Below are 42,581 nucleotides of genomic sequence, written 5' to 3'. Positions count from 1 at the left end.
GTCGGTTGTCGGCCGCCCGCGGGCCGGTGGCCGCTTCTCGCGCAGTTCCCCGCGCCCCTGAGGCATGCGCTGACGCGCAGCCTCCCCTGAAGGCCACAGGCCTCTCAGGGGCGCGGGGAACTGCGCGACCGGCCACGACGAGAGCCGTGCCCGGAGAACTACCGCTTGGCGTGTCGGCCCCGCTGGGCCGACGGCTGGGACGCGCCCTCGGCACCCGGTACCGGCGCAGCCTTCTTCGCCTTGCTGCGGGCGCGCAGGAACTCGATGGCGATCGGGACCACCGAGACGAGAACGATCAGGATCAGGATCGCCTCGATGTTCTTGTGCACGAACTCGATGTTGCCGAGCCAGGAGCCCAGCAGGGTCACGCCCGCGCCCCAGAGCACCCCGCCGATCACGTTGAACGTGATGAACGAGCGGTACCGCATCCCCGAGACGCCCGCGATGATCGGCGTGAACGTGCGCACGATCGGCACGAAGCGGGCCAGGACCAGGGACTTCGGGCCGTACTTCTCGAAGAACTCGTGGGCCTTCGTCACGTTCTCCTGCTTGAAGATCTTCGAGTCCGGCCGCTTGAACAGCGAGGGACCGACCTTCTTGCCGAAGATGTAACCGGCCTGGTCACCGAGGATCGCGGCGAGACAGATCAGCGCGATGGCCGCCCAGAGCGGGAAGTCCAGGGTGCCCGCCGTGATCAGCAGACCGCAGGTGAACAGCAGCGAGTCGCCCGGCAGGAAGAAGCCGATCAGCAGGCCGGACTCGGCGAACACGATCAGGAGCAGACCCCAGATGCCGAACGTGTTCAGCAGATGGTCCGGGTCCAGCCAGCTGGGTCCGAGAGCAAGTGTCATCACGGGTCCGGACTCCTGGAGGGATAGAAAGACAACAGCAACGGCTAGGCAAAGTTACCAACGCCGGGTGAGCTTGCCAGGTTCCACCGTCCCCCTCGGGCCCCGCTGTGCCGCAACTGTGCCGATCCTGTCGTTATGACCGGCCTACGACCGGAGGGCGTTCGCGTGGATCGCGTCACGCAGATGCTCGGCGACACCCTCGCCCATGGCGTCGTAGAACGCCTTGAAGCGCTCGTCGGCCACGTACATGTCACCCAGGCAGACGTGCATCTCGTGGGGACAGTCGTAGAACCAGCGCGAGATGTGAAGCCGGTGCTCCTCGGCGAGGTCCATGGCGGGCTCGCCCTCGGCGTCCGCTCCGGAGGCGACCAGGGCGGCGTAGCGCGCGCTCCAGTCGTCGACCTCGGCCTGGAGCCGCTTCCAGTCCTCCTTGGTGTAGGCGGCGGCGCGGCGCTGCGACTCGGCGTACGCCTCGGTGCCGCCCCAGCGCTCCTCGGCCTCCTCGCGGTACCGCTCGGGGTCCTTGTCCCCGAAGACCTCGAACCGCTCCTCGGGGGTGAGCCGGATTCCCATCTTCTGTGCCTCCATGGCGTGTCCGACGGCGTCGGCCATCTTCTTCAGCTTCTCGATGCGCGCGACCAGCAGGTCGTGCCGGCGGCGCAGGTGCTCCCGGGGATCGGTCGCGGGGTCGTCGAGCAGGGTGTGGACCTCGTCGAGCGGGAAGCCGAGTTCCCGGTAGAAGAGGATCCGCTGGAGCCGGTCGAGGTCCTGCTCGCTGTAGCGGCGGTGCCCCGCGCGGTTGCGCTCGCTCGGGACGAGCAGGCCGATCTCGTCGTAGTGGTGCAGGGTGCGCACCGTGACCCCGGCGAATCCGGCCACCCGGCCGACCGACCAGCTCATGCGCCGCCCCCTCTCGTGGGTGCCTTCCGTGCCGTACGGGGACCAGCCTGACCCCTCACGCCACGTGAGGTGCAAGTCGTCGCGGCCCGCGTTCGGCGAGAACCTTCCGGGTGTTATGTAGGGAATGTCCGCTTAGGGTGACGGCGTGAGCACCCCCGCCGAAGCCGCGACGCCCCCGGGTCCGCCGACGCCTCCTCCCCCGGCGCCTCCCGCCGTGTCCGCTCGCACCCTGCTTCCGATGGTGGGGCCCGCGCTCGTCATCGGCGTCCTGTGCAGCCTGCTGTTCCTGGGCCTGAGCTGGATCGCCGAGCGGCTGCAGGACGTGCTGTGGGGCGATCTGCCGGACGCGCTGGGCATCGGCGGCTACTCGTCCCTGTGGATCATCGTCATGCTCACCGTGACGGGCGTACTCGTGGGCCTGGTGATCTGGAAGGTCCCCGGGCACGCGGGCCCCGACCCGGCGACGATGGGCCTCGGCGGCGAGGCGCCGCTCAAGCTGTACGTACTGCCGGGCCTGGCGCTGGCCGCCGCCCTGATGCTGGCCGGCGGGCCGAGCCTCGGCCCCGAGAACCCGATCATCGCGGTGAACGTGGGCCTGATGTTCTGGCTCGGCCGCAAGCTGTTGCCGACGGCGCCGGGCGCCCTCTGGCCGAACCTGGCCTCGGCGGCGACCATCGGCGCCCTGTTCGGCACGCCGGTCGCCGCGGCCCTGCTGGTCTCCGAGGCGCTCGCCGGGCGGTCGATGCCGATCAAGGGCTCGCTCTGGGACAACCTCTTCGGGCCGCTGCTCGCCGCCTCCGCGGGCGCCCTGACCACCACGCTCGTCGCCTCCCCCACCTTCGACCTGGGACTCCCCCACTTCAGCGAACCCGGCTGGGCCGACCTGCTGTCCTCGATCGTGGTCGCGTGCGCGGCGGCCGTGCTCACCATGGCCGCCGTCTACGCCTTCCCGTACGTGCACGGCGCCTTCGGGCGGCTCGGCCACCCGATGCTGATGCTGCCCGTCGGCGGCCTGCTCCTCGGGCTGCTCGGCGCGCTCGGCGGCCATCTGACGCTCTTCAAGGGGCTCGAGGAGGTCAAGGAGATCGCCGCGGACCCCGACGGCCGCTCGGCCGGCGCGTTCGCCGTGCTGACCGTGGTGAAGCTGGCGGCGCTGCTGATCGCGGCGTCCTGCGGGTTCCGCGGCGGGCGGATCTTCCCGGCCGTCTTCGTCGGCGCCGCGTTCGGCCTGTTCGCGCACGCGCTCGTCCCCGGGGTGAACGTGTCGGTCGGCATCGCGGCGGGCGTCCTGGGCGTGCTGCTCGCCGTCACCCGGTCCGGCTGGGTGAGCCTCTTCACGGCGGCGGTCCTCGTCGCCTCGCCCGCGATCATCGCCCTGATGTGCATCGCGTCTTTGCCCGCATGGCTCCTGGTGACGGGACGGCCGCAGATGCAACTGTCGGAGGAAGGCGCCTCGTTGCGCTGAGCCTCACCCCAACTCCCGGAGCGGACAGAAGGAGTCACGGACATGTCGCCGCTGCATCAGAGTCCTTCGGAGAAGCCCGGCGAGCGCACGCTCGCCGTCAACCCCTTCTACGGCGAGGCCGATCCGACCGCCGGTATGACGGACGCGCCGCCCAAGCACCGGCTGCCCGCCGGTCCCCTCCCGCCCTCGACCGCGTACCAGCTCGTCCACGACGAGCTGATGCTGGACGGCAACTCCCGGCTCAACCTGGCCACCTTCGTCACCACGTGGATGGAGCCGCAGGCCGGTGTCCTCATGGCCGAGTGCCGGGACAAGAACATGATCGACAAGGACGAGTACCCGCGCACGGCCGAGCTGGAGCGGCGCTGCGTCGCGATGCTGGCCGACCTGTGGAACGCGCCCGACCCCTCGGCCGCCGTGGGCTGCTCCACCACCGGCTCCAGCGAGGCCTGCATGCTCGCCGGAATGGCCCTCAAGCGGCGCTGGATGCGGAAGAACGCCGACCGCTATCCGTCGCCCGAGGCGCGCCCCAATCTCGTCATGGGCGTGAACGTGCAGGTCTGCTGGGAGAAGTTCTGCAACTTCTGGGAGGTGGAGGCGCGGCAGGTGCCGATGGAGGGCGACCGGTTCCACCTCGACCCGGCGGCCGCGGCCGAGCTGTGCGACGAGAACACCATCGGGGTCGTCGGCATCCTCGGCTCGACCTTCGACGGATCGTACGAGCCGATCGCCGACCTGTGCGCGGCGCTCGACGACCTCCAGGAACGCACGGGGCTCGACATCCCGGTGCACGTGGACGGGGCGTCGGGCGCGATGGTCGCGCCGTTCCTCGACCCGGACCTGGTCTGGGACTTCCGGCTGCCGCGGGTCGCGTCCGTCAACACCTCGGGGCACAAGTACGGCCTGGTGTACCCGGGCGTCGGCTGGGTGCTGTGGCGCACGGCGGACGCGCTGCCGGACGAGCTCGTCTTCCACGTGAACTACCTGGGCGGTGACATGCCGACGTTCGCCCTGAACTTCTCGCGGCCGGGCGCCCAGGTCGTCGCCCAGTACTACACGTTCCTGCGGCTCGGCCGGGAGGGCTACCGCGCGGTCCAGCAGGCGACCCGCGACGTGGCCCGCGGTCTGGCCGAACGGATCGAGACCCTGGGCGACTTCCAGCTGCTCACGCGGGGCGACGAACTGCCCGTGTTCGCGTTCACGACGGCCCCCGACGTGAAGGCGTACGACGTGTTCGACGTGTCCCGGCGGCTGCGCGAGCGGGGCTGGCTGGTTCCCGCGTACACCTTCCCGGCGCACCGGCAGGATCTGGCGGTGCTGCGCGTGGTGTGCCGCAACGGCTTCTCGTCCGACCTCGGGGATCTGCTGCTGGAGGACCTGAACCGGCTGCTGCCCGAACTGCGGCGCCAGCCCCACCCGTTCACCCGGGACCGGGACGCGGCCACCGGCTTCCACCACTGAGGGGGGCCGCTACAGCCGGTCGCCGGGGTGCCGCTCGCCCGTCGCGTACGGGTTCGTCTCGCCCTCGGCGAGCACCCCGACGAACGGCTCGCCGGCCTCGCCCGCGAAGACGTACGCGCCGCCCTCGATCCGCCCGATGAGCCCCTGGGTCCACTCCGTGCCGAAGTCCGCGGAGTGCACCCAGTAGTTCATGATCTCGCCGATGTGCCCGAGCTGTCCCGGCCCCTCCTCGGGCGTGTAGTACCCGGTGACGGTGGAGCGCCAGGCGCCGATGGAGCGCAGCCGCTCCTTCAGCAGCGACACGGCCTCGGCGCGCGGCAGGTCCACCATGCCGCCGAGCGCGGCCACGAGGACGTCGGGCTTCTGGCCGTACGAGACCAGGGCCTCGCGCAGCAGCCGCAGGTACTCCTCGTCGCCGCGCTCCGTGATCTCGTACTCGGTGCGCGGCGGGCCGCCGGCCGTGGACGGTGCGATCTCGTGCGCGAGGAGCAGTCCCTGCTTCGCCATCTGCTTCAGCGCGTGGTAGACGGAGCCGGGCTTGGCGTTCGACCACTCGTGGGCGCCCCAGTACTCCAGGTCGCCGCGGACCTGGTAGCCGTGCGCACGGCCGTGCTGGCGTACGGCGTTGAGCACCAGGAGGCGGATGGCTGACATGCGCCCCAGCCTAGGCCGTGCGCGGACCCGGCCCGGGACCTCACTGGAAGGACAGGGCCACCAGCTCGAAGGCGGTCTTGCCGTCCAGGTTCTCGCGGATGATGTCGGCGTGGCCCGCGTGCCGGGCGGTCTCCCGGATCAGGTGCAGGGCGAGCCAGCGCAGCGAGACCTCCTGGCCGTCGGGGAACCACGGCTCGTCCGGCAGCGGGAAGGTGTCGTCGAGGCTGGGGGCCGCGCGGAAGAACTTCTCCGTGTCGGCGGCCACCTCGTCCCAGTGGGCGAGCACGGACGCCACCGACTCGCCCTCCAGGAGCCGGAACCCGTCGACGTACTCCTCGCGGCTGCGCTCGGCGGCGGTGCGCCGGGCGAGGTCGATCCAGCCCTTCTCGACGTGGGCCACGTGCTTGGCGAGGCCGACCAGGGACAGCTGGCTGGCGGTCGGCGTCGACGACGCCTGTGCGTCGGTGAGGCCCAGCAGGGAGCGCCGGATGCCGCCGCGCTGCTCCTCGATGAAGGCCAGGAGCGCCCCCAGCTCGTCGCCGCGGGCTTCGGGGTTCACGTGCATGACCATCGGGCTGCCTTTCGTCGTGCGGTGTTCTTGCTCGGTACGGACGAAGGTAGACAGGCTTGCGGTCAGGTTCTGTCCGCAAGGGGCGGCGCGGTCACACGTGTTTCGCGGCGGGAACACGCGGTGCGGGCGGAGACGTTCGCATGGCGGGCGGGTGTCGCGGGCAGACGGCTGACAGAAGGCAGAGCTGTAACCAGGGGAACACCCCGCGTGCACGTGCATCTGCCCATGCAGCTGCATGTGAACGCAGCTATGATCCTGGGCAGGTCAAAGCGGCTCACCGCTGCCCTGACACCAGTCGGCAGCCGTCACGGGACCGGACGGACCAGTTCACACATGCGGCACTGACAGCACCATCGGGAGCGAACCGTGGACCACGTGTACAACGGCATGGCGGCCACGGAGTTGCACGGTGTGGTCTGGCAGAAGAGCCGGCACAGCAACTCCCAGGGTTCCTGCGTGGAGTTCGCGAAACTGCCCGGCGGCCGGGTGGCCGTGCGCAACTCCAACTTCCCCGAGGGGCCCGCGCTCGTCTACACGCCGGCCGAGATCGAGGCGATGCTGCTCGGCGTGAAGGACGGGGAGTTCGACCACCTGGTGGCCGGCGCGTGAGTCCCGGCGCCGAACAGGGCGCCGTACGGCGGGCGTTGGGCTGACGCGCGTAGACACCCGGCCCGCCGGACCCCACCCGTCCGCACATCGGGACGGGGCGTCCTCAGAGCCTGAACAGCGCCCAGACGACCTTGCCGCTCAGCCTTCCGGCCAGCGGGTGCCAGCCCCAGCCGTCGCTGAAGGAGCCGACGAGGAAGAGCCCGCGGCCCGACTCCGCGGAGAAGTCGTCCACGACGTCCTCGCGGTCCCCGGCCTCCGGACTGTCGTCGCTCGGATCGCGCACCGCGCACACCACCCGCGAGGTCCAGCGCATCAAGTGCAGCCGTACCGGAGGGTCCTGGCCGTGCGGGGCGTCCGCCGGCAGCGCGTGCCGCAGGGCGTTGGTGACCAGTTCGGAGACGACCAGGCAGATGTCGTCGAAGCGCTCGGCCACGTCCCAGTCGGCCAGCGTGCGGCGGGTGAACTCCCGTGCGCTGCGCACCGCTTCGAAGCGGGCCGGCAGCGCACAGGACGCGGCACTGGAGACGGCCGAGGGATCGATGGGGGGAAGACCCTGCCGTAACACGTCGGCAGACTCGAGCATGGTCGATCCGTTCGTCCCCATGCGAGGCACTCCCCAGTTTCGCAGTACGTAGCGAGCGGTGGTGACGGCCATCGTTCCGAATGCGTACAGCGGATGCAAGGGCAGATGCACGTGCACGCGCCAGACTTGGACGTTCACGTACCGCTTCTTGCTCATTTCTCCCTACGACTTCTTGCGCAGCCCTTTCGTGATCTTTCCGTTTCTGTAACCAAGCGAGTACGCGCCGGAGCGTTTAAGTGGCAGACTTCGCCCCCTGAACCAATGGGGAGGAAGAGACGTGACCGCTGGGGAGTCGAGCGGCTCGGTGGTGCGGCGCATTCTGCTGGGCTCGCAACTGAGGCGCCTGAGGGAATCGCGCGGCATCACGAGGGAGGCCGCCGGCTACTCGATCCGCGCCTCCGAATCGAAGATCAGCCGCTTGGAGTTGGGACGGGTGAGCTTCAAAGCGAGGGACGTCGAGGATCTGCTGACGCTCTACGGCGTGACCGACGGGAGCGAGCGCGAGGCCCTGCTCTCGCTCGTCAAGGAGGCCAACGTCGCGGGCTGGTGGCACAGTTACTCGGACGTGCTGCCCGGCTGGTTCCAGACCTATGTCGGCCTGGAGGGCGCCGCGTCGCTGATCCGCGGGTACGAGGCGCAGTTCGTGCACGGCCTGCTGCAGACCGAGGCGTACGCGCACGCGGTGATGGCCCAGGGCATGCGCGGGGCGTCCGCCGAGGACATCGACCGCCGGGTCTCACTGCGCCTCGCGCGCCAGAAGATCCTGGTCGCCGAGCGCGCGCCGCACGTCAGCCTGGTGCTCGACGAGGCCGCGCTGCGCCGGGTGCACGGCGGGCCCGAGGTGATGCGCGGCCAGCTGGAGCATCTGATCGAGGCGGCCGAACTGCCGCATCTCACGCTCCAGATCATGCCGTTCAGCCACGGCTGGCACGCGGGCGAGTCCGGCACCTTCACCCTCCTCACCTTCCCCGAGTCCGACCTCTCGGACGTCGTCTTCCTCGAACAGCTCACCAGCGCGCTCTATCTGGACAAGCGCGAGGACGTCGCCCAGTACGAGACGGCGATGGTGGACCTTCAGGCGCAGTGCCCGTCGCCGGAGGAGAGCACACGGCTGCTGCGGCGCATTCTGTCCGAGTTGCCGGGCTGATCCGACATGAATTCGCCTGAGTCCAACAGCAGTTGATCGGCTCTCGGCGGCAACCGGACACCCTCGGTCGTACGATGACGGGATCTCAGGTGTCCGGCGCTGCAGCAAGGGAACTCACCATGGCCCTCCCGTCCTACTTCACCGAACTGGACCGGCAGTACATCGACGGCCAATGGCGCACCGGGCGCGGGGCCTGGGACATCATCGACCTCAACCCGTACACGGGTGACAAGCTCGCCGCGATCACCGTCGCCTCGGTGGAGGAGGTCGACGAGGCGTACCGGGCCGCCGAGCGGGCGCAGAAGGAGTGGGCGAGGACCACCGCGCACGCCCGCCGGGCGGTCTTCGAGCGGGCGCTGCACCTGGTCGAGGAGCGCGAGCCGGAGATAGCCGAGGCGATCATCGACGAGCTCGGCGGCACCCGTGTGAAGGCCGGGTTCGAGCTGCATCTCGCCAAGGAGTTCCTGCGCGAGTCGATCCGCCTGACGGGTCTGCCGCAGGGCGAGGTGATCCCGTCACCGGTGGACGGCAAGGAGAACCGGCTCTACCGCGTGCCGGTCGGGGTCGTCGGCGTCATCTCGCCGTTCAACTTCCCCTTCCTGCTCTCCCTCAAGTCGGTGGCCCCCGCCCTGGCCCTGGGCAACGGCGTGGTGCTCAAGCCGCACCAGGACACCCCCGTCTGCGGCGGCTCCCTGATCGCGAAGATCTTCGAGGACGCGGGGCTGCCGGCCGGGCTGCTCAACGTGGTCATCACCGACATCGCCGAGATAGGCGACACGTTCCTGACCCACCCGGTGCCGAAGGTGATCTCCTTCACCGGCTCCGACAAGATCGGGCAGCACGTGGCGACGGTGTGCGCCGCGCAGTTCAAGTACGTGGTCCTGGAGCTGGGCGGGAACAGCGCGCTGACCGTCCTCGACGACGCCGACATCGACTACGCGGTCGACGCGGCCGTGTTCAGCCGCTTCGTCCACCAGGGCCAGGTCTGCATGGCCGCGAACCGGATCCTCGTGGACCGCAAGGTCGAGGAGGAGTTCACCCGGAAGTTCGTCGCCAAGGTGAAGACCCTGAGGACGGGCGACCCGCGCGACCCGGAGACCGTGATCGGCCCGGTCATCAGCTCCAACCAGGCGGACGCGCTCTCGGGCGTCGTGGAGCAGGCGCTCGCCGAGGGGGCGACGGCGCTGGTCCGCGGCGGGGTCGAGGGCAATGTCGTGGACCCGGTGGTGCTGACCGGGCTGCCCGCCGACTCCCCCGTGCTGCGGCAGGAGATCTTCGGCCCGGTGGCGCTGCTGATCCCGTTCGACGGGGACGCGGAGGCGGTGCGGATCGCCAACGACACCCCGTACGGGCTGAGCGGTGCCGTGCACACGGCCGATGTCGAGCGGGGTGTGGCGTTCGCCCAGCAGATCGACACGGGCATGATCCACGTCAACGACGGGACCGTGCACGACGAGCCGCTCGTGGCGTTCGGCGGCGAGAAGCGCTCGGGCATCGGGCGGCTCAACGGCAGCGCGACGGTCGAGGCCTTCACCACCCAGAAGTGGATCTCGGTGCAGCACGGCAGGTCCCGCTTCCCCTTCTAGTCGAAGGGGACGCGCGGGACCTGCCGCTCGCCGCTCACCTGCCGGACTTCGCGGCGCCGGACGTCCTCGCGTACCGGCGCTCGAAGCGCTCGACGCGGCCGGCGGTGTCCAGCACGCGCTGGTTACCGGTGTAGAAGGGGTGGCTGACGTCGGAGATCTCGACGTCGACGACGGGATACGTGTGCCCGTCCGCCCACTCGACCGTCTTCTCGCTCGTCATGGTCGAGCGGGTCAGGAAGGCGTGGTTCGCGGCGCGGTCGCGGAAGACGACCGGGCCGTAGGCGGGGTGGATCGCGGTGTTCATGCGGTCAGCGCTCCTCTCGGAAGTCGACGTGCCGGCCCGCGACGGGGTCGTACTTGCGCAGGGTCATGCGGTCGGGGTCGTTGCGCCGGTTCTTGCGGGTGACGTAGGTGAAGCCCGTGCCCTCGGTGGACCTGAGCTTGATCACTGGACGGAGTTCGTTGCGTGCCATGCGGGTATTTTAACGAAAACGACTCCCATTTTCAATAGGTGCTTTCGCGGCTCCTTGACCCCTGGTAACTTGCTGGCTCGACTCGGCGGTGACAGCAGTGACACTGGGGGACTTTGTGCGCAGCAGGAACGTACGGATCGTCGTAGGGGCCGCGGCTGCCGTGGCGGCGCTGGCCGTGAGCGGCTGCAGCGGCGACGACGGCGGCTCGGACAAGGGGGCCGGGGCGTCCTCGTCGGCGGCGCCGGACGCGAGCGCGTCCGACAGCGCGTCCGGGTCCGGCTCCGACTCCGGGTCCGGCTCGGCCAAGGACGCCGTCGGCATCTGGAGCGCCACCACGGACGGCAAGCCGGTGGTGCTGGTGATCGGCGGCCGCCAGGCGTCCCTGAGCACGGGCGACGGGCATCTGTGCACCGGCACGGTGACCGGGAGCGGCACGCGGACGCTGAGCCTCACGTGCGCGGACGGCAGCACCGACCGCACCGCGGGCACGATCGAGTCCAACGACGGCTCGACGATGAAGGTCTCGTGGAAGGCCGGGACGCAGGACACCTTCAAGAAGTCGGCGAACGGCCAGCTGCCGACGGACCTGCCGACCTCTCTGCCGAGCGGCCTGCCGACGGGCTGACGGTCAGTCGTCCGGTTCGGGCTTCACCGACATCGGCGGCGCCTCGGTGTCCAGCGCCTCGGTGAGCTCGTCCAGGGCTTCGAGGAGCAGTCCGCCGCCCCGGCGCACGACCCGGTCGGGGACGCCGTCGCCGTCCCACTCGTCGAGGGCGGCGCGGACCGGTTTCCAGCGCGGGACGCGGCGCTCCCGCAGGGCGCGGGCGCCGTCGCGGGTCGCCGTGCGCAGCGCCTCGGCCAGGTCGTCGGCGGCGGGCACCGGGGTGGCGTCGCTCTCCGGCAGATGGGCCTCCATCAGCATCGCGACGCGGCCCAGGTGGTGCAGGGCGTGCGCCGCGTCGTCGGCGGCCGCGCGGGACAGGCCGCGGTGGCGTACGGGTTCGGTCCGGGCCCGGTCCGCCGCCTGGTCCCAGGCGATGTGGGCGTCCCGGGCCGCCAGCAGGGCGGCGCGGACGTCGGGGCAGGACTTGCCCGCCGGGTGCGCGTAGTGGCCGACGACGGTCGCCGCGTACTCGCCGACCGCGACCAGCCGCTCGGCGAGCCGGTTGCGCAGCCGCGGGGTCTCCCAGGCCGGGTACAGGGCGTAGGAGAGCATCGCGAGGATCCCGCCGGCGAGGGTGAGCACGACGCGTTCGGGCACCGTCTGGTCCCAGGTCTGGCCGCCCATGCCGAGCAGGAAGACGACGTACGCGGCGACGCAGGCCTGCGCCGCGAGCTGTCCCGTGCGCATCAGCAGGTACATCAGGGCCGCGCAGACGACGGCGAGCGCGGCGGAGGTCCAGGTGCCCGGGTGGGCGAGCTGGACGACGGCCGTCGCCACGGTCACGCCGACGAGGGTGCCGCCGAAACGGGCGACCGCGCGCGAGTACGTCTGCGAGAAGTCGGGGCGCATCACCATGACGGCCGCCATCGGGGCCCAGTAGCCGTGGCCGAACGGCAGGGCGTTGCCGATCAGGTAGCCGACGACCGCGACGGCGCTCACGCGGGTGGCGTGCCGCAGGATCGGTGAGCCGGGGCGGGCCTCCCTCCTGATGGCCCGTACGGCGGTGGGGGCCAGCTTCAGGAGAGTGGGGCGGGGCAGGGCCGGCGGCGGATCGGCGACGGGCCCCGGAGCGGCGGCGCCGCGCGCGCCGAGGTGGCCGGGCAGCCGGGCCGGGAGCCGGTGCCAGAGGGGTTCCACCGGGTCGACCTCGCCCGCCGTCTCCAGTACGTCCCGCAGGAGCGAGCCGAGCCGGGTGGCCGCGCGGTGCGGGGGTCCGGCCAGGATGGCGCCGGTGTCCGGGGTGCGCAGGGCGGCCACGGCCGGGGCCGGGATGCGGACCGGGGCGCCGGTGCGGATGGCGCGGGCCGCGGCGTCGAGGATCGATCCGGCGGCGGCGAGGAGTTCGCGGACCCGGTCGCGTTCGACGCCCTCCTCGGGGACGCCGACCGCCGGGTCGGCGAGGGAGGCGAGGACCGGGCGGATCCGTTCGGCCAGGCCGCGGGCGCCGTGCAGCTGGGCGGGGCGGGTGCGGGCCTGGCGCGGGGTGAGCGCGGCGGCGCTGCGCGCGAGCATCAGCGGCTGCGGGTCGAACGGCGCGAGCGGGTCGTGGCGCAGCCGGCGCGCGTAGTCGGCCTCGGCGGCGAGCGCGTCGGCCAGCGCGTCGCGGTGCGCTCCCCAGCGGCGTACGGGGAAGAGGACCACCAGGGTCGCCTGCACGAGGCCGCCGAAGACCATCATCGCGGCGTGCCCGGCGGCCTCGCCGATCGAGGTCGGCAGGGTGATGGTGACCAGCATCATCGCCACGTTGGACGAGGCGATGATGCCGATGGTCGGGCCCGCCGCCCAGCCCAGGCCCGCCAGGAACGTCCACAGCGCGAGCAGCGGCACGAACAGGAACAGATGGGAACCGGTGAGGTAGCCGAGGAACGTGGAGATGCCGAGGCTGGTGCCGGAGGCGATGGCCAGCTCGGGGCGGGGCCGCCAGCTGCGCTGGAAGGTGGCGATCGCCGCCTGGAACGCGCCGAACGCCGAGCCCGCCGCCACCGCGGGACCGAACGCCGCCAGGCTGACGGCGACGACGATCGCCAGCCCCGCGGCGCCGCGCAGGGCGATCAGGGGTTCCAGTCGTTTCCGCTCGACGGTCAGCCCCGAGCGGGTGGTGTCCTTCAGCGCCCGGAACCAGCTCACATCGCCACAATACGGGCAATCAGCGGTGGGGAGCCCCGGGCCCCGGCTCCGTCAGGGGCGCCGGTCGGCGAGCACCAGGGCGAGCAGCCCCGGGAAGCGCTCGTCGAACTCCTCGCGGCGCAGCCGGTTCAGCCGGCGGGCGCCCGCGTCCTTCTGCTCCAGCAGGCCCGCCTCGCGCAGCACGGCGAAGTGGCGGCTCAGGGTGGCCTTGGTGACCGGCACGTCGAAGGTGCCGCAGGTCCGCTCCCAGGGGCCGGCCGCGGCGAGCTCGCGCACGAGGGTGCGGCGGACCGGGTCGGCCAGGGCGAGCAGGGCGGCTTCCAGGGTGACGTCCCGGGGGTGGGCGTGGGCGGGCGCCGCGCGGTGGCTCGTCGCGCCCGTCGCATCCTCGGTGGCGGTCATGGTGTGCGCTCCCGATCTTGCGGAGTGTTCGACGCCGTGCGTACACTCGCGGCAGTTCAGTGTTCGTCCTACGTCGAACAGTCTATCCGCTGAAGGAGTCAGCCATGCCGTCGACCTCGCAGCCCCCCATCGGCGTGGGCATCGTCGGGCTCTCCGCCCGACGCGGCTGGGCCTCCCACGCCCACCTGCCCGCACTGCGGCTGCTCGACGGCTTCGAGGTGCGGGGGCTCTCCGCGAGCAGCCCCGAGTCCGCGCGGCAGGCCGCCGAGAAGCACGGGGTGGAGCGGGCCTTCCGGAGCGCGGCGGAGCTGGCGGCGGCCGACGAGGTCGACCTGGTCGTGGTCACCGTGAAGGTGCCGGACCACCGGGAGATCGTCCGGGCCGCGCTCGACGCCGGGAAGGCGGTGCTCTCCGAGTGGCCGCTGGGCACCGGGCCCGCCGAGGCCGAGGAGCTGGCGTCGCTCGCCGCCGCGCGCGGGCTGCGCACCTTCACCGGGTTGCAGGCGCGCTCGGCGCCGCTGGTGCGGCACCTGCGCGATCTGGTCGCGGACGGCTACGTCGGTGAGGTGCTCTCCACCAGCGTGGTGGCCTCCGCGCGGGGCTGGGGCGCCTCCGTCCACGAGGGCGGCGCCTATCTGCTGGACCGTGCCTCCGGGGCGACCATGCTGACGATCCCCTTCGGGCACACCCTCGACGGGCTGACCGCGGTGCTCGGTGACGTCGAGGAGGTCAGCTCGCTCACCGCCACGCGGCGCCGGACGGTCGAGGACCCGGCCGGCGGGATCCACCGGCCGGACATCGCCGATCAGGTGGTGCTGGGCGGGGTGCTCTCCTCCGGGGCGGTGGCCTCGGTGCACTATCGCGGCGGGGTGTCGCGGGGGACGAACTTCCTCTGGGAGATCAACGGTACGGAGGGCGATCTCGTCGTCACCGGGGACCACGGGCATCTACAGATGGGCGAGTACGCCCTCGCCGGGGCCCGTGGCACGGACACCGCCCTGGCCCCGCTCACCGTCCCCGAGCGCTACTTCGACCCCGCGCTCGATGCTCTGCGCGGCACCGACGCGTACAACGTCGGGGCCGCCTATGCGCAGATCCGGCGCGATCTGGTGGACGGGACCCGGGTGGTCCCGGACTTCGCCCACGCGGCGCGGCACCATCGCCTTCTGCACCGGATCGAGCGCGCGGCGACGGTCTGACCGGTCGCGCGGTTCCCCGTCCGCGGCCCGGTGGGACTCCTCGGGGAGGCTGCGCGCAGCGCATGCCTTCAGGGGCGCGGGGAACTGCGCGAGAAGCGGCCACCGGCCCGCACCCGTAGAACGACCTAGGGGCGCGGGGAACCGCGCAGCTCGGGGTCGCCGGGCCGCAGCCGGGCCCGGTCGGCCGCGGCGCCGCCCTCGTTCCACCCCGCCCCGTCCGAAACCCCCCGCACCCGCGTCACCACAGTCGCCGGAAACATCTCGTCGACCCGCCCCGCGACAGCGACATCCCGCGCCACGAGCACCGGCAACAGCTCCCCGTCGCCCCCGGCCACACCCCCGGCGACGGCAGCCAGCCGATCCCCGATCCGCTGCGCGTAGGCCGCCAGGAACGACTGCCGGAACGTCTTCGTGCGCCGGCGCCCCCCGGCCCGCTGCTCCGCCTCGGCCCGCGTCATCGCCCGGTCGCCCTGCACGAGCAACGACGTGTACAGCAGCTCCACGACCTCCAGATCGGCCTCGAACCCGACCACGGTCGAGAACCCGAACGCGCTGTTCCACACGGCCCGGCACCGATTCGCCCCGGCCACCGCGTCGAGCAGCACCGCCTTCGCGGTCTCGTACGGTGCGTCGACCCCGATCCGGCACGCGCCCGGGGTGTCCTTCGCGTGCGTACGGGAGGCGAGCAGCGCCTCGTCGACCGAGTGCCGCGCCATCAGCTCCTGCGCCTTGGCGGTGAGCGCCTCGGCCTCCGGCGGGTAACCGGTGGCCTCCGCCTTGGCCAGCAGGGCCCGGATCCGGGCGAGCGTGCGCGGCTCACCGGCGACGGGCACGGTGACGGCCGCGCCGGGCACCGGCCCGACCGGTTCGATCGCGGGGAGCCGCAGCAGCAGCCGGTACAGCTCGAGCGCGACGGTCGCGGCGGAGAACCGGTCCCGGCGCCCGTCCGCGTCCGGGTCGGGAAGCTCGGCGAGCTGCGCGGCCCAGCGTGGCGGAAGCACGTCGTAGCGCCGCGTCTCGGCCCGGATCAGCCCGGCGGCGAGGCTCACGTGCTCGGCGCCGAGCCCTTCGTCCCGTACGACCATGCGCAGCACGTCGGCGGGCTGCCAGCCCCGCTCCCAGGCCCGCCGCACGAACTCGCGTCCGCGCAGCGCCAGTTCGGCGTCGGCGGCCGGGTCGGCGGCGAGCAGGGACGCGCCGAGGTCCAGGTCACCGGTGTCGTACAGCGCGGCCGCGAAGGCCCGCTCGACGGTGCTGTCGCTCATTGCCCGTGCCTCCTCACGCTCAGCCGTCCGCCTCCCGACGATGTCACAGGCGAAGGCGCCGTCTCGTCCATGGGGTCGTGCACCGAGCACACGCACCACGACGCACAGGGAGCTGACGATGAACCTCGCACTGTGGATCACCACGGGCCTGCTGGCCGCGGTCGCGCTGACCGGCGGCGTCACCAAGGCGTTCGTACCGAAGGAGAAGATCGCGGCGGCGCACGGCGGCGGCTGGACGGCCGGTGTCGGCGCCGGTTTCGTGAAGGGCCTCGGGGTGCTGGAGCTGCTGGCCGCCGCCGGGCTGGTCCTGCCCGCCGCGCTGGGCGTCGCACCGGTCCTGGTCCCGGTGACCGCCGCCTGCTGGATCGCCCTGATGATCGGCGCGATGATCACCCACGGCCGGCTCGGCGAGTGCCCGCTCGTGGCGCTGAACGTCGTCCATCTCGTCCTGGCGGCCTTCGTCGCCTGGGGCCGGTTCGGTCCCGAGTCCTTCACGGGCTGAGCCGCGGCGGGCATGATCGTGCGCGTGTTCGTGGCGGACGGCGCCGGGACGGCCGGCCGGCTCCTGGTGGCGCGTTTCGTGCTGCGGGGGCACCGGGTCACGGCGGCGACGACGAGCGAGGACATGGTGGACACGCTGGCGGCATGGGGAGCGCGGGGCACGGTGATGGACGGGCTCGACGCCGTGTCCGTCGGCGTGACGGTGAGCGCGGCGCGGCCGGACGCGATCGTGCACCGGATGACCGCGCGGGACGCCCCCGGCACCGACCATCTGCTGGCCGCCGCGCAGGCGGCCGGTGTCCCGCACGTCGTCGTGTGGACACCCGGGACGGCGGCGACGCACCGCCTGTCGGACCCGGAGATCGCGGTGATCGAGGCGGGGGGCGCGGTGGTGGCGCACCACGGCCACCTCGACGCCGCGGTGACAGCCACCGTCCTGGCGGTCGAACGCCGGACGGCCGGGCTGCTGCGGTGCACCCACGAGGAGGGACCACGATGAACGGCACCAGGACCGAGGAGTTCCAGGAGCTGCGCCCGCTGCTGTTCTCGATCGCGTACCGGATCCTGGGCAGCGTGAGCGAGGCCGAGGACGCGGTGCAGGAGACCTGGCTGCGGTACGCGGCGACGGCGACCGAGCCGCGGTCGGCGAAGGCGTTCCTGTCGGCGACGGTGACCCGGCTCTCCATCGACGTCCTGCGCTCGGCGCGGGTACGGCGGGAGGCGTACGTGGGCCCGTGGTTCCCCGAGCCGCTGCTCGCCGACCCGTACGAGGATCCGGCGCGGGCGGCCGAACTGGCCGACTCGGTGTCGACGGCGGCCCTGCTGCTCCTCGAACGCCTCAGCCCGCTGGAACGGGCCGCCTTCGTCCTGCGCGAGGTCTTCGACTTCGGCTACGACGAGGTGGCCTCGGCGGTCGGCCGCTCCGAGTCCGCGTGCCGTCAGCTCGTGGTGCGGGCGCGGCGGCACATGGCGGCGGGCCGCCCCCGTTTCGCGGCGGACCGCGCCGAGCGGGACAGGCTGGCGGCGCGCTTCTTCGACGCGCTGCGCGAGGGTGACGTCCCCGGTCTGCGGGACCTGCTCGCCGCCGATGTGTCGATGTCCGGCGACGGCGGCGGCAAGGCTCCGCAGCTGGCCCGGGCGATCCTCGGCGCCGAGAACGTGGCCCGCCTGCTGGGCACCGTCTTCCCCAAGATGGCCCGCGCGGCCGTGACGTGCGAGCCCCACGAGGTCAACGGCGAGCCCGGCGCGGTCTTCCGCGACCAGGACGGAAAGGTGCTGCACACCATGTCCTTGGAGATCCACGCGGGCCGCGTCCAGTCCATCCGGAGCGTCATCAACCCCGACAAGCTGGGCCACCTGGGCCCGGTGGCGGACGCCTGGGCCGTCCACGCACGCGTCCGCGAGACCACGAGGGGCTGATCGCTGCGCCCGTGAGGCATCTGATGCGATGCCGCACGAAGTGCGCGTCTCAGGGCACGGGGACCTGCGCGACCAGCCACGACGAGAGCGGCGGACGTCCGCTGTCAGTCCTGGATGTGACACTCGGCGACATGACCGGACGCTGGGCCCTGGCCCCCACCGAGCACGGCGGCGCCGACGTCGCGCCGCTGGGCCCGGACGGCCGCCCCACGGCCCCGGTCACCCACGAACCCGACCTGACGGAAGCAGTCCGCACCAGGCCGGAGGCCACCCGCTGGGTCTGGCGCGACACCCACACCGTCTACCCCCGCCTCCTGGCCGCCGGCGTCAAAGTCGACCGCTGCTACGACATCGAGGCCGCCGAGACCCTGCTCCTCGCCCACGAGGGCCGACACGGCGAGCCCCGCTCGGCCGCCGCGGCCCTGGCCCGGCTCCGCGGCGGCCCGGTCCCGCCCGACCCGCCCCCGAGGACGGCGGCCCCCGGCTCCCAGTCCTCCCTGTTCGAACCCCGCCCGCCCGTCGACGTCCCCCTCTCCGACCTGCTCGACGTCTACGCGGACCAGCAGCGCCGCCACACCGCCACCGCCCACCCGGACCGCCTGCGCCTGCTGACGGCGTCCGAGTCCGCGGGCATGCTGATCGCCGCCGAGATGCACGCGGCGGGCCTGCCCTGGCGCGCGGACGTGCACCGCGCCCTGCTCACCGAGCTGCTCGGCGACCGCTACGCGGGCGGCGGCGAACCGCGCCGCCTCGCCGAGCTGGCGGACGAGGTGTCGGCGGCGTTCGGCAGACGGGTGCGCCCGGATCTGCCGGCCGACGTGGTGAAGGCGTTCGCGCAGGCGGGCATCCGGCTGACCTCGACCCGCCGCTGGGAGCTGGAGACGATCGACCACCCGGCGGTGGAGCCCCTCGTCACGTACAAGAAGCTGTACCGGATCTACACGGCGCACGGCTGGTCCTGGCTCCAGGACTGGGTCAGGGACGGCCGCTTCAGACCCGAGTACCTGCCGGGCGGCACGGTCTCGGGCCGCTGGACGACGAACGGCGGCGGCGCGCTCCAGATCCCCAAAGTGGTGCGCCGCGCGGTGATCGCCGACCCCGGCTGGCGGCTGGTCGTCGCGGACGCCGCGCAGATGGAGCCCCGGGTGCTCGCCGCGATCTCGCGCGACCCGGCGTTCATGGAGGTCGCGGCCCAGGACGGCGACCTGTACCAGTCGGTCTCGGACCGGGCGTTCTCCGGCGACCGCGGCCAGGCCAAGATCGCGGTGCTCGGCGCCATATACGGGCAGACGTCGGGCGACGGCCTGAAGAACCTGGCACTGCTGCGCCGCCGCTTCCCCCACGCGGTGGCCTACGTGGACGAGGCGGCCCGGGCCGGTGAGGAGGGCCGCCTGGTGCGCACCTGGCTGGGCCGCACCTGCCCGCCTGCGGTGAACGCGGCGGACCAGGAAGAGGCCGGCATCCCGCAGGACGACCCGGAAGGACCGTCCTCCGCGTCCTCGTCCGCGTACGGCTACGCCTCGTCGAACTCCCGGGCGCGCGGCCGCTTCACCCGCAACTTCGTGGTGCAGGGCAGCGCCGCCGACTGGGCGCTGCTGATGCTGGCCGCGCTGCGCCGCGCTCTCGACGGCATGGCGGCCGAGCTGGTGTTCTTCCAGCACGACGAGGTGATCGTGCACTGCCCGCAGGACGAGGCCGACCGGGTCGCGGACGCGATCCGGTCGGCCTCGGACCTGGCGGGACGCCTGACGTTCGGGCAGACGCCGGTGCGGTTCCCGTTCACGGTGGCGTCGGTGGAGTGCTACGCCGACGCGAAATGAGCACCCGGGCGGCCACCGGCCCGCCCGCCTGATGCGCGAGGAACGCCCCTCAAAGAAGCGCGTCGGCTGCTGCCAGGTGCCGGGCGACCGGGCCGAAGGAGACCAGGCCGCTGCCCGCGCCCGCGAACTCGTCGCGGGCGGTGAGGAGTTGATCCCGGGCGCGGCGCAGCACCGGCAGATGGCCCACAGCCGCGGCGGCGCGCGCGAGTACGCACCACAGGGCCTCCTGGAGGAGGTCGTGCGGCGGGCGGGGAACCGTCGTCAGCGCCTGCCGGGCCTCTTCGGTCGCGCCCGAGGCGGCCAGCAGCAGGGGGTCGAGCCAGGGCCGGTAGGGGCCGGGGTCGAGGTGCGCGAAGTCGGCGGGGTCGGGCAGGGCGTCGCCGCGCAGGACCGGAACCAGCGCGACGAGGGCGGCGGCGCCCCGGGTGAGGCCGGGCATGCCGCAGTCGGCGGTCTCCGCCAGGACGCGCGCGTACCGGGGGCGGGCGGCCGGCCAGCCGTCGGTCTCGCAGGTGCGCAGCGCCCGGTACCAGGCGGTGAACACTCCGGCGAGCGGCCGTTCGTTGCGGTGCGCGAGCCGGTCGATCTCCTCGGCCTCGGTGTCCGCCGCCGCGAAGTCGCCGAGTCCGGCGAGCGCCTGGAGGCGGACGATGCGGCCCAGCACTTCGTGGCCGGGGAGTTGGTGGTCGACGGCCAGCCGGGTCAGTTCGGCGCCGAGGGCGTCCCGGCGGGCGGCCGACCCGCAGGCGGCGAACGCCTGCATGAAGGTGCCGTTGAGGGCGAACGCCAGGAGTGCGGGGTCGCCCAGGCGCCGGGCGAGCCGGACGGCCTCCTCGGCGGCGCGTTCGGCGCGCAGCCGCCACGGTTCGGCGGCGGGGGCGTCGGCCGCACGGGGCAGCGGCGCGTCGGCGGCGGCGTCGCCCCGGGACTCGACCGCCACGACGGACAGCAGCCGGGCGCGCAGCGCGGGCGGCCCCTCCGGGCCGAGCCGGGCGGCGGCGCGGGCGGCGGACCGGGCCAGTTCACCGGCGCCGTCCGGGTCGTCGGCGCGGGTCCACACCGCCGGGACGTCGTAGGAGCCGATGATCCGGGCGGCCAGCTCCGGGTCGCCGGTCGTCTCGGCCGCCGCGACCAGGTCCCGCCGGTGCCGGTGCGCCTCCTCCAGGCCGTCGGGGCCGGTCACCGCGAGGTCCCTGAGCAGTCCGGCGGTGGCGTGCAGCCGGGCCCGGGAGCGGGCGGGGACCGAGCGGTCCCACGATGCCGCCGCCCGGTCCCAGACACTGTCGGCCGCCCCGGCCGGTTCGGCCGCGGAGTCCGCCGCACCGCCGAGGATGTACGCCTCGGTCCGCGCGAGGGCACCGCCGTGACCGCGCCCGCCGCCTCCGCCCGCGAGGGCGACACGGGCCTGGGCCAGCGCCTCCAGGGCCTCGCCGCGGCGCCCGGACCGCTCCAGCGCGGTGGCCAGCAGGACCCAGCCGTCCTCCCGGCCGGGGTGGGCGGCGACATGGGCGCGCAGGTCGGCGACCGCGTCTCGGGCGGCGCCGGTCGCCAGCAGGGCGTCGGCGCGCCGCTCGATCGCGTCCAGCCGCAGCGCCTCCAGCCGGGCCCGTTCGGCGGCGGCCCACGCGGCGGCGGGGAAATCGGCCAGCACCGGCCCCCGCCAGCAGGCGAGCGCCTCGTCCCACAGGGCGACGGCCGCGTGCGGCGCTGCCTCGGCGGCCCGCGCGGCGGTGTCCTCGAAGCGCCAGGCGTCCACCGCCTCGCGGCCCGCCCGCAAGGCGTAGCCGGGGCCGTCGGTGACCAGCAGACGGGAGGGCCGGCGGGGCGGACGGCCGGGTTCCAGGGCGCGGCGCAGCGCCGCCACGAAGGTGCGGACCGCGCCGACCGCACCCGCCGGGGGCTCGTCCTCCCACAGGTCCGCGACCAGCCGGCCGACCGGCACCACACGGCCCCGGGCGATCAGCAGCCGCCCGAGCACCTCCCGGTGGCGCGGCCCGCCGAGCGGGAGCGGCGAACCGTCGGCGTCCCGGGCGGCCACCGGTCCCAGCAGTCCGAACTCCACGCCCACGACAGGGTCCTTTCGCGGGCGGCGCCGTCCCCGGCGGGTGCCGCGCGTCCACTCATCGATCGCTGATCCGGGGGCCACAACCTGGGTGACGTCCCCGGACGAGCCGGACCTCCGAGGTCAGAGGCCCGGAACGTCCACTCTGTCACGAACCACAGGAGTCACTGTGACAACCCCGAACATCCCCGGTTTCACCGAGCACCGCGTACGCGTCGACGACGGCGTCACCCTGAACGCCGCGGTCGGCGGCACGGGCGCACCGGTCGTCCTGCTGCACGGCTTCCCGCAGACCCACCTGATGTGGCGGCACGTCGCCGCCGACCTCGCCGCCGACCACACCGTCATCTGCCCCGACCTGCGCGGCTACGGCGCCAGCGACAAGCCCGCCGAGACCGGCCCCGACGTCTATTCCAAGCGGACCATGGGCCGTGACGTCGTACGCCTCGTCACCGAGCTGGGACACGACCGGTTCACCCTGGCCGGTCACGACCGGGGCGCGCTGGTCGCCTTCCGCGCCGCCATGGACCACCCGGACACCGTCGCCGGCGCCCTCTTCCTCGACGTCCTGCCGACCCTCGACATGTGGGACGCCCTGCACGGGGTCTCGGCCGCGGTCGGCTTCCACCTCTACCTGATGGCCCAGGCCCCCGGCCTGCCCGAGGAGATGATCCGGGCGGCCGCCGACCCCTTCTTCGGCTACTTCCTCGACGCCTGGACCAAGGACCCGGAGGCGATCCCCGCCGACGTCCGCGCCCACTACCTCGCCGCGTCCGCGGCGGCCGTGCCCTCGATCGTCGCCGACTACCGCGCCTCGGCCGGCGTGGACGTGGACCACGACACCGCCGACCGCGAGGCCGGCACCAAGCTCGCCATGCCGGTGACCGTCCTCCAGCAGGACTGGGGCGCCGCGCTCGGCTACCACGCCCAGGGCCTGTGGAGCGCCTGGACCGACGATCTGGAGCACCGCACGGTGTCCTGCGGCCACTTCATGGCCGAGGAGGACCCCACGCTGATCGCCACCGAGATCCGGGCACTCGCCGACCGCTGAGCGGTTCCCGCGGAGGGGCGGGTGCGTGCGCCGCCTCAAATCCCGGCCTGCCTCGGACCGGACCACCCGCTCAGGACGTCACCGGACACTCAACTCCGTGGAGAGCAAACACTCATGGGCGCGGGGACAGCCGACCCCGCGCCCCGCGGAGAGAGCAAGACCTGCACGACCGGAGCACCCACCCCGTCCAGATACCGCGAATCAGTACACGCTCCAGCCGGGCCTGCCACTGTGTTTGGCCACGCGGGAACCCGACGGGACAGCGCCAGCTTCTTCGGCCTGCTCGGTCTCGATCTCCCGTTGCTGGGCCTCGATGAACCGGTGCGCCTGTGCGGTCTGCCGCTCTCGTTCCTCCTCGGGCATCTGCTCCCAGGCCTGACGGAAGGCGCTGGCGCGCTCTCCCAACGCCTCGGCGTAAGCGGGAATCCGCAGCGCCTCCCGCAGGCCGATGCGGCCGGAGAGAACTTCCCGGGACATCTCCCGCAGTTCCGCTGAAGTGCCGTTCCCGGCCAACTGCTGCAGTTGCTTGCGCAGGACTCGGGCCTGGACCGGGTCACGGGTGATCCCGCTGAATTCGCCGTCGCCGACTTGGGGCCCGGGGCCCAGCGTGCCATGGTTCATCCGGGCTCCTAGTTGACGACTTTGTTGTCGTAAGCGCTGTTGGGAAGAGGGAAGTCGTTGAGTTTTCCCGACAGTTCTCCGCCCACGACCTCGATGACAGACATCGCACCATTGACGATCAGTTGCGCGTTGTTGACGAGCTTGGTCAACTCACCCCACAACTCGACGATGCGAACGATCTCGACAGCCGCCAGCCCGTATCCGACCACGGCGCCCGATCCCGTCCACGAGGTCAGAGTTCCGGCAGCTGCCGCGATGGCCGCTACAGCTGCCGTGTCGCCAATGGTCCCGAGGATGGCCCCCATGGCCTCCGCAGTGGACCAGACTCCGTGCGAGACCACCCCGTACTTCTCGGACAGGGAGTTGAGGTCGGCCTGGAGATCGTCACAGCGTTCCGCCAGCGTCCTGAAGTAGACGAATGCCGCATCTGCGGCGTTGCCGCTCCAGGCGGCATCGAGTGACCTGTTGCCTGACTGGACGTTGCGTCCGACGTCCGCACACAGCTTGCCCAGGTTCTCCCAGAGATCAGCGCACTTGGCGTACGCCTCCCAATCGCCGGCGACGTACTCCTTCGCTTTGTCCATGGGGTTGAAGCCCAGCGCCGCATCGAGGATCTCGTTGACCCAGTAGGTGGGGCTGACCAGGTCGCTCGCGTCATTGAGCAGCTCCAACGGGCTGTGGAACTCCGTCGGCGTCCCTGGTGCCCTCAGATGCACTGTCGGCTCCGCGACATCGGCGACACTCATACGTGGCAGTCCTTCCTCAGCGCTTGACGTGAGGCTGCCGGCTGTCGATACGGCTCGCCTCGCCCTGGTCGGTGTCCCTGTAATAGGCGGCAACCTTGTCGAGCTCCGCCGACGACGCGTCCAAGATGACGCCGAGCCTTCCGAGGACGGTGCTGACGTGAGTGACCAGGGATCCGTGGAATCCCAGAGGGCGGGTGAACAGCCCTTGGTCCGAGGCGTCGATGTCCGCGAACTTCGCCAGGTACCGCTTGCCTTCCTCGGTGTCCTCGGCAGCCCGATTGATCATCTTCGCGTATGCCGACAGATCATCCGGCTCCACCTGAAATGCCATGAGGGTTCTTCTATCACGTGATTTGCACAAGGTCGGGGGCGCTAGCATGACGGCCGTGCCTGCCCCGGAGACCCGTGCCGCCCGCCCCCTGCCACGCAAGGAAGATCCGAATCGATGGATCTACACCTCTGGTCTCGGCGCCGGATTCGTATTCGGATTCGGCTTCTGGGCCGGTCTGATCGCCTCCTTCTTCACCGGCGAGACCACCTTCGCCGCAGTCGCCGTCACCGTCGTGATCACGGCCGCGGCCTGCGTAGGTTTTGTGGGCTGGCGACGCCAGAAGGTCGCCTACAGCTGGGGGGCGCTGGCGCTCGTGCTCGGAGCCATGGCGCTCAGCCAGGCCCTCACTCCGTAGATGGTGCCGTCCGGCCCTCTCCGCATCCCAGCTGAGATCTGTGATCGCAAGGAGCTACGCGCCGGGGCCAGAGTCGATCGCTGCCGCCGCCTGCACTGCAACGCCGACACAGCGTCCGTTGAACGAGAAAGACCCAGGTGGGATTTCATCCCACCTGGGTCTTCCGAACTGAGCCGCCTTCGGGATTCGAACCCGAGACCTACGCATTACGAGGGCCTGCAAGATCGTGATCAGTGGTGCCGGACGGTGCCACCTAATCCTGTTCTCGCTGATCAGAGACCTGCAGCCTTGATCAGCATGACTCCCGGTCCGCTGTGGTGCCGCCCAGTCCGCTCACGCAGCGCTCACGCTTCAGACCTACGTCCGCATACAGCAAGCGCCCGGTTCTGCTGACCCTGGTGCTGGGTCGTGTCGAGGGGCGCGGTGAGAACGGCGATGCCGTTCGCGCTAGCCGCCGAGCCGCAGGTGCGCAGCGTCGTCGCTGCCGAGGTAGTTACGCCCCGCTGCTCGGGCGGCGACTGGTCCTGGATAAGCGTGAGTGTCATCGCAATGACAGTGCCGATACCCACCTGCCAGCCAGGCAAGTTCACCGGTTGCACTGAGGGACGTGCTGGAAACCTCAGCTTCCGGAAACCTCTTCGCCCATACCGCCGCCCTGCCTATGCTGCGACCCGCCCCCTTCCTCGACCGACGAGGCCGACATGCAGCAGTCATGGAACAGCGACCGCCGCCGCACCGCAATCGGTCGCTCCAGCCTCTCCGTGCCGGCGCGCCAGGCTCTGGCCGACCGCCAGCTCAACACGGACGGCACGATCCTCGACTACGGCTGCGGCCGCGGCGGCGACGTCGCCTCCCTCCAGCGCCTCGATTGCAAGATCACCGGTTGGGACCCCTACTACAACTCGAGCGCGCCGGTGGCCCCCTCCGACGTCGTCCTCCTCACCTACGTCCTGAACATCATCGAGGACCCCGTCGAGCGTCGGCAGACGCTCAAGGAGGCATGGAGGCTGACCACCTCCGTACTCATCGTCTCGGCTCGCCTCACCTGGGAGCGGTCCAAAGTCCGCGGCCAGGAGTACGGCGACGGCCTCCTCACCAGCCGGCAGACGTTCCAGCACCTCTTCAGCCCGGACGAGCTCCGGATCTACGTCGAGGAGGTTACAGAAACACGCTGCATATCGGCGGCCCCCGGCATCGTGTACGCCTTCAAGGACGACTCAGCCCGACTGGGCTACCTCGCACACCGCATCGTCCCCGACGCCGAGTGGCTCGCTTCAGCCGATACCACTTCCGCTATCGCCTCGCTGGTCGACTACGTCGAACGGCGTGGCCGCCCGCCCCGTGTCGACGAGATGCCCCGGCCGATGGCCGAACAGCTCGCCCACCTGAAACCCGGCGAACTTAGGCGTCTCATACGCGACTCCGCAGACGCCGGGAGGGTCTCCGAGGGCGCCAAGCGCACGACGCTGAACACGTTGCTGTTCCTCGCCGTCGAGCTCTTCAACGGCCGAGGCCCGTTCAGCAGCCTCCCCCTCGGCATCCAGCTCGACGTCCGTTCGTTCTTCACCTCGTACAAGGAAGCCTGCAGGCGCTCCGACCGTCTGCTCCTCAAGCTCCGGGACGACACCTATATCCGGGGCGCCATGAACGCATCCAGCGTCGGCAAGATCACCCCGACCGCGCTGTACGTGCACCGCCGGGCGATCGACCGGATGCCGACAGTCCTGCGCCTGTACGAGCACTGCGCCTCCGTCGCCGCCGGCCGCCCTCAGGAATGGACCATCGCCAAGCTGAAGCACCAGGGGCGAGCCATCAGCTGGCTCGCCTACCCGGAATTCGACAAGGACCCACACCCGCGGATCACGTCCTCGTACCTCGTAGATCTCAAGACCCTCGAGACCTCGCACATGTCCTACGCGAACTCTGCCAACCGTCCTCTGCTCCACCGCAAGCACGAATTCCTGGCGCCCGACGACCCGGACATTCCGCGTTACCGCCGTCTGACCGAGTCCGAGCTACGCGCCGGCCTCTACGAGAATCCGCACCTGATCGGCACCGAGAACGGCTGGGAGGCCGAACTGATCAGGTGCGGTCGCATGCTTCGGGGACACCGGCTGGTCCAGCGCCCCGAAGACTGAGCAGCTCAAACCGTCAGAGGGCATCCGGTTGCATGTACGCGATCGTCTCCGCCAAGCCGTCCGGGTCGAAGTCCGAGACCTGCCCGGGAAACCACGAGAAGCGGAGGCCATTGGTGGCCACCTCCTCCGGGAGGCCCATTGCGGTCAGCACGTGGCTCGGCGTGTACGAGGCGCTGGTGCATGCGGAACCGGTCGCCACGGCCACCTGGTCCTTGATCCGTACGATCAGGGCCTCGGCATTGAGCCCGTCGAAGGTCACATTGAGGATGTGCGGGACCGCGTGGTCGGCATCGCCGTTGATCTGGAAGCGGGTCTTCCCGAGCGCGGCGAGCAGCCGCTCCCGCATCTCCTTCGCGTCCCGTTCCCAACGCGACCGGTTCTCCTGGAAGACCTTGGATGCTTCGTACAGCCCCATGACCAGTGGCACGGGAAGCGTCCCGGGGCGCAGCTTTCGTTCCTGCCCGCCGCCAAACATGATCGGCTCCAGCGGCACCTTGTCCCAGCCGCGACGCCGGGTCACCAGAGCGCCGATCCCCTTGGGTGCACCGATCTTGTGACCGCTGATGCTGGTCAAATCGATGGGCGCCTTCAGGTCCTCGGGAACCTTCGCGTATCCCTGCGCGGCATCGACGTGGAGAAAAGTCGGGGTCTTCTGGAGCTTCTCCGCCAGCTCGGCCACGGGCTGGATGACGCCTGTCTCATTGTTCACGTGCATTAGCGAGACGAGCAGGGTGTCTGGCCTCAGCTTCTCCAGCACGGCCTCCGTAGAAATCCGCCCCGAGGGACCGGGCTTCAGGAAATCGACATCGAACCCCTGCTTCTCCTGCAGATGCAGCAGGGGCTCGATGACCGCCTTGTGCTCGATAGCGGAGGTGATGATGTGCTTCCGGGCGTGCTTCTCGCCGTACGGGGCCATGCCGAGCAGCGCGATGTTGTTGGACTCCGTCGCTCCACTGGTGAAGATGACCTCTTCGGTCCTCACACCGACTGTCCCGGCGAGGAACGCCCTGGCCTCCTGGACCGCCTTCTTGGCCCGGGCTCCGTACTCGTGGGTGCGGCTGCCAGCGTTGCCGAAGTCTTCGGTCATCCAGTGGAGCACCACGTCAGCTACCCGCGGCTCCACACGGGTCGTTGCCGCCACATCCAGATACGCCACCACAGCGCTCACCCATCCCAGAGCAATCATCCCGTTACCGGGTACGTCAAACAGTTAACGTACACGCCTGCTCGACTGACGCACAGTGCGGCACCTCAGAGTTGTCAACACAGACATCGACGTACGTCTTCCCGGGCAGTAACGCCCTTCACGCAAGCCAGGCGCACCCCCAGACATGCCTGTGCGTCTGACGTACGTGAAGGTAACGTAACTTCAGCAAGCCTCGTACGTTAAACGGATGACGTACGCTAAGGTTGCCGGGTGGAGATCGAAGCAGCGACACCAGCGACTAGAGTCGTGGCTCCGCGCACCTCGACGGGGTTTGAGTACACGTTCCCTGCGATCCGCGGCATCCAGGCAGGGCGCGAGTATTACGTATCGATGTGCCCCCTGCGCCTCATCCCAAAGATCTTTATCTTCGACGAAGACGAGCTCTCGCCAGAACTGCGCGCCCAGCGGATCCTCAATAAGGGACGCCTCCCGGCACTCACGAAGTACATTCTGGACAATCCAGAGGATTACGTCTTCAGCGCTTTGACCGCATCCGTCGACGGCGACATGGAGTTCGACCATCTCGGCTCCGACGGCAACGCCTTCCGTGCCGGGCAGCTGCGTATCCCCATGGACTCCCGCTTCCTGATCAACGACGGCCAGCACCGGCGCGCAGCCATCGAGCACGCCCTCAAGGAGAACCCGGACATTGGCAACGAGACGATCGCCGTCGTCTTCTTCCATGACGCGGGGCTCGCCCGCTCGCAGCAGATGTTCGCGGACCTCAACCGGCACGCGGTGCGTCCGGCCCGGTCCATCGGCGTCCTCTACGACCACCGGGACAGCGAAGCCCAGGTCGCGCGCACCCTGGCCGGCCAGTGCAAGGTCTTCAAGGGCTACGTCGAGATGGAGAAGAGCACCCTCTCCGCCCGCTCCCGGATGATGTTCACCTTGAGCGCTCTCTACTACGGCACCCAGTCCCTCCTCCAGGGCCTGGAGATCGAGGCAGACGCCGCAGCAGAGCTGGCGCAGGAGTACTGGGAGCACATCGACACGACGCTTCCCGAGTGGGAGATGGTTCGCAAGCGAGAGCTCTCGGCACCCGAGATGCGGCGCGACTTCATCCACAGTCACGGAATCGCATTGCACGCTCTCGGCCGCATCGGAAATTCCCTACTTCGGGAATCCGCCGCACCCAGTACTTGGAAGCGGAAACTTTCCCCTCTGAAAAAAGTCGACTGGACTCGGTCGAATAAAGACTGGGAGGGCCGTGCCATCGTCGGTGGCCGCGTTTCCAAAAGCCACCAAAATGTAACTCTTACAGTCAACTACCTGCGCAATCACCTGCGCCTCGGCCTCAGCGCCGAAGAGCAGCGGGCAGAGGACGCATACCTGCGAGGCGAAGCATGAGCACCATCCCTCTGCAACTCGGCATCACGCCGGTCCGGCGGAAGCCGTTCGACGGGCAACCCCTCGAAGAGGTCATCGCCAAGCTCTCAGACGAGGTCCGTGAGCTCTACACCGCCGACCAAGTGCCCTGGGTCATCGGATACAGCGGCGGCAAGGACTCCACCGCGGTCCTTCAGCTCGTATGGAACGCCATCGCCGCTCTGCCGGCGGAGCAGCGCACCAAGACGGTCCACGTCATCAGCACCGACACCCTCGTCGAGAACCCCGTCGTCGCAGCGTGGGTGACGACATCCCTGGAGACGATGGAGAAAGCTGCCGCCGAGCAGGGCCTCCCTATCGAGCCTCATCGCCTGACGCCGGAGGTCAAGGACACCTTCTGGGTCAACCTGATCGGTCGGGGCTACCCGGCGCCGCGCCCCAAGTTCCGCTGGTGCACCGAGCGCCTCAAGATCAAGCCCTCCAACTCCTTCATCCGGAACGTCGTGGCAGCACACGGCGAGGCGATCATGGTGCTCGGTATCCGTAAGACCGAGAGCCAGGCGCGCGCCCGTGCCATGGAGAAGCACGAAAAGCGGCGCGTCCGTGATCGTCTCTCCCCCAATGCAAACCTTCCCAACTCCCTCGTCTACAGCCCTGTCGAAGACTGGACCAACGACGACGTCTGGGAGTACCTGATGCAGAAGCCCAACCCATGGGGCTACAACAATCAGGATCTCCTCACCATGTACCAGGGCGCCTCCGGCGATGGCGAGTGCCCGCTCGTGGTCGACTCGACCACTCCCTCCTGCGGCTCCAGTCGCTTCGGGTGCTGGACATGCACGCTCGTTGAGCAGGACAAGTCGATGTCGGCAATGATCCAGAACGACGAGGAGAAGGAGTGGATGAGGCCGCTCCTGGACCTCCGCGACAAGCTCGACGCCCCGTTCGGCTACTTCGAAGAGGGCGAGGAAGGACTCCCCGCCGGCCGGAAGCTCCCGTACCCCCGCCCTGACCAGCCGGCCCGAGACTTCCGCCGCATGAACGGCAAGGTCATGGTCTACACGCGCCGGACCGACGGCGAAGAGGTCCCGATCCACGGCCCGTACCTGCAGAAGTTCCGCCAGGACTGGCTCAAGGACCTGCTGGACGCCCAGACGTGGATCCGCGCCAACGCGCCAGAGCACGTCAAGAACATCGAGCTGATCACCCTCGACGAGCTGCACGAGATCCGCCGCATCTGGGTCTTCGACAAACACGAGGTCGAAGACTCGCTGCCCGGCATCTACAAGGAGTCCACGGGCGAGGACTTCCCGGGTGGGCCTCTGGACGAGCAGCTCGTCATGGGCGCGGACGAGATGGAGCTGCTGAAGGAGCTCTGCGGGGACGACCTGCACTACGACATGGTCCGTGAGCTGCTCTCCGTCGAGCGCAAGTACCGGACAATGTCCCGACGTGCTGGCCTCTTCCAGGCTCTGGAGACTGCGGTAAAGAAGGGCTACTACGAGGACAGCGCCGACGCCATCGACTTCGCGCAGCGCAAGAACAAGTGGCGTGACGAATCGCCGACCCACCCGACTCTGGACGAAGAAACCAATATCGATGCTCCTGCGTAAGATCACTCTCGAAGAGTTCGGGGCTTACCGCGGCACCCAGTCCCTGGATCTGACTACTAAGAAGAACAAGCCGATCGTCCTCATCGGCGGACTCAATGGCTGCGGCAAGACGACCCTTCTCGACGCCATCCAGCTAGCGCTGTACGGGCCGCGAGCACGTTGTAGCGGTCGAGGCAACAAGTCGTACGAGACGTACCTCCGCGAGAGCATCAACCGGCAGGCGGACCCGACCCGCGGTGCTCAGATCATCCTGGAGTTCACGGTCACTGTGGACGGCACGGAGCACTACTACAAGGTGGTCCGCAGCTGGCACACCAGCGGCAAGACAACCCTCAAGGAGTTCGTGAACGCGTTCGTCGACGAGGAGTACGGCTCCCGGGCGAAGCCGGGGCGACGTGTCGAACCTGAGCTGAAGTACAGCCGGGTTCTCAGCCAGGAGTGGGCCGATCACATCGAAAGCCTGCTCCCTCTGGAAGTCGCCTCGCTGTCGTTCTTCGACGGAGAGAAGATCGAATCGCTCGCCAACCCCGAGCGTGCGGCATCGGTCATCGAATCGGCCATCCACTCGCTGCTCGGTGTCAACACCGTCCAGCAGCTCCGTACGGACCTGCTCGCGCTTCAGCGCCGACAGAAGCTGTCAGACGAAGAGCAGCACCTGATGGACAAGATCCACGCTGAGGAGCAGGAACGGCAAGCGGCCGAGGCCGCTCTGGAGAACGCAGAACAGCAGGCCGCGCAGCGCAACAGCGAGCTCGTCAAAGCTCGGCGCACTCTCGAAACGCTGGAGGCTGCCTACAAGCAGGAGGGCGGAAGCCTCTTCGAACGTCGCGTCGAGATCGAGCGCGAGTTCGCGCAGGTTTCCGCTCGCCTCGCCGAAATCCGCAGCTCCCTAGTCCAGTTGGCTGCAGGCCCGCTTCCGCTCCTCATGATGGGGAGTCACCTCAATGAGCTGCACAAGCAGGCTGGTCGCGAGCGGACGGCAGCCGAGTCCCACCAGGTACTGGGGGTGCTCGAAGAACGTGACCAGTGGCTAATGGACATGCTCCCTGCCGAGGCGAAGGCCGCCGTGATGGAGGAGCTGGAGGCTGACCGCGCCAAGCGCGCCAAGTCCGCCCGCCTCAAGGTGGATCTCGGCCTCTCCCCGGACACGCTCCCCCAGCTGTCGGCACTCGACGAGGCACTCAGTCGCGACAAGGCACGAGCTGTCGAGCTCCTTCAGCAGGCTGCGAAAGCCGCCGAAGAGCGTGTGCAGTTGGAGCGTCAGCTGGCGGGTGTGCCGGCCAAGAGCAAGGTCGAGGCCATCCAGACGGAGCGTGAAGACCAGCTCCAGAAAGTCGCACGGCTGGAACGGGAGCACGAGAACAGCCTCAACAACGTCGCCGAGTTGAAGCGCCGCCTCGAATACGTCTCCGCCTCCCTAAAGCGTGCCCACGAAGAGTTCGTTCGCACCAAGGTGAAGGCCGAAGAGGTCGAGCGGATCATCAAGTACTCGGAAAAGGCCCGGAAGACGCTGGAACAGTTCGGCGATGCCCTCCTCAAGCGGCACATCAGCCGCCTCGAGGTAGCAATGCTGACGAGCTTCCAGACTCTCATGCGCAAGCAGGGCCTGGTGAACGACCTCCGCATCGATACCGACAAGTTCACGCTCACCCTGGCTGACACCGACGGAGAGCCGATCGACCCCGGCCGTCTCAGCGCGGGCGAGCGCCAGCTACTCGCTGTCTCCCTCCTCTGGGGCTTGATGAAGGTCGCCGGCGGCCACCTGCCAAGCGTCATCGACACGCCGCTGGGTCGGCTCGACAGCCGCCACCGTGAGCATTTGGTGGACCGATACTTCCCATACGCCAGCGACCAAGTCCTCCTCCTCTCCACCGATGAGGAGATCGACGAATACCTGCTTGGCCGCCTCAAGAAGGCCGTCGCCCACACCTACACCCTGGTCCACGACGACACCACCTTCACCACCAGCGTCGTCGAGGGTTACTGGTGGAACGCAGGAGCCAGCAATGCCGCTTGAGAACATCCGCCTCGCTACCGCGAGCAAGGACCGCCTAAGCCGTCTGAAGCACACCACTGGCATTAGCCAGTGGAACGTCCTGTGCCGCTGGGCCCTGGCACTCTCCCTTGCAGACGCCTCTACCCCCCTGGTTCGTGAGGTCGTCACCGACTCCAACGTCGAGATGTCCTGGAAGACCTTCGCCGGACCCCACGGCGACCTCTACCTCGCCCTGCTCAAGCAGCGCTGCGTGGCCGACGGACTGGAGCCGACGGACGAGAACGTCTCCCATACGCTGACGATCCATCTAGCCCGGGGGGTCGGGTACTTGGGTGCGCACAAGGAGATGACGGCGATCGAGGGGCTGATCGGGGCAGCTACGAAGTGACCGTGGCTACAAGGGGGGTCGCGTCTACCCAAGCGGCCCCTCCTCGCCATACCAGAACCAGCCCCCGAGTGACACATCGCACATGTAAGATCCTCCATGCCGCTCAACACAGCCCAGGGGGGAGAGGCATGCCCGAGGAGAAGTTCGAATACCCGGTATACGTCTCGCAGGAAACCGCGAGCAGTAAGCCGCTGTTGCTCTTCTCGGCCAAAGCCACCGACATCGATCGGTGGGTCGGCGTCCCTCAGCGTCGCCGGCTCAGCGATAGTGAAACGGTCGGCTGGCAGCGGGAAGAAAACCAAGGGCGGCTGCGTGAACTGGCCAAGTTCTTCAGCGAAGAACGAAATGTGGTTCAGAACCCGCTCCTCGGTGCCCTTCAAGACCCTACGGCCGTCAGCTTCACACTCAACTCTGAACAGCCCAAGTTCGGCACCCTGACCATTCGCACCGAGTCGGTGGAGAATCTCACCCTGCTCGACGCCCTCGACCGCGTGTGCGCGCGGCTAGAGGAGCGGGTCCCCGCTCTCCGGGAACAACAAATCGACGCTGCCCGCCGCCGGGGGGTTCTGGACCAAGCCCGGCAGCAGAGCGAGTCCATCCAGCAGCACTTTCCCGAGGAAGAAGAATCCGACCAGGAAGACTCGGAAGTCGACTTCTTCCCCATCGACCCCGAGGCCGTCGATCCGGATTCTGATCTCGCATCTGCTCTCCTCATCGAAGAGACTCAGATCCTCGATTTCTACCTGGAGTTGAAGATAAGAGCATCGATCCTTCGAGAAATGTCCCCTCCGCAGCGCCCTGATAACCTGGCCGGCTTCAACATCGATGCTCTGCTCAGCTATTTGCGCCCCGTAGTGCTGGTGGATGGGCAGCATCGTTTGCATGGCGCCGTCCGCGCCGCAGAAGATTTCGCAAACTCCAAGGAGGGGATGGAGCTGGCGACCGCCGAGGTCGACAGTGGAGCCGAACCCGACCTAGCCCACAGGCGAGTCCTCGAATCGAAGGCCCGGTTCCTCCCTATCTCGCTCTTGCTTGACTCCAGCCCTTCGGAACATGTCTTCCAGTTTGTAGTGGTGAATCAGAAAGCCACTCCCATGCAACCGGCGCTGCTAGGTACCATCGTCTCAACTTCTCTCTCAAAAGAGGAGACGGAACCCGTCGCAGATCGGCTACGCCGCGCCGGCATCCCCTTCGACGACTCCCAAGCCGTTGCCTACATGACCCGATCCAGCGAGAGCCCTTTCATGGGGCTGGTACAGACCGGCATCGGCGGCGACGCCAGCAACCTACTCAAGTGGACGGTTCTGAAGTCCCTCACCTCCATCTTCCGTGAGCTAAAGGGGGGGAAAATCTTTGGCGGAACCGTCGATTTCGCTGACGTCTGGCGCCGGAGGTATTTCGAGAGCTCCAATCTGGTTTCCGCCGGAACCACCATGGAAGAGAAATACAAGATCTGGAAAGCCCCGGATGGCCCTTGGCGTGACGTCGCAATTCGATTCTTCTGGGAGATCAGGAATCGATTCGGTGATGACGACCAGAACGCCCATAACGCCTGGGGAAGCACCACGTCAAATCTCTACAACAAGATCCACCTGACGATCCTGGCCGCCGACTACTTCCAGTTCCTCACCGAGCGCAAGATGACCTTGCATTCCGTCGGGGATGTCAACTCCACCGTTCAGTCTTGGCTCGAAGATGTAAATAATCAGTACTTCAACCGAGATTGGCGCGTCGGGCTGAAGAAAGACCAGCGAGCAGTCCGTGAGAAGTGGGCAAAAGTCTGGGTCGAGTACCGCAAGGATCCGGAGCGTCTTCCGCGCGTAGAAAACTACACGCCCTGATCGAGGGCTCACCATGGACACCCGCACCTTGGCCTCATGGATCACGGTAGCCCAAGAAGCCTTCAACTATCCCTGGGAAACATCCCCGATTCACGCCCTCGCTAGACAGTCGGTCCCTCAGCACGCACACGGCCCGCTGGGGTGGCTACTGAAGTCTGACATCAATACCACCTGGGCCCTCTGGTACATAAACGGAATCGTCGATACTGCAGCCTACGAGATCGACAACAGATTGAGCTACGCCCATTTCTATAGGGAAGTGCGGGAAGCCCTCCAGGAAGATCACAGAGGCGCGCCTTGGGACGAGATCTCCCATTTGGCAAAGGCAGTCGCACAGACAGCATGGCCCGAGATTGAATTCCGCCGGAGCATCCACCGAAGAAGGCTCACAAAGAAGGAACGCAGCGAGATTTGGAGCAGTCAGCCGAACCCCCGATGCTACCTATGCGGATACCTGTTCACAGCCGCGGCGAGAGATAGGTTTCTATGGGTATCCGATGCGCCACAAGTGACTCCACCAATCGCAGTTGATTTCGTTCGTCCGCGTGGACTCAGGCCAGGAGATCTCCTGCCGCAGGTGGATCACATCCGCCCTGTGGCCATCGGCGGAGAAACTTCCATGGACAACTTGAGGCTTGCCTGTGGATGGTGCAACCGCAAAAAGTCTTCACATATCGATCTCTACGGCACTCCATCCGCATACGCGGGTACATTCGACCATCCAAACATGGGCAGGATCAGCGTTCCTCGCCCACTCTGGGTCGTTCGACTCGTAAAGATGCGGGGGCGCTGTGAGGATTATTCTGGCTGCAAAGCAAGTATCGACAATGCAGAACTATTCGTAGCCCCACGACGTCTGTCCGGGGCAATCAATCCCACTAACTGTGCCGTCTACTGCGACAGTCACGACCCGTGGCGTAATCAACGCTTCGTAGGAGCGAAAACCTACGCACAGAACTTCCAGAAGAGTCGATTTTGATCCGGTTGGGGTGCGTCCCGTCGGAGACGGACACACCCCGCCAAGGCAACTACCAGTCCAAATCGGCGCTGGCCAGGATGTCGCCAACGTCGTCCTTCTCTTCCGTCGGCGGCGTCTGAAGTCCCTCGAGCACGAGGTTCGAGATGATCGTGTCGAGGTCCTGGTCGGACTGACGGTTTATAAGAGTCTGCAGGTGGGACAGGCCAGCGTTCGCGTACTCCTCGAAAATGAGGACCCGCTCGGGCTGGCGGTCCGCGCTGAGGATCTTCGGGTCGTCGGGGCACTCGACGGCTCCGAGCATGTCGAGGAGCACCTCCCCGTAGTCCCGGCTCTCCATGAGAGCGAGGCGGATCGGCTCGTCAGCCTGGTCGAACGGCTTGCGCCCGCCTCGGCGGCGACCAAGCAGCGCTGCGAACATCATCGCTTCGACCATGGTCGCAAATGTCCCGGTCTTTCTGTCGGTGAGCTTACCGAGCAGCTCCTCATGCTCTTTGGGCCGGCGGAATCGGTCCGTGTAGGCCATCAGAAGGTCACCTTCTCCAGAACAGTGTGCTCGAAGTCGCCGTGTGACACGTACGGAACCTCACGGTTGTTGATCACGATCGTCTCTTCGCCTGCCGACTGGTTCGGCGTGTAAGAGCGCAGTACGTACATCTGATTGGCGGCTTGCTGAAGGTTCTCCAGAACCTTGCCCCGCGCCTGCGACTGCGAGAGCAGGGTGACGATCTGGGATGTCAGCGCTGGCAGGGCCTTGGAGATTTCTTCCTGATAGGTCAGGTCGAGACTGCCGAAGGGGGCATCCATGACGACCGGGTAGACACCACCGCTGCCGGTCTCGATGGTCGCCTCCCCCCTGTTCTTCTTTCGGGCACTGATGTTCCTGGCAACCTCGGAGACCGCGCCGACGAAGCTGAGGCCAAGGATCTGGTTCTCACCGGTGGAGCGGATGGCCACTCCACTCGCGGTGTGCAGCTCCAGCTCGAAGTCGTCGTTCAGCTCGGGTACGTAGCTCTTGATGAAGATCCGGGAGAAGACCTCCTTGACCTTCTTGTCGAGCTGGTCGCGGACCTCCTCGGTCTTGATCTCGAGGATCTCCTTCAGCGCGGCACGCACCTTCTCGACGAGCTCGACCTGCATCTGAACCTTGCGGGCCTTCTCGCTCTTGACCTCAGCATTCCGATACTGACGGCCTGTGGCCTCTGCCTCCTGCTTGATCGAGGTGACCTTGTTCTCAGCCTCCTTGTGCGCGACGCGGGCGTCGGTCTCCTTGGAGGCGTAGTTCTTCCGGCGCTCGATGAGGCGCTGGACGTCCTGGATGTTCACCCCTTCTAGCTGCCGATCGACATCGGAGCGTTCCGCTTCCAGCTCGCTGATCTCGGCGTCTACTTTCTGAATGTCGGAAGCGTTGAGTGTGAGCTGCTCCAGGATCTCCTGGCGCCTCTCCTCCAGGTTCTTCATCTTGCCGCTGACCCGCATCCAGCTCTCCTGGACGTCCTCGAGACCGGCGTTGTACTTGCGCTTGTCCAGCTCTTCGTACTCCTGGGTCCCCTCTCGGACCTCACGGCCGCACATGCACAGCTGGGCTTCGAGAATGTCCTCAATGAAGCTGCGCTGGATGCCCGCGGGCAGCTGGCGGCGCTCGCGCATCTCGTCCGCGAGCTCAATCACCTTGGTGTCGATCCCGCTGGTCAGAGCCAGGAAGCCGTGCCGCGACAGCAGCTCGCGCTTGCGGCTCTTGTACTCCATGTGCCGGTCATGCGCGGCCTTGATCTGGCGGGTCAGCGAGTCCCGCTTCTTCTGGAGCGGCTCCGCCTCCCTGTTCTGGAGCAGGGCGCGGTCAATGGACTGGACTTCCTTCTGGAAGGCGCTGATGTCGCCGGAAAGGCGCAGCATCTCTGCCACCTCTTCCTTCTCGCGGGTGGCGAGCTGGTCCATATGGTCAGACAGCTGCTTCAGCCTGCTGTCCTCCTTGGAGTCGATCTCGCTGGCGAGCTTTCGGGAGACTTTCGGCAGGTCCTCCAGAGCACGCTCGATGGCCTCCAAGTCCAGAAGGGTCTTGATGGCCTTCTGGACCTCCTGGTTCTTGCCTTCGCCTTCCCGCTTCACGTCGCCGGAGAACATCTTCTCCATGCGCTCACCATTGAAGAAGAAGAACTGACGCAAGCCCTTGGGCAGGATCTTCTCGATCCGGTCCTGGCCGTTGAGGATGCTCTGGGCTTCCCCATCCGTCCCGATCTCCGTGACCGTCAGCTCAGGCTCGACGGGCTCCTGCTCCGCCTTCTCCTTGGTGACGGTGACGTGCCGGACCACGGAGAACCGGGTCCCGTCGTGCTCGAAGTCCAGCCGAACCGAGGCCGTGATGTCCTCCCCAAACGCCGTGTCCGCCCATGCTTTGTCGTGAATGACACGATGCTGCTGTTCCACGTCTTCCGAGAAGGTGCCGTAGAGGGCCCAGGCGAACGCGTTGAGCAGGGTGGTCTTGCCGGCACCGTTGTTGCCGAAAATGAGGACGGCAGGCTTGCCCTCCTCCACAGACAGGTCGAGGACCTGCTCACCGTAGAAGGCTCGGAAGTTCTTCAGCGTCAGCTTGAGCAGCTTCACTTGGTCAGCTCCCTCACGGTGTCGACGATCTTCGGGACGACCTTGGTCGTCTCCCTGATGTGGATGTTCTCGGTCTCCAGGTCGATGACCTTCTGGACGAGGATCTTGGCTTCCCGCGGCAGCTCGTTCAGGACGTCGCGCACCGTTCGTGCGGGAGGCTGGCCGGCTGGTTCGTCGCTCACGGGTTACTCCTGGTTCGAGGTAGCGGGTACGGAAGGAATGGGGGTACTTGCAGTGAGGGCTCAGGTGTCGAAGAGGCCGTAGCGCTCGCGCACGGGGCGGAGGACATTGAGCGTGTCTCCCTCGTTGTCAGCGAGGTAGGCGAACTCTTCGACGCGAGCCAGTTCGCGCCGGAGCAGGCTGCGTTCGGTCTCGTACTGAATCGCGTCCCCGCCCGCAGGCGGCACGACGACGAAGTCGATGATGTCCGCGCGCTCCTTGCCGGGCGCCTTGCGCAGGACGCGGCCGCGGCGCTGGATGAACTGGCGGGGGTTGGAGGAACTAGACAGGAGGTAGGCGGTCCGGGAGGCCGGGACGTCCACGCCTTCGTCCAGGCAGCGCATGGAGGAGATGACCTGGAGGTCGTTGTTCTCGAAGCGGCGCAGGATGTCCAGGCGGGCCGAGCGCTTGGTCTCCGAGGTGTAGCGGGCAGCGGGCATGTGCAGCTCGTTGCCGACCATCTCCATGACCTGGTCAATCTGACGCAGGCCGTCGGTGCCGTGTTCGTAGAGAAGGGGGTGCTTGCCCTCGGCGCAGTAGATCAGCTGGTGGCTGGTGTCCCGGCGCCTCTCGATCTCCGCGTGGAGGACCTCCAGCTTGCCGCGGGCGTGGCCGATGATGTCGGCACGCTTCTTCAGAAGTCGGCCGAGCGGGGAGTCTCGGTCGGCGGTCTCCTTCAGGTCTGTACCAGCCGCGATCAGGCGGGCGATCTTCGCGCTGGTCTCCGCGTACAATTCGGCTTCTTCGTCGTCCAGCTCCACGAGGATGGGTGTGTAGGTGTAGCGGCACAGGGCGCTGCGGCGGATGGCTTCGCCGATTCCCATCTCGAAGACGACTCGGTCGAAGTAGTCGGTGAGGGCGTCGGTTCCCTCCTCATCGAACCAGCGCTCCGGGGTGGCGGAGAGGCCGAGGCGGTACTGGGCCTTCTCCGGGAGGCGGGTACGCAAGTGCGCGGCGCCGAGGTTGTGGGCCTCGTCCGCAATGAGGAGGAGGTGCCCCCGGTAGGAGCTGAGCAGGTTCTGGAAGGCATCGCCGCCGAAGGTGGCGTTGGTGGTGACAATGACGCCGCCTCGGGTACCGCCGAGGGCGATGTTCTGGAGCAGGCTGTGAGCGCGCGGGGACCATCTGCTGGTCGCCTCGTAGGCCCGCAACGGTGTCACGCCGAACCACTCGATGTCCTTGGCCCATTGGTCGACCAGATGCTGGTACGGGGCCACGACGACAGTGAGGAGTGAGGCGGACGCATCGTTCTTCCGAAGGAGCGTGCCGAGCTGGGAGGCAGCGGAAAGTGCGGTCAGGGTCTTGCCTGTGCCTGTGGCCATGCGGAGGATGCCTCGGCACTGGTTGCGGAACCAGTTCTGGACAGCTTCCTTCTGGTAGTCGCGAACCTTCAGGCTGGGCGGGATCGCAAGCGTGCCAGGAGGAGGCAGCGGCGTGGTGCGGATGGGGGTTCCGCCGGTCGGGAGTTCGTCCAGCTCGTACTGGTCTGCGGTGGCCCGGGCGCTGCGCTCGACGATCACCTTGGCGGCATCGGTGAACGGGATGACGCGCAGCATCTGCGTGCGGTTCTCCCACAGGTCATCGAAGTCCTTGCTTATACGCGCGGCCCGGCGTGCATCGCTCGGTTCCCAGCTCCGATAGACCTCGATCGCCTCGAAGTTGCCAACGAGACCGGAGCGGGTCTCGTTGGCGCTGCCCTTGAAGGCGATGACGTCTCGGCCGTCCCGGAAGACACCAATCTTCTCGTGGTACATGCCAACACGGCCACGCTCTTCGACGTAGGCCAACTTGAAATCGACTCGGTTCTCGGCGACTAGTTGTCCGAGCTTGCCGAGGCCGCGGGCTGCCCGCGCGTCCTCGACCGCCTGCTCCAGGTCGCGGAGGGCAGCCCGCTGGAGGACTTCACGCAGCTCGTAGCCGTCCTCAATGTCCTTGATGTCGGCCGGGTCAAGGTAGGGGGAGGCGATGATCCGCATGGTGCCGCCGCGCGCGGTGAACTCGTCGATTCCCTGCCCGAGCGTGGCGATCACGGACGCAGCGAAGTAGCCCACGGCCCGGTCGTAGGCGGTGGAGGCGGCGAGGGCCGGCAGGTAGAAGTCCTCGACAAGGTTGTTGCGGTCGCTGCGGTAGTCGGACTCCGCGCCGCAGTTGCGGAGGAAAGGGGAAGTCGCCATCAGATCAACCCCAGGTGGTTCATGAGGTCGTCCACGTCGGGGGCCTCGTCGACCGGGTGGGGCTGCTGCTCGCCCGACGCATCGGTCTCAGCGGCGCGGGCTGCGGGGACAGCTGCTTCCTCGGAGCCAATGTCCAGGTCTTCACCTATACGGCGGACGATCCCTCCGCGTGCGGTGAAGGGCGCAATGGACATGGCGGTCCGCAGGCTGGACTCCTTGATGTCGAAGTCTCGGCGAAGAAGCGCCACAGCCTTGTCTGCCTCAACCTGGCCGCCGTGCGCATCGACCATGTCAGAGATCAGTTCCTTGATCGGCTTGTACACCGGGAGGTGCCACTCGGTCAGCGCCCAGTGGTTCCGCTGGCTCCGGCTGAAGCGGGCATCCCCTTCGATCTGCTGCCGGAGATACTGGATCCCGATGGCGACGCCCGTGCGCTCCTTCAGCTCCTCGACAGTCAGCGGGGTGTCCGCCTCGCGCAAGGCGGCCTCCACCTTGTCGAGGCGCTCGCGCTCACGCTGAAGCCCGCCGCGCGAGCCGACGCCGCTGGCAGCCTCGGTGGTTAAGGCGGACGCTTCTTCTTCTCGGGAGGAAAGTCCCTGGGACGGGATCGCTGCAGCGGAGGGTGCAGTCGTGTCGGAACCGTCCTGGAGGCACCAGGCTCCCCTGGCCGTGATCGCGAAGCGCGCATCTGTGAAGAGCGCCTCTGTCACTTCTCCCTGTGGCACGACTCCGTCCAGTGCACCCTCGATGAGCGAGGTGCTCATGCCCTCAGCGCAGCCTTCGAGGAGCTGCGCGATGAGGTCTCCGGGCGACGCCTCCAGACTCGCTTCGCCGACATCCGCCAGCGTGCCTGCAAGCGGAATGGATCCGTCACTCTCTGCTTCCCTGTTTTTGACTTCCTCGGCCGCACTCGAAGGGCTATTACCCTCCGTAGCATTCTGCTCTGCCGAGGGCCTGTCGCCTCTCACTGCCCGACGCCGCTCGGAATCGGTGGAGCGATCCGGCACAACCCAGCCCTCGCCGACCATGAAGGTGGCGTCGCGGAGCATGCGCGAGACCACTCCAAGCTCCCCGTCCGCCGTCTCCGCCTCACCAAGAACGTCACCGAGAGTAAGAATGCTCTCGTCGTTTTTATTTCCTAGCAGGAGGGCGGACAACACGTCGACGAGCTCGGACAGCCCGCCAGAGACGACAGTGGTCTCAGTCGGCTGGGGCTTGGAGCGAGTCAACGAG

General features: G+C 68.6%; 39 protein-coding genes and 1 pseudogene. 20 read left to right on the top strand and 20 right to left on the bottom strand.

From position 1 onward, the window contains the following. Positions 1–194: 194 nt before the first annotated feature. Positions 195–854 (bottom strand): annotated as a pseudogene (locus ABT127_RS37265) (DedA family protein); the annotation flags it as partial. A gap of 141 nt (positions 855–995) precedes the next feature. Next, positions 996–1,751 (bottom strand): MerR family transcriptional regulator, encoded by a 756-nt coding sequence (locus ABT127_RS37260; RefSeq protein ID WP_351460348.1) that lies wholly within the window; start codon positions 1,749–1,751, stop codon positions 996–998. A 214-nt stretch (positions 1,752–1,965) separates the two neighbouring features. Here ABT127_RS37260 and ABT127_RS37255 point away from each other — a divergent pair, with 214 nt between their 5' ends. Both ABT127_RS37255 and gad read left to right on the top strand, forming a co-directional pair. Next, positions 1,966–3,216 carry an ion channel protein gene (locus ABT127_RS37255; RefSeq protein ID WP_351460345.1) on the top strand — a complete coding sequence of 417 codons (1,251 nt, stop codon included), beginning with the start codon at positions 1,966–1,968 and terminating at the stop codon, positions 3,214–3,216. Between the two features lie 42 nt (positions 3,217–3,258). Next, positions 3,259–4,677, top strand: a complete 1,419-nt coding sequence (gene gad, locus ABT127_RS37250; RefSeq protein WP_351460342.1) for a glutamate decarboxylase — start codon at positions 3,259–3,261, stop codon at positions 4,675–4,677. Positions 4,678–4,686: 9 nt separating this feature from the next. Here the strand turns inward: gad and ABT127_RS37245 are convergent, their stop codons facing one another. Together ABT127_RS37245 and ABT127_RS37240 are read right to left on the bottom strand one after the other, a co-directional pair. Then, on the bottom strand, positions 4,687–5,331 hold the full coding sequence (locus tag ABT127_RS37245) for a PadR family transcriptional regulator (RefSeq protein ID WP_351460339.1): 645 nt from the start codon (positions 5,329–5,331) through the stop codon (positions 4,687–4,689). 40 nt (positions 5,332–5,371) lie between these two features. Further along, entirely contained in the window at positions 5,372–5,902 is a 531-nt protein-coding gene (locus ABT127_RS37240) for a DinB family protein (RefSeq protein WP_351460337.1), read from the bottom strand. A gap of 366 nt (positions 5,903–6,268) precedes the next feature. Here ABT127_RS37240 and ABT127_RS37235 point away from each other — a divergent pair, with 366 nt between their 5' ends. Further along, positions 6,269–6,511: a DUF397 domain-containing protein gene (locus ABT127_RS37235; RefSeq protein WP_351460335.1), complete on the top strand. Its 243-nt coding sequence runs from the start codon at positions 6,269–6,271 to the stop codon at positions 6,509–6,511. Positions 6,512–6,614: 103 nt separating this feature from the next. Here ABT127_RS37235 and ABT127_RS37230 read toward each other — a convergent pair whose 3' ends face one another. Next, a complete protein-coding gene (locus ABT127_RS37230) occupies positions 6,615–7,115 on the bottom strand; it encodes an ATP-binding protein (RefSeq protein WP_351460332.1) in 501 nt (166 codons plus the stop codon). Between the two features lie 256 nt (positions 7,116–7,371). Between ABT127_RS37230 and ABT127_RS37225 the strand changes: the two genes are divergently transcribed. After that, the gene (locus tag ABT127_RS37225) at positions 7,372–8,241 is read left to right on the top strand and encodes a Sco1979 family transcriptional regulator (RefSeq protein WP_351460329.1); all 870 of its coding nucleotides are present in this window, start codon (positions 7,372–7,374) and stop codon (positions 8,239–8,241) included. 119 nt (positions 8,242–8,360) lie between these two features. Further along, entirely contained in the window at positions 8,361–9,827 is a 1,467-nt protein-coding gene (locus ABT127_RS37220; RefSeq protein WP_351460326.1) for an aldehyde dehydrogenase family protein, read from the top strand. A gap of 34 nt (positions 9,828–9,861) precedes the next feature. Here the strand turns inward: ABT127_RS37220 and ABT127_RS37215 are convergent, their stop codons facing one another. Together ABT127_RS37215 and rpmG are read right to left on the bottom strand one after the other, a co-directional pair. Beyond that, positions 9,862–10,131: a type B 50S ribosomal protein L31 gene (locus ABT127_RS37215; RefSeq protein WP_351460323.1), complete on the bottom strand. Its 270-nt coding sequence runs from the start codon at positions 10,129–10,131 to the stop codon at positions 9,862–9,864. Positions 10,132–10,135: 4 nt separating this feature from the next. Further along, a complete protein-coding gene (gene rpmG, locus ABT127_RS37210; protein WP_111662765.1) occupies positions 10,136–10,300 on the bottom strand; it encodes a 50S ribosomal protein L33 in 165 nt (54 codons plus the stop codon). 115 nt (positions 10,301–10,415) lie between these two features. Between rpmG and ABT127_RS37205 the strand changes: the two genes are divergently transcribed. Beyond that, positions 10,416–10,925, top strand: a complete 510-nt coding sequence (locus tag ABT127_RS37205) for a hypothetical protein (RefSeq protein WP_351460319.1) — start codon at positions 10,416–10,418, stop codon at positions 10,923–10,925. Positions 10,926–10,928: 3 nt separating this feature from the next. On the opposite strand, the gene ABT127_RS37200 is transcribed toward ABT127_RS37205, so the two are convergent. Further along, entirely contained in the window at positions 10,929–13,091 is a 2,163-nt protein-coding gene (locus ABT127_RS37200; protein WP_351460316.1) for an FUSC family protein, read from the bottom strand. A gap of 51 nt (positions 13,092–13,142) precedes the next feature. Next, on the bottom strand, positions 13,143–13,493 hold the full coding sequence (locus ABT127_RS37195) for an ArsR/SmtB family transcription factor (protein WP_351460314.1): 351 nt from the start codon (positions 13,491–13,493) through the stop codon (positions 13,143–13,145). A 104-nt stretch (positions 13,494–13,597) separates the two neighbouring features. Between ABT127_RS37195 and ABT127_RS37190 the strand changes: the two genes are divergently transcribed. Further along, positions 13,598–14,692 (top strand): Gfo/Idh/MocA family protein, encoded by a 1,095-nt coding sequence (locus ABT127_RS37190; RefSeq protein ID WP_351460311.1) that lies wholly within the window; start codon positions 13,598–13,600, stop codon positions 14,690–14,692. Between the two features lie 125 nt (positions 14,693–14,817). Here ABT127_RS37190 and ABT127_RS37185 read toward each other — a convergent pair whose 3' ends face one another. Continuing rightward, positions 14,818–15,957, bottom strand: a complete 1,140-nt coding sequence (locus ABT127_RS37185; protein WP_351460310.1) for a DUF2786 domain-containing protein — start codon at positions 15,955–15,957, stop codon at positions 14,818–14,820. 118 nt (positions 15,958–16,075) lie between these two features. Between ABT127_RS37185 and ABT127_RS37180 the strand changes: the two genes are divergently transcribed. From ABT127_RS37180 to ABT127_RS37165, 4 genes are all read left to right on the top strand, one after another. After that, entirely contained in the window at positions 16,076–16,459 is a 384-nt protein-coding gene (locus ABT127_RS37180; RefSeq protein ID WP_351460307.1) for a DoxX family protein, read from the top strand. Positions 16,460–16,483: 24 nt separating this feature from the next. Beyond that, positions 16,484–16,957 (top strand): NAD-dependent epimerase/dehydratase family protein, encoded by a 474-nt coding sequence (locus ABT127_RS37175; RefSeq protein WP_351460305.1) that lies wholly within the window; start codon positions 16,484–16,486, stop codon positions 16,955–16,957. Continuing rightward, positions 16,954–17,877: an RNA polymerase sigma-70 factor gene (locus ABT127_RS37170; protein WP_351460302.1), complete on the top strand. Its 924-nt coding sequence runs from the start codon at positions 16,954–16,956 to the stop codon at positions 17,875–17,877. The genes ABT127_RS37175 and ABT127_RS37170 overlap by 4 nt, the downstream gene beginning before the upstream one ends. A 131-nt stretch (positions 17,878–18,008) precedes the next feature. Continuing rightward, a complete protein-coding gene (locus tag ABT127_RS37165) occupies positions 18,009–19,697 on the top strand; it encodes a bifunctional 3'-5' exonuclease/DNA polymerase (protein ID WP_351460299.1) in 1,689 nt (562 codons plus the stop codon). Between the two features lie 49 nt (positions 19,698–19,746). Here the strand turns inward: ABT127_RS37165 and ABT127_RS37160 are convergent, their stop codons facing one another. Continuing rightward, complete coding sequence (locus tag ABT127_RS37160) at positions 19,747–21,765, bottom strand: AfsR/SARP family transcriptional regulator (RefSeq protein WP_351460297.1); 2,019 nt, start codon at positions 21,763–21,765, stop codon at positions 19,747–19,749. Positions 21,766–21,928: 163 nt separating this feature from the next. Here ABT127_RS37160 and ABT127_RS37155 point away from each other — a divergent pair, with 163 nt between their 5' ends. Further along, the gene (locus tag ABT127_RS37155) at positions 21,929–22,810 is read left to right on the top strand and encodes an alpha/beta hydrolase (protein WP_351460294.1); all 882 of its coding nucleotides are present in this window, start codon (positions 21,929–21,931) and stop codon (positions 22,808–22,810) included. Positions 22,811–23,011: 201 nt separating this feature from the next. On the opposite strand, the gene ABT127_RS37150 is transcribed toward ABT127_RS37155, so the two are convergent. From ABT127_RS37150 to ABT127_RS37140, 3 genes are read right to left on the bottom strand one after another with little or no spacing between them, the layout of a single operon-like run. Next, on the bottom strand, positions 23,012–23,431 hold the full coding sequence (locus ABT127_RS37150) for a hypothetical protein (protein WP_351460292.1): 420 nt from the start codon (positions 23,429–23,431) through the stop codon (positions 23,012–23,014). Between the two features lie 8 nt (positions 23,432–23,439). Continuing rightward, the gene (locus ABT127_RS37145) at positions 23,440–24,177 is read right to left on the bottom strand and encodes a hypothetical protein (RefSeq protein ID WP_351460289.1); all 738 of its coding nucleotides are present in this window, start codon (positions 24,175–24,177) and stop codon (positions 23,440–23,442) included. 16 nt (positions 24,178–24,193) lie between these two features. Further along, positions 24,194–24,508, bottom strand: a complete 315-nt coding sequence (locus ABT127_RS37140) for a hypothetical protein (protein WP_351460287.1) — start codon at positions 24,506–24,508, stop codon at positions 24,194–24,196. A 55-nt stretch (positions 24,509–24,563) separates the two neighbouring features. Here ABT127_RS37140 and ABT127_RS37135 point away from each other — a divergent pair, with 55 nt between their 5' ends. Both ABT127_RS37135 and ABT127_RS37130 read left to right on the top strand, forming a co-directional pair. Then, entirely contained in the window at positions 24,564–24,863 is a 300-nt protein-coding gene (locus ABT127_RS37135; RefSeq protein ID WP_351460285.1) for a hypothetical protein, read from the top strand. 701 nt (positions 24,864–25,564) lie between these two features. Then, positions 25,565–27,001 carry a DNA phosphorothioation-associated putative methyltransferase gene (locus tag ABT127_RS37130; protein WP_351460283.1) on the top strand — a complete coding sequence of 479 codons (1,437 nt, stop codon included), beginning with the start codon at positions 25,565–25,567 and terminating at the stop codon, positions 26,999–27,001. A gap of 13 nt (positions 27,002–27,014) precedes the next feature. Here the strand turns inward: ABT127_RS37130 and dndA are convergent, their stop codons facing one another. Then, positions 27,015–28,169, bottom strand: a complete 1,155-nt coding sequence (dndA, locus tag ABT127_RS37125; protein ID WP_351460280.1) for a cysteine desulfurase DndA — start codon at positions 28,167–28,169, stop codon at positions 27,015–27,017. Between the two features lie 249 nt (positions 28,170–28,418). Between dndA and dndB the strand changes: the two genes are divergently transcribed. From dndB to ABT127_RS37095, 6 genes are all read left to right on the top strand, one after another. Then, positions 28,419–29,558: a DNA sulfur modification protein DndB gene (gene dndB / locus ABT127_RS37120; protein ID WP_351460278.1), complete on the top strand. Its 1,140-nt coding sequence runs from the start codon at positions 28,419–28,421 to the stop codon at positions 29,556–29,558. After that, positions 29,555–31,150 (top strand): DNA phosphorothioation system sulfurtransferase DndC, encoded by a 1,596-nt coding sequence (dndC, locus tag ABT127_RS37115; RefSeq protein WP_351460275.1) that lies wholly within the window; start codon positions 29,555–29,557, stop codon positions 31,148–31,150. The genes dndB and dndC overlap by 4 nt, the downstream gene beginning before the upstream one ends. Then, positions 31,137–33,167 (top strand): DNA sulfur modification protein DndD, encoded by a 2,031-nt coding sequence (gene dndD / locus ABT127_RS37110; protein ID WP_351460273.1) that lies wholly within the window; start codon positions 31,137–31,139, stop codon positions 33,165–33,167. The genes dndC and dndD overlap by 14 nt, the downstream gene beginning before the upstream one ends. Beyond that, the gene (gene dndE, locus ABT127_RS37105) at positions 33,157–33,534 is read left to right on the top strand and encodes a DNA sulfur modification protein DndE (protein WP_351460271.1); all 378 of its coding nucleotides are present in this window, start codon (positions 33,157–33,159) and stop codon (positions 33,532–33,534) included. The genes dndD and dndE overlap by 11 nt, the downstream gene beginning before the upstream one ends. 128 nt (positions 33,535–33,662) lie before the next feature. Continuing rightward, positions 33,663–35,375, top strand: a complete 1,713-nt coding sequence (locus tag ABT127_RS37100) for a ParB N-terminal domain-containing protein (RefSeq protein WP_351460269.1) — start codon at positions 33,663–33,665, stop codon at positions 35,373–35,375. A 13-nt stretch (positions 35,376–35,388) separates the two neighbouring features. Beyond that, positions 35,389–36,354 carry an HNH endonuclease gene (locus tag ABT127_RS37095; RefSeq protein ID WP_351460267.1) on the top strand — a complete coding sequence of 322 codons (966 nt, stop codon included), beginning with the start codon at positions 35,389–35,391 and terminating at the stop codon, positions 36,352–36,354. Positions 36,355–36,403: 49 nt separating this feature from the next. Here the strand turns inward: ABT127_RS37095 and ABT127_RS37090 are convergent, their stop codons facing one another. The 5 genes from ABT127_RS37090 to ABT127_RS37070 all read right to left on the bottom strand — a co-directional run. Then, positions 36,404–36,877, bottom strand: coding sequence for a DNA phosphorothioation-associated protein 4 (locus ABT127_RS37090; RefSeq protein WP_351460265.1), 474 nt, complete (start codon positions 36,875–36,877; stop codon positions 36,404–36,406). Continuing rightward, entirely contained in the window at positions 36,877–38,955 is a 2,079-nt protein-coding gene (locus ABT127_RS37085; RefSeq protein ID WP_351460262.1) for an AAA family ATPase, read from the bottom strand. Before ABT127_RS37085 ends, ABT127_RS37090 begins: the two co-directional genes overlap by 1 nt. Then, positions 38,952–39,137: a hypothetical protein gene (locus ABT127_RS37080; RefSeq protein WP_351460260.1), complete on the bottom strand. Its 186-nt coding sequence runs from the start codon at positions 39,135–39,137 to the stop codon at positions 38,952–38,954. Before ABT127_RS37080 ends, ABT127_RS37085 begins: the two co-directional genes overlap by 4 nt. A gap of 60 nt (positions 39,138–39,197) precedes the next feature. Continuing rightward, positions 39,198–41,348 (bottom strand): DEAD/DEAH box helicase family protein, encoded by a 2,151-nt coding sequence (locus ABT127_RS37075; RefSeq protein WP_351460257.1) that lies wholly within the window; start codon positions 41,346–41,348, stop codon positions 39,198–39,200. Further along, positions 41,348–42,581: hypothetical protein (locus ABT127_RS37070; protein ID WP_351460255.1), on the bottom strand; the 1,234-nt coding region annotated here is incomplete at its 5' end. The genes ABT127_RS37075 and ABT127_RS37070, both read right to left, overlap by 1 nt.

The organism is Streptomyces sp. NPDC001904 (assembly GCF_040297005.1).
GTDB lineage: Bacteria > Actinomycetota > Actinomycetes > Streptomycetales > Streptomycetaceae > Streptomyces.
This window is presented reverse-complemented; position numbering and strand designations above follow the sequence as displayed.

Excerpts from the sequence above, each read along its gene's own strand:
- ABT127_RS37260 (WP_351460348.1), bottom strand. The coding sequence starts at position 1,751 with ATGAGCTGGTCGGTCGGCCGGGTGGCCGGATTCGCCGGGGTCACGGTG.
- gad (WP_351460342.1), top strand. The coding sequence starts at position 3,259 with ATGTCGCCGCTGCATCAGAGTCCTTCGGAGAAGCCCGGCGAGCGCACG.
- ABT127_RS37245 (WP_351460339.1), bottom strand. The coding sequence starts at position 5,331 with ATGTCAGCCATCCGCCTCCTGGTGCTCAACGCCGTACGCCAGCACGGC.
- ABT127_RS37240 (WP_351460337.1), bottom strand. The coding sequence starts at position 5,902 with ATGGTCATGCACGTGAACCCCGAAGCCCGCGGCGACGAGCTGGGGGCG.
- ABT127_RS37230 (WP_351460332.1), bottom strand. The coding sequence starts at position 7,115 with ATGGGGACGAACGGATCGACCATGCTCGAGTCTGCCGACGTGTTACGG.
- ABT127_RS37220 (WP_351460326.1), top strand. The coding sequence starts at position 8,361 with ATGGCCCTCCCGTCCTACTTCACCGAACTGGACCGGCAGTACATCGAC.
- ABT127_RS37215 (WP_351460323.1), bottom strand. The coding sequence starts at position 10,131 with ATGAACACCGCGATCCACCCCGCCTACGGCCCGGTCGTCTTCCGCGAC.
- rpmG (WP_111662765.1), bottom strand. The coding sequence starts at position 10,300 with ATGGCACGCAACGAACTCCGTCCAGTGATCAAGCTCAGGTCCACCGAG.
- ABT127_RS37195 (WP_351460314.1), bottom strand. The coding sequence starts at position 13,493 with ATGACCGCCACCGAGGATGCGACGGGCGCGACGAGCCACCGCGCGGCG.
- ABT127_RS37190 (WP_351460311.1), top strand. The coding sequence starts at position 13,598 with ATGCCGTCGACCTCGCAGCCCCCCATCGGCGTGGGCATCGTCGGGCTC.
- ABT127_RS37185 (WP_351460310.1), bottom strand. The coding sequence starts at position 15,957 with ATGAGCGACAGCACCGTCGAGCGGGCCTTCGCGGCCGCGCTGTACGAC.
- ABT127_RS37180 (WP_351460307.1), top strand. The coding sequence starts at position 16,076 with ATGAACCTCGCACTGTGGATCACCACGGGCCTGCTGGCCGCGGTCGCG.
- ABT127_RS37170 (WP_351460302.1), top strand. The coding sequence starts at position 16,954 with ATGAACGGCACCAGGACCGAGGAGTTCCAGGAGCTGCGCCCGCTGCTG.
- ABT127_RS37165 (WP_351460299.1), top strand. The coding sequence starts at position 18,009 with ATGACCGGACGCTGGGCCCTGGCCCCCACCGAGCACGGCGGCGCCGAC.
- ABT127_RS37150 (WP_351460292.1), bottom strand. The coding sequence starts at position 23,431 with ATGAACCATGGCACGCTGGGCCCCGGGCCCCAAGTCGGCGACGGCGAA.
- ABT127_RS37145 (WP_351460289.1), bottom strand. The coding sequence starts at position 24,177 with ATGAGTGTCGCCGATGTCGCGGAGCCGACAGTGCATCTGAGGGCACCA.
- ABT127_RS37140 (WP_351460287.1), bottom strand. The coding sequence starts at position 24,508 with ATGGCATTTCAGGTGGAGCCGGATGATCTGTCGGCATACGCGAAGATG.
- ABT127_RS37130 (WP_351460283.1), top strand. The coding sequence starts at position 25,565 with ATGCAGCAGTCATGGAACAGCGACCGCCGCCGCACCGCAATCGGTCGC.
- dndC (WP_351460275.1), top strand. The coding sequence starts at position 29,555 with ATGAGCACCATCCCTCTGCAACTCGGCATCACGCCGGTCCGGCGGAAG.
- dndD (WP_351460273.1), top strand. The coding sequence starts at position 31,137 with ATGCTCCTGCGTAAGATCACTCTCGAAGAGTTCGGGGCTTACCGCGGC.
- dndE (WP_351460271.1), top strand. The coding sequence starts at position 33,157 with ATGCCGCTTGAGAACATCCGCCTCGCTACCGCGAGCAAGGACCGCCTA.
- ABT127_RS37100 (WP_351460269.1), top strand. The coding sequence starts at position 33,663 with ATGCCCGAGGAGAAGTTCGAATACCCGGTATACGTCTCGCAGGAAACC.
- ABT127_RS37095 (WP_351460267.1), top strand. The coding sequence starts at position 35,389 with ATGGACACCCGCACCTTGGCCTCATGGATCACGGTAGCCCAAGAAGCC.
- ABT127_RS37090 (WP_351460265.1), bottom strand. The coding sequence starts at position 36,877 with ATGGCCTACACGGACCGATTCCGCCGGCCCAAAGAGCATGAGGAGCTG.
- ABT127_RS37075 (WP_351460257.1), bottom strand. The coding sequence starts at position 41,348 with ATGGCGACTTCCCCTTTCCTCCGCAACTGCGGCGCGGAGTCCGACTAC.